Origin of the sequence: Streptomyces sp. NPDC101165 (genome assembly GCF_044768135.1) — a bacterium.
Taxonomy (GTDB): Bacteria; Actinomycetota; Actinomycetes; order Streptomycetales; family Streptomycetaceae; genus Streptomyces.
In genome coordinates, this window is the sequence record NZ_JBIWPG010000012.1 from 166,577 (window position 1) to 224,247 (window position 57,671).

41 protein-coding genes and 1 riboswitch (2 of these 42 running past the window's edge) are annotated in these 57,671 nt (G+C 71.7%); of the genes, 21 read left to right on the top strand and 20 right to left on the bottom strand.

Features of this window, described 5'->3' with window-relative positions:
* Positions 1-261, bottom strand: partial view of a peptide-methionine (S)-S-oxide reductase MsrA gene (gene msrA, locus ACIRVH_RS26420; protein WP_403957581.1) — the 5' end (the start) only. It extends 261 nt beyond the left edge of the window; the window shows 261 of its 522 coding nt (coding positions 1-261); its start codon is at positions 259-261; the stop codon falls past the left edge of the window.
* A 201-nt stretch (positions 262-462) separates the two neighbouring features.
* Positions 463-1,428 (bottom strand): NAD(P)H-dependent flavin oxidoreductase, encoded by a 966-nt coding sequence (locus tag ACIRVH_RS26425; protein ID WP_403957584.1) that lies wholly within the window; start codon positions 1,426-1,428, stop codon positions 463-465.
* A gap of 217 nt (positions 1,429-1,645) precedes the next feature.
* Between ACIRVH_RS26425 and ACIRVH_RS26430 the strand changes: the two genes are divergently transcribed.
* Positions 1,646-2,431 (top strand): class I SAM-dependent methyltransferase, encoded by a 786-nt coding sequence (locus tag ACIRVH_RS26430; RefSeq protein ID WP_403957587.1) that lies wholly within the window; start codon positions 1,646-1,648, stop codon positions 2,429-2,431.
* Between the two features lie 132 nt (positions 2,432-2,563).
* On the opposite strand, the gene ACIRVH_RS26435 is transcribed toward ACIRVH_RS26430, so the two are convergent.
* Positions 2,564-4,732, bottom strand: a complete 2,169-nt coding sequence (locus ACIRVH_RS26435; protein ID WP_403957590.1) for an FUSC family protein — start codon at positions 4,730-4,732, stop codon at positions 2,564-2,566.
* 194 nt (positions 4,733-4,926) lie between these two features.
* Here ACIRVH_RS26435 and ACIRVH_RS26440 point away from each other — a divergent pair, with 194 nt between their 5' ends.
* Both ACIRVH_RS26440 and ACIRVH_RS26445 read left to right on the top strand, forming a co-directional pair.
* Entirely contained in the window at positions 4,927-6,201 is a 1,275-nt protein-coding gene (locus ACIRVH_RS26440) for a SpoIIE family protein phosphatase (RefSeq protein ID WP_403957592.1), read from the top strand.
* A gap of 314 nt (positions 6,202-6,515) precedes the next feature.
* Positions 6,516-8,534 (top strand): discoidin domain-containing protein, encoded by a 2,019-nt coding sequence (locus ACIRVH_RS26445; protein ID WP_403958007.1) that lies wholly within the window; start codon positions 6,516-6,518, stop codon positions 8,532-8,534.
* Positions 8,535-8,648: 114 nt separating this feature from the next.
* On the opposite strand, the gene ACIRVH_RS26450 is transcribed toward ACIRVH_RS26445, so the two are convergent.
* From ACIRVH_RS26450 to ACIRVH_RS26460, 3 genes are all read right to left on the bottom strand, one after another.
* Positions 8,649-9,839: a S8 family peptidase gene (locus tag ACIRVH_RS26450; protein ID WP_403958010.1), complete on the bottom strand. Its 1,191-nt coding sequence runs from the start codon at positions 9,837-9,839 to the stop codon at positions 8,649-8,651.
* A 366-nt stretch (positions 9,840-10,205) separates the two neighbouring features.
* Positions 10,206-10,763: a PaaI family thioesterase gene (locus ACIRVH_RS26455; RefSeq protein WP_403957595.1), complete on the bottom strand. Its 558-nt coding sequence runs from the start codon at positions 10,761-10,763 to the stop codon at positions 10,206-10,208.
* Positions 10,764-10,821: 58 nt separating this feature from the next.
* Positions 10,822-11,121 (bottom strand): putative quinol monooxygenase, encoded by a 300-nt coding sequence (locus tag ACIRVH_RS26460; RefSeq protein WP_393479302.1) that lies wholly within the window; start codon positions 11,119-11,121, stop codon positions 10,822-10,824.
* Positions 11,122-11,236: 115 nt separating this feature from the next.
* Between ACIRVH_RS26460 and ACIRVH_RS26465 the strand changes: the two genes are divergently transcribed.
* Entirely contained in the window at positions 11,237-12,199 is a 963-nt protein-coding gene (locus tag ACIRVH_RS26465; protein WP_403957598.1) for a GlxA family transcriptional regulator, read from the top strand.
* Between the two features lie 28 nt (positions 12,200-12,227).
* Here ACIRVH_RS26465 and ACIRVH_RS26470 read toward each other — a convergent pair whose 3' ends face one another.
* On the bottom strand, positions 12,228-13,040 hold the full coding sequence (locus ACIRVH_RS26470) for a maleylpyruvate isomerase family mycothiol-dependent enzyme (RefSeq protein ID WP_403957601.1): 813 nt from the start codon (positions 13,038-13,040) through the stop codon (positions 12,228-12,230).
* Positions 13,041-13,357: 317 nt separating this feature from the next.
* On the opposite strand from ACIRVH_RS26470, the gene ACIRVH_RS26475 reads away from it, so the two are divergent.
* The gene (locus ACIRVH_RS26475) at positions 13,358-15,706 is read left to right on the top strand and encodes a PAS domain S-box protein (RefSeq protein ID WP_403957604.1); all 2,349 of its coding nucleotides are present in this window, start codon (positions 13,358-13,360) and stop codon (positions 15,704-15,706) included.
* A 149-nt stretch (positions 15,707-15,855) separates the two neighbouring features.
* On the opposite strand, the gene ACIRVH_RS26480 is transcribed toward ACIRVH_RS26475, so the two are convergent.
* Positions 15,856-16,422: a lamin tail domain-containing protein gene (locus ACIRVH_RS26480; protein WP_403957607.1), complete on the bottom strand. Its 567-nt coding sequence runs from the start codon at positions 16,420-16,422 to the stop codon at positions 15,856-15,858.
* 395 nt (positions 16,423-16,817) lie between these two features.
* On the opposite strand from ACIRVH_RS26480, the gene ACIRVH_RS26485 reads away from it, so the two are divergent.
* A complete protein-coding gene (locus tag ACIRVH_RS26485) occupies positions 16,818-18,062 on the top strand; it encodes a DUF2993 domain-containing protein (protein WP_403957609.1) in 1,245 nt (414 codons plus the stop codon).
* A gap of 29 nt (positions 18,063-18,091) precedes the next feature.
* On the opposite strand, the gene ACIRVH_RS26490 is transcribed toward ACIRVH_RS26485, so the two are convergent.
* Positions 18,092-26,152, bottom strand: coding sequence for a type I polyketide synthase (locus tag ACIRVH_RS26490; protein ID WP_403957612.1), 8,061 nt, complete (start codon positions 26,150-26,152; stop codon positions 18,092-18,094).
* 291 nt (positions 26,153-26,443) lie between these two features.
* Here ACIRVH_RS26490 and ACIRVH_RS26495 point away from each other — a divergent pair, with 291 nt between their 5' ends.
* The 4 genes from ACIRVH_RS26495 (at position 26,444) to ACIRVH_RS26510 (ending at position 33,437) form a co-directional block, all read left to right on the top strand.
* A complete protein-coding gene (locus tag ACIRVH_RS26495) occupies positions 26,444-27,268 on the top strand; it encodes an SGNH/GDSL hydrolase family protein (protein WP_403957614.1) in 825 nt (274 codons plus the stop codon).
* A gap of 125 nt (positions 27,269-27,393) precedes the next feature.
* The gene (locus ACIRVH_RS26500) at positions 27,394-29,730 is read left to right on the top strand and encodes a glycosyl hydrolase family 95 catalytic domain-containing protein (RefSeq protein WP_403957618.1); all 2,337 of its coding nucleotides are present in this window, start codon (positions 27,394-27,396) and stop codon (positions 29,728-29,730) included.
* 169 nt (positions 29,731-29,899) lie between these two features.
* Entirely contained in the window at positions 29,900-30,640 is a 741-nt protein-coding gene (locus ACIRVH_RS26505) for a class I SAM-dependent methyltransferase (RefSeq protein ID WP_403957621.1), read from the top strand.
* Positions 30,641-30,773: 133 nt separating this feature from the next.
* Positions 30,774-33,437, top strand: a complete 2,664-nt coding sequence (locus ACIRVH_RS26510; RefSeq protein ID WP_403957623.1) for a SpoIIE family protein phosphatase — start codon at positions 30,774-30,776, stop codon at positions 33,435-33,437.
* A gap of 120 nt (positions 33,438-33,557) precedes the next feature.
* Here ACIRVH_RS26510 and ACIRVH_RS26515 read toward each other — a convergent pair whose 3' ends face one another.
* Positions 33,558-35,027, bottom strand: a complete 1,470-nt coding sequence (locus ACIRVH_RS26515) for an aldehyde dehydrogenase family protein (protein WP_403957626.1) — start codon at positions 35,025-35,027, stop codon at positions 33,558-33,560.
* A gap of 31 nt (positions 35,028-35,058) precedes the next feature.
* Positions 35,059-35,799, bottom strand: a complete 741-nt coding sequence (locus ACIRVH_RS26520; protein ID WP_403957629.1) for an aquaporin — start codon at positions 35,797-35,799, stop codon at positions 35,059-35,061.
* Positions 35,800-35,988: 189 nt separating this feature from the next.
* Between ACIRVH_RS26520 and ACIRVH_RS26525 the strand changes: the two genes are divergently transcribed.
* Positions 35,989-37,671, top strand: a complete 1,683-nt coding sequence (locus ACIRVH_RS26525; protein WP_403957632.1) for an IclR family transcriptional regulator C-terminal domain-containing protein — start codon at positions 35,989-35,991, stop codon at positions 37,669-37,671.
* 30 nt (positions 37,672-37,701) lie between these two features.
* Here ACIRVH_RS26525 and ACIRVH_RS26530 read toward each other — a convergent pair whose 3' ends face one another.
* Positions 37,702-38,934 carry an FAD-dependent oxidoreductase gene (locus tag ACIRVH_RS26530; protein WP_403957635.1) on the bottom strand — a complete coding sequence of 411 codons (1,233 nt, stop codon included), beginning with the start codon at positions 38,932-38,934 and terminating at the stop codon, positions 37,702-37,704.
* Between the two features lie 163 nt (positions 38,935-39,097).
* Between ACIRVH_RS26530 and ACIRVH_RS26535 the strand changes: the two genes are divergently transcribed.
* On the top strand, positions 39,098-40,123 hold the full coding sequence (locus tag ACIRVH_RS26535) for an aldo/keto reductase (RefSeq protein WP_403957638.1): 1,026 nt from the start codon (positions 39,098-39,100) through the stop codon (positions 40,121-40,123).
* Positions 40,124-40,511: 388 nt separating this feature from the next.
* A complete protein-coding gene (locus ACIRVH_RS26540; protein WP_403957641.1) occupies positions 40,512-41,711 on the top strand; it encodes an enoyl-[acyl-carrier-protein] reductase FabV in 1,200 nt (399 codons plus the stop codon).
* 99 nt (positions 41,712-41,810) lie between these two features.
* Here ACIRVH_RS26540 and ACIRVH_RS26545 read toward each other — a convergent pair whose 3' ends face one another.
* A complete protein-coding gene (locus ACIRVH_RS26545) occupies positions 41,811-42,773 on the bottom strand; it encodes a hypothetical protein (protein WP_403957643.1) in 963 nt (320 codons plus the stop codon).
* Between the two features lie 343 nt (positions 42,774-43,116).
* On the opposite strand from ACIRVH_RS26545, the gene ACIRVH_RS26550 reads away from it, so the two are divergent.
* Both ACIRVH_RS26550 and ACIRVH_RS26555 read left to right on the top strand, forming a co-directional pair.
* Positions 43,117-44,319 carry a PP2C family protein-serine/threonine phosphatase gene (locus ACIRVH_RS26550; RefSeq protein WP_403957646.1) on the top strand — a complete coding sequence of 401 codons (1,203 nt, stop codon included), beginning with the start codon at positions 43,117-43,119 and terminating at the stop codon, positions 44,317-44,319.
* Positions 44,320-44,402: 83 nt separating this feature from the next.
* Positions 44,403-44,470, top strand: a riboswitch (guanidine-III (ykkC-III) riboswitch).
* Between the two features lie 12 nt (positions 44,471-44,482).
* Positions 44,483-45,361, top strand: coding sequence for an MBL fold metallo-hydrolase (locus ACIRVH_RS26555; RefSeq protein ID WP_403957649.1), 879 nt, complete (start codon positions 44,483-44,485; stop codon positions 45,359-45,361).
* A 24-nt stretch (positions 45,362-45,385) separates the two neighbouring features.
* Here the strand turns inward: ACIRVH_RS26555 and ACIRVH_RS26560 are convergent, their stop codons facing one another.
* The 4 genes from ACIRVH_RS26560 to ACIRVH_RS26575 are packed head-to-tail and all read right to left on the bottom strand — an operon-like array spanning position 45,386 to position 50,235.
* A complete protein-coding gene (locus ACIRVH_RS26560; RefSeq protein WP_403957652.1) occupies positions 45,386-46,528 on the bottom strand; it encodes an XdhC family protein in 1,143 nt (380 codons plus the stop codon).
* On the bottom strand, positions 46,521-48,653 hold the full coding sequence (locus ACIRVH_RS26565) for a xanthine dehydrogenase family protein molybdopterin-binding subunit (protein ID WP_403957655.1): 2,133 nt from the start codon (positions 48,651-48,653) through the stop codon (positions 46,521-46,523). The genes ACIRVH_RS26560 and ACIRVH_RS26565 overlap by 8 nt, the downstream gene beginning before the upstream one ends.
* Complete coding sequence (locus tag ACIRVH_RS26570; protein WP_403957658.1) at positions 48,650-49,642, bottom strand: FAD binding domain-containing protein; 993 nt, start codon at positions 49,640-49,642, stop codon at positions 48,650-48,652. The genes ACIRVH_RS26565 and ACIRVH_RS26570 overlap by 4 nt, the downstream gene beginning before the upstream one ends.
* Positions 49,639-50,235 (bottom strand): 2Fe-2S iron-sulfur cluster-binding protein, encoded by a 597-nt coding sequence (locus ACIRVH_RS26575; protein WP_403957660.1) that lies wholly within the window; start codon positions 50,233-50,235, stop codon positions 49,639-49,641. The genes ACIRVH_RS26570 and ACIRVH_RS26575 overlap by 4 nt, the downstream gene beginning before the upstream one ends.
* A 243-nt stretch (positions 50,236-50,478) precedes the next feature.
* On the opposite strand from ACIRVH_RS26575, the gene ACIRVH_RS26580 reads away from it, so the two are divergent.
* Positions 50,479-51,057 carry a TetR/AcrR family transcriptional regulator gene (locus tag ACIRVH_RS26580; protein ID WP_403957663.1) on the top strand — a complete coding sequence of 193 codons (579 nt, stop codon included), beginning with the start codon at positions 50,479-50,481 and terminating at the stop codon, positions 51,055-51,057.
* A 37-nt stretch (positions 51,058-51,094) separates the two neighbouring features.
* Here the strand turns inward: ACIRVH_RS26580 and ACIRVH_RS26585 are convergent, their stop codons facing one another.
* Positions 51,095-51,808: an ankyrin repeat domain-containing protein gene (locus ACIRVH_RS26585; RefSeq protein ID WP_403957666.1), complete on the bottom strand. Its 714-nt coding sequence runs from the start codon at positions 51,806-51,808 to the stop codon at positions 51,095-51,097.
* A 203-nt stretch (positions 51,809-52,011) separates the two neighbouring features.
* On the opposite strand from ACIRVH_RS26585, the gene ACIRVH_RS26590 reads away from it, so the two are divergent.
* The 3 genes from ACIRVH_RS26590 (at position 52,012) to ACIRVH_RS26600 (ending at position 54,667) form a co-directional block, all read left to right on the top strand.
* On the top strand, positions 52,012-52,365 hold the full coding sequence (locus ACIRVH_RS26590; protein WP_403957670.1) for a hypothetical protein: 354 nt from the start codon (positions 52,012-52,014) through the stop codon (positions 52,363-52,365).
* A gap of 174 nt (positions 52,366-52,539) precedes the next feature.
* A complete protein-coding gene (locus ACIRVH_RS26595; RefSeq protein ID WP_403957673.1) occupies positions 52,540-54,108 on the top strand; it encodes an FAD-dependent monooxygenase in 1,569 nt (522 codons plus the stop codon).
* A gap of 46 nt (positions 54,109-54,154) precedes the next feature.
* Complete coding sequence (locus ACIRVH_RS26600) at positions 54,155-54,667, top strand: hypothetical protein (RefSeq protein WP_403957675.1); 513 nt, start codon at positions 54,155-54,157, stop codon at positions 54,665-54,667.
* Between the two features lie 245 nt (positions 54,668-54,912).
* On the opposite strand, the gene ACIRVH_RS26605 is transcribed toward ACIRVH_RS26600, so the two are convergent.
* Positions 54,913-55,563, bottom strand: a complete 651-nt coding sequence (locus ACIRVH_RS26605; protein ID WP_403957678.1) for a response regulator — start codon at positions 55,561-55,563, stop codon at positions 54,913-54,915.
* Positions 55,564-55,565: 2 nt separating this feature from the next.
* Entirely contained in the window at positions 55,566-56,780 is a 1,215-nt protein-coding gene (locus tag ACIRVH_RS26610; RefSeq protein ID WP_403957681.1) for a sensor histidine kinase, read from the bottom strand.
* Positions 56,781-56,958: 178 nt separating this feature from the next.
* Between ACIRVH_RS26610 and ACIRVH_RS26615 the strand changes: the two genes are divergently transcribed.
* Both ACIRVH_RS26615 and ACIRVH_RS26620 read left to right on the top strand, forming a co-directional pair.
* Positions 56,959-57,474 (top strand): YceI family protein, encoded by a 516-nt coding sequence (locus ACIRVH_RS26615; RefSeq protein ID WP_403957684.1) that lies wholly within the window; start codon positions 56,959-56,961, stop codon positions 57,472-57,474.
* A 36-nt stretch (positions 57,475-57,510) separates the two neighbouring features.
* Positions 57,511-57,671: the 5' portion of an ABC transporter ATP-binding protein gene (locus tag ACIRVH_RS26620; RefSeq protein ID WP_403957687.1), read on the top strand. It continues 781 nt past the right edge of the window; 161 of the gene's 942 nt are visible here — the first part of the coding sequence; its start codon is at positions 57,511-57,513; its stop codon lies off the right edge, out of view.

The following is a 57,671-nucleotide window of genomic DNA, read 5'->3' on the forward strand; positions in this document are numbered from 1 at the left end:
GTTGCCCTGGCGGTCCCTCGTGGTCGGATCGTGGACCTGGAAGAAGAACTCCAGGATGTCGCGGTAGCTCGTGGCCGTGGGATCGAAGAGGATCTCGATCGCCTCGGCGTGGTCGCCGTGGTCGCGGTACGTGGCGTTCGGCGTGTCACCGCCGCTGTATCCGACGCGGGTGGACTTCACGCCCGGCTGCTTGCGGATCAGGTCCTGCATGCCCCAGAAACAACCGCCCGCCAGTACGGCTCGCTCGGTTCCCTCTGTCATCGGTCGCTCCCTCGTGTCGAGCCGCGGTCCGGCACGGTCGTTGACGTGCCGGTTCTCACGTTCATCCAGCTTACTTGCTCGTTCATCGAAGCCTTGATCGAGTGGCGGCCCCGTGCCGGCGGCTGGCTGGGGGCAGGACCGCGACGGGACGGTTGTCCGGCCGTGATCGCAGCTGTCCTGCGGTCGTCCTGGCGATCGCGGTCAGCGCCCGGCGGCTCGGGCCAGCGCGTCCTCGGCCTCGGTGGCCAGGGTGCCGACCAGGTCGGCTGCGGACGGCAGATCGTCGATGAGGCCGACGGCCTCGCCGGCCCACTGCGGCAGCGCGGGGATCTCCCCTGCTGCCACGGCGTCCTGGTACGCCTGCTGGGCATGCGGGTCAGCGGCGAGTGCGTCCTCCCGGCCCCGCCATCCGTCGAGGAAAGGATGGGCAAGGGTGCGCGCCGTGTACCGGGCCGGCCACCGCGAGCCGCGGGCGATGTCCAGCACCCTGTTGCGCTCCGTGTCCTCGCCGCGTGCCTCTACGATCGCCTCGGCCGTCGCGGGGGCGACCAGGGCCTCGGTCGTGGCTTGGAAGCGGGTGCCGAGCAGTGCTCCGGCGGCCCCCAGCGCCAGGGCGGCCGCGACGCCGCGGCCGTCTGCGATCCCGCCGGCCGCCAGCACCGGCACCGGTGCCGCCAGGTCCACCACGACGGGCACGAACGGCAGCGTGGACCGCCCGTGCCGGGCTCCGTGCCCGCCGGCTTCGGTGCCCTGCGCCACGATCACGTCGGCGCCGAGATCCACCGCCCTGCGGGCCTCTTCGAGGTCGGTGACCTGGAGGATCAGCGGTGTGCCCGCACTGCGGATGCGCTCCACGAACGAACTGGGGTCACCGAAGGACAACATCACCGCCGCCGGCTCGTGCTCCAACGCCCGCGCGACCACGCCGTCGTCGATGGCCCATGCCTGAAAGCCGATGCCCCACGGTTTCCCGGCGCTCTCGCCGACCAGAACGGGCAGTTCGCGGGCCAGCCATTCCTGGTCCCCGTTCCCGCTGCCCAGCAGTCCGAGCCCGCCGCCGCGGGAGACCGCCGCCGTCAGGGCACCACCGGCCGACCCGCCCATCGGGGCCAGGGCAATCGGATGCTCCACACCGAACAGGTCCGTGAACGCCGTCGCCAATCCCATGACGGCAATCCTCACCCACCTGTCATGCGGGTTGCAGCGAATTCGACGCACGGGCCGTTCACCCAATGGTGTCGACAGACCCGCCGACCAGGCGTCGTCCAGGACCGGTTGTGCCCTGCGGCTGTCATCGTGGCTGCAGCCGATCAGCAGGTCATCAGGGAGTTCCCATGGCGTCGAGGGGTGCAGTGGGTCCGTGCCACAAGAGTGAGGTCCGGTCATGACCGACGGCCACTACGGAGAGGACCTGTTCGCACCGGAACATCCCCGGGAAGCCGAGCGGATCGACGACGCCGCGCTGGTCTACGACCCCTTCACGACGCGCCGCCTGCGGGCGCTGGGTGCAGGGCGGGGCGGCCGCTGTCTGGAGGTGGGTGCCGGGACCGGGACGGTGGCGCGCTGGTTGCTGGAGGAGGCAGGTGCGGCAGAGGTGGTCGCCCTGGACCGGGACACCGCCGGCCTGGATGCCCTCGCGGGGCCGCGGCTGCGGGTGGTCACCGCCGACCTCACGGACGAGCGCCTGCGGCTCGGCAGCTTCGACCTGATCCACGCCAGGTTCGTCCTCATGCACCTGCCCGAGCGCCGCCGGCTCGTCTCACGGCTCGCACAGTGGCTGAACCCTGGGGGCTGGCTGGTGCTCGGCGATGCCCTGGAGGTGCCGGACGCCCTGGACAGCGCGTCTGCCTACCGGCGGGTCATGGACGCCATGTGGCAGGCACTGAGAACGACGATCGGCACCGACACGTCATCCGTCCCGGCGTATCCGCACTTCCTGAGGGAGGAGGGGCTACGGAACGTCGCCGCGGAACTCGTCTGCCCGCCACTGGTCGCAGGCGGTCCCCTGGCTCGCTTCTGGTCCGAGACGTGGAGCCGGATGCGAGCCGCTCTGGAGGAGACCGGCCGGGTCGACGCCGCCGTCGTCGATGAGGCGCTCGACTACCTGGCCTCGCCCCGACTCGCCGAGCTAGGACCCGGCATGGTGATGGCATGGGGGCAACGCGGCTGATCGGATCGCGCCGTTGCCGCAGGTCGGAATGGTGCCTCTGGCTGGTCGACACGTCCGTCGACAACGCGGTGAAAGTCGTGCAACTCGCCCTCGCCTGCGACCTCGGCCGTGGACACGACCTGCCCGCTGCGATCAGCTCCCGGCACTGTCGTCGCCGTGCTCCGGTCCCGGCGCGATCCGCGACAGGTCTGTCATCAGCGAGCCCAGCCACGACACCGTGGCGTAGTACAGCCGCGGCGCTCCGGGCGGCTCCGTGGCGAATCCCGCCGGCGACGGGTCCAGCGCCGGCAACGGCGCGGTCGGGGTGTCGCCGCCGGGGTCCAGCGCGGCCGAGACGAGCAGCATCCGCCCGGCCACCCGGTCTCCCAGCCCGCCGGCGGATTCGGCCGCCGCCGGCCCCAGGCCGGTGAGCGGCGGCTCCAGGAGCCGCTCCGACCCCCACAGGGTGTGGTGGCCAGCCATCAGCGTGGCCTGCCAGTCCACTTCGGGCAACGCCACCCCGCGCCGCCGCCCACCGAAGGGTGTCGGCTCACTCTGGAACTGCGCGTACGCGGACTCCGCGAGGATGACCGCGTGCTGGAGCGACCGGTGGCCGGTCGCCGCGGGCGGTGCGGCCGTCGCCCCGCCTCCGGCCACCGAGGCGCTGGTCGCCACGACGATCTCTGCTGCCCTGCGCAACAGCCCGGCCACCGCGCGGCGCAGTTCGTCGTGGGCACCACGGGGCCAGGCCAGCAGGCCGAATACCGCGCCGATGGCGCTGCCGACCAGCACATCCAGCATCCGGACCTCCGCCAGCTGCCACGTCGGCGCAGCCAGCTGGGCGAAGACGAGAGCCACGAGCACGGTGAACATCCCCTGCGCCCAACCGACGCCCTTGACCGGCCCCACCGTGAACGCGACCAGCATCCACAGCGGCAGGACGACCGCGTAGACCGCGGTGTCGGCCCCCACGAGGAGCAGCGTCCCGGCGGTCACCAGGGCGCCGGCCAGCGTGCCGGCGAGAGCCCTGCGGATGGTGCTCCAGGTCTCGTCCATGGTCGTCCGGGTGAGGGTGAGCGTCGCCAGCATGGCCCAGAACCCGTGGGGCAGCGTGTCCACCCCGGCCACCAGCCGGGCCGCCGTCAGAGCCATGGCGATGCGCACCGCGTTCTGGAAGAACACCGACCGGCGCTCGGCGTGGCCTCGGATCCGGTGCCACCACAGGGACGGCGCCCAGGCCGTGGCGTACCAGAAGCGCTCCGGCGCCACCTCCACCGAGGTCTGCCTGCCTCGTACAGCGAGATCGGCTGCCGTGGCCATGGTCAGCGCGGCATCGGCGATCTCCAGCACGGCGGCGTGCCGACGCAGTTCGGCGGGCGGGAAGCCCGGTGCGGGACCGGCCCCGTCGGTGGAGGCAGGGGCCGCGGACAAGGCAGCCAGGTTTGCGCGGGCGGCGACCAGCTCCTTGTACGGCGCCACGGGTGACGTGCCCGCGCTCAGGCAGCTCTCGGTTGCCGTGGCCAGTCGTGCCACCGCGTGGAGTACGTCGGTCACGGCAGAGCCCGGAGGGTCGCCCGGCGTCGCGGGCAGTTGCGTCAGGCGGTTGAGCAGGGTGCGGGTGGCCAGGCCGGTGTGGGTGAGGGCACGGTCGCGCATCCCCGGTCCCGCCGGGCGCTCCGCCTCCGGGACGGTCAGGGACCGCAGTGCATGGCCGGCCTCGTGACCGGCGCGGATGTCCGCGCCGGTCAGGGCATGGGGAGGGGCGGCGAGGAGGGTGGCGCACCGCGCGGCGGTGTGCGCCGCCCGGGCCGCCCGCTCCTGGTAGGACGGCGGAGCGGGCCCGGGGAGGATCAGCGCCTCGGCGGCGATGAACAGGGCCAGCCCGGTCGTCGTTCCGATCAGCCGCTCGCCGAGCGAGGCGGGATCGTACGGTGGGAAGGACGGCAGGATGTAGAGGAGTTGCAGGCCAGGCGCCGCTCCCGCCGGGCGCGGTCCGCCCACGGCGGAGAAGGTCAGGGCGAAGCCGACCACGAACATGCCGGCGACGGCGCTCCAGGTCCGCACCGACAGATAGGTGCCGATCACCACCAGCAGCCAGCACACCGGCAGCGCGTGCAGCACCACCACGGCTCGCTGGCGCCCGGTCCCGGGGATCTTGGAGAGTCCGCCCAGCGCCACCGTGCCGAAGAGGGCGTAGGTGGCCGCGACGGGGCTGTCCAGGCCGTACCGGAAGAGGTAGAAACCGGCCGCGGCGACCACGGTCACGCGCAGCGCACGGCGGCCCGAGGCGGCGTAGGCCGCCGGGATCCGACCGGCTGACACACCACACACCCCTACAGCATCACGCACCACGCGAGACCCGGCATCTAGGGCCTGTCCGGCGGAACATGCCGGAATCTCGGGGCCTGGGGCGGCGCCCGGCCTCCGCACCCGCTGACGACCGCCACTGCCGACTTCGCAGAGTCAGGGTCCCCTGAGGAGCGGCAGCCGCGGCGGTGACCTCGTACATTGGAAAAATGGGCGTCACTGCCATAACCGGGCAGCCGACCGTGGATCAGGTCGACTACGCCGCGCTGTTCGCCGCCACCCCCAGCCCCTATCTGGTACTCAGTCCCTCTCTGATGATCGTCGGCGTCAACCAGGCCTACTGCCGGGCGACCGGCCGCACCAGTCAGGATCTGCTCGGGCAGTACCTCTTCGAGGCCTTTCCCGACAACCCCGCCGACCCTCAGGCCAACGGGGTCCGCAATCTCTCCGCCTCGCTGGAGCGGGTGTTGGCCACGAGGGAACCGGACACGATGGCTGTTCAGCGGTACGACATCCCCGTCCCCGGGGAATCAGGGGTCTTCGAGGAACGCTGGTGGTCCCCGGTCAACACCCCGGTCATCAGGCCGGACGGAGAGGTTGCGTGGATCATCCACCGGGTCGAGGACGTGAGCGCCTTCGTCCATGCCCGTCGGCAGCGGCAGGGGGACACCACCGCGGCTTCGAGTCAACGGGAGGAGGGCATGGAGGCCGAGCTGTACGCCCGGGCCAAGGAGCTGGAACGTCTGAACGGGGAACTGCGGCAGGCGCATGCCCGCGAGCGGCAGGTGGCGATCACGCTGCAGGAGGCCATGCTGCACTCCCCGGACCTGGCCCGGCACACCAATGTGGCGGTGCGCTACCTGCCGGCCATCGGCTCGCTCAATGTGTGCGGCGACTGGTACGACACCGCTGATCTGGCCGACGGGCGGTTCACCGTCGCTGTCGGCGACGTGGTCGGCCACGGTCTGGAGGCCGCCACCGTCATGGGGATGCTGCGCAGCGCACTGTCCGCGGCCAGCCGGGCGGTCGCGGGCCCCGCTCAGGCGCTGGAGATCCTGGGTCTGTACGCCCGCTCCGTGGAAGGTGCCCTGGCGGCCACCGCGGTGACAGCCCTGGTCGACGGGCGCTCCCACTTGATCGTCTACTCCAGCGCGGGCCATCCGCCTCCCGTGCTGATGCACCGCGACGGCACCTGCGAACTGCTGGACCGTGCGACGGATCCGCCCCTGGGGGCCCGGCCGGAGCATGTCCCACGTCCCCAGGCCGGTGCCTCGTATCACCCCGGCGACGTTCTCGTCCTCTACACCGACGGCCTCATCGAACGCCGCGACGAGGACATCGACACCGGGTTGCAGCGCCTGACCGACGCCCTGGCCCAGTGCCTGGCGCTCGGCCCCGAGCGCCTGGCCGACACCCTGCTCGCACGTCTCGGCGTCAGCCACGGTGCTCGGGACGACATCGCTCTGGTCGTCGTCGCCTTGTAAGCCTCGCTGTGAGCCTCAGATCGTCGTCGCGTTGTGAGCCCTGCCCCGTCCTCAGTCCGCAATCCCGACTCGGTCGATTCCACATCGACCGGCCATTGAAAGCTGAACAATACTCATCAGTAGTTGAGTATTGACTCCACAGGCGGCACTGGCGATCCTCTTGGGCGGCAGTTTACAAAGGACATGACAATCGGTGTGCGCAAGGGTCTTCGGGCCCCGGACGTCCTCGCCCGTCGACCGCGCATCCCGCCTACCGAGGGACGTGGGCCGTGGCCATATCCAGACGCCGGCACTACCGACGCAAGAACATCACCATGGCGTCTCTGCTCCTCCTCGTACTGGCCGTCCTCCTCGGCCCCACCCCGAGTTCGGCAGCCGGGAACGAGTGGTGGGTCCCGACGGCACGGCCCTCGCCGGACTCCCAGATCAACGTCACCGGCGAGCCGTTCACCGGCACGAACGCCAAGGGCGAGGTGCGCGGGTTCGTCGACGCCCACGACCACCTCTTCGCCAACGAGGGCTTCGGCGGGCGCCTGATCTGCGGCAAGACCTTCTCCGAGGCCGGGATCGCCGACGCGCTGAAGGACTGCCCCGAGCACTACCCCGACGGCTCGCTGGCCGTCTTCGACTTCATCACCAAGGGCGGTGACGGCAGACACGACCCGGTCGGCTGGCCCACGTTCAAGGACTGGCCCGCGCACGACTCGCTGACCCATCAGCAGAACTATTACGCGTGGGTGGAACGGGCCTGGCGCGGCGGCCAGCGGGTGCTGGTCAACGACCTCGTCACCAACGGCGTGATCTGCTCGGTCTACTTCTTCAAGGACCGCAGCTGCGACGAGATGACGTCGATCCGGCTGCAGGCGAAGATGACGTACGACCTGCAGGCGTACATCGACAAGATGTACGGCGGTCCGGGCAAGGGCTGGTTCCGGATCGTCACCGACAGCGCGCAGGCCCGTGACGTCATCAAGCAGGGCAAGTTGGCGGTCATCCTGGGCGTGGAGACCTCCGAGCCCTTCGGCTGCAAGCAGATCCTGGACGTCCCGCAGTGCGACAAGAGGGACATCGACGCCGGCCTGGACGAGCTGTACTCGCTGGGTGTGCGCAGCATGTTCCTGTGCCACAAGTTCGACAACGCGCTGTGCGGCGTCCGCTTCGACTCGGGCGGGCTCGGAACGGCCATCAACGTCGGGCAGTTCCTGTCGACCGGCACCTTCTGGAAGACGGAGAAGTGCACGGGGCCGCAGCACGACAACCCCATCGGCTCGGCCGCGGCGCCCGAGGCCGAGGCGAAACTCCCGGCGGGCGTGACGGTTCCCTCGTACGCCTCGGACGCACAGTGCAACACCCGTGGGCTCACCGACCTCGGCGAGTACGCCGTACGCGGCATGATGAAGCGCAAGATGATGCTGGAGATCGACCACATGAGCGTCAAGGCCGTCGGCCGTGCGCTCGACATCTTCGAGTCCGAGTCCTACCCCGGCGTGATCTCCTCGCACAGCTGGATGGACCTGAACTGGACCGCCCGGGTCTACGGCCTCGGTGGCTTCATCGCCCAGTACATGCACGGCTCCGAGGGATTCGTGGCCGAGGCGAACCGCACCAAGGCGCTGCGGGACAAGTACGGCGTCGGCTACGGCTACGGCACCGACATGAACGGTGTCGGCGGCTGGCCCGGACCACGGGGCGCCGACGCACCCAACAAGGTCACGTACCCCTTCCGCAGCGTCGACGGCGGCTCCCTCATCGACCGGCAGACCACCGGTGAGCGCACCTGGGACCTGAACACCGACGGTGCCGCGCACTACGGCCTCGTCCCGGACTGGATCGAGGACATCAGGCTCGTCGGCGGCCAGGGTGTGGTGAACGACCTCTTCCGGGGCGCGGAGTCCTACCTCCACACCTGGGGTGCGACCGAGCAGCACCAGGCGGGCGTCGACCTTGCCAACGGGGCCTCTACCACGGCCAGTTCGACCGAGTGGAACCCGTTCGTCAGCTATGCGTCGAGCCGCGCCGTGGACGGCACCCGGGACACCCGCTGGGCCAGCGACTGGAGCGACGACCAGTGGCTGCGGATCGATCTGGGTTCGACCCACCTGGTCGGGCGGGTCACGCTCGACTGGGAGCGCGCGTACGGGAAGTCGTACCGCATCGAGCTCTCGACGGACGGCGTGAACTGGAAGACCGCCTGGTCGACCACGACCGGTGACGGCGGCCTCGACACCGCGCGCTTCACCGGAACGCCGGCCCGCTATGTGCGCATCGTGGGCACGGAACGCGGGACCCAGTGGGGGTACTCGCTCTACGACGTCGGCGTGCACAGCGGCTGACGACGGCTCCGGCGAGTCCGACCACCGCCCGGCGGTGCCGCCGCTGTACGAGCCGGCGGCACCGTCGGGCGGCCGCGTCCTCGTGTCGTCCACGAGGACGCGGCACAGCAGTTCCTACTCGGTCACCTTCAGCAGCTTGTTGGGCGTTCCGCTGCTCGGGTTGGTGATCTTGTCGCTGGTCGCCGCGCCGACCAGGGCGGAGGCGACCTGGTCGGGCTTGGCGTCCGGGTGTCCGGCCAGGTAGACCGCGGCGGCTCCGGTGACGTGCGGGGTGGCCATGGAGGTGCCGGAGATCGTCTTGGTTCCCTCGTCGCTGTCGTTCCAGTCGGAGGTGATGTCCGAGCCCGGCGCGTACAGGTCCACGGTCTTGCCGAAGTTGGAGAAGTCCGACTGGGCGTCGTCCTTCGTGCTGGAGGCGACCGTGATGGCCTCGGGGACCCGGGCCGGTGAACCCTGCCCCGCGTCCGCCGACTCGTTGCCTGCGGCGACGGCGAACGTGACGCCCGAGGCGATGGCCTTCTTGACCGCCTCGTCGAGAGCGGGGTCGGCGCCACCGCCGAGGCTCATGTTGGCCACCGAGGGCCCCTGGTGGTTCTTGGTCACCCAGTCGATGCCGGCGACGACCTGCTCGGTGGTTCCGGAGCCGTTGTTGTCGAGCACCCTGACCGCGACGATCTTGGCCTTCTTGGCGACACCGTGGGCGGTTCCGGCGATGGTTCCGGCCACGTGGGTGCCGTGCCCGTTGCCGTCGTCGGCGGTGTTGTCGTTGTCGACGGCGTCGAACCCGTAACTCGCGCGGCCACCGAAGTCCTTGTGGCTGACGCGTACGCCGGTGTCGATGACGTACGCGGTCACGCCCTCCCCTGCCTTGTCCGGGTAGGTGTACTTGTGGTCGCCGGCCGTGTCCGTCTGGTCGATGCGGTCCAGGCCCCAGGACGGCGGGTTGTCCTGGGTGGCGTCGATGTGGAACTTCTTGTTCTGCACCACCGTGGCGACCGCGGGGTCGGCGGCGAGGCGCTTGGCCTCCGTCTCGGTGAGGCTGTTGGCGGAGAAACCGTTCACCGCCGAGCCGAAGGTGCGGCCGATCCTGCCGCCGTACTCGGTGGCCAAGTCCTTCTTCTCGGCAGCAGAGGCCTTCTGGTCCAGAAGGACGACGAAGCTGCCGGTCACGGCTCCTTCAGCGTGCAGGCCGTAGACCTTGCCTTCCGCGGGCTGTCCGGCCTGGGCGGCAGGGGACACGTACAGAGCCGTGCCTACGACGGTTGCAACGGCCGCGATCGCGGTGACGGTCTTGGCCTTGCCCATGCGTTTGTGATGCGCCGTCAAGAGGGGTCTCCTCGTTTGCGTGTGGGGGGATTTGCGTTCACGCGGCAAAGTTCTGCTCGCGCTCAGCGAGAGTGCCGACTTGACGCGGTCAGATCAATCCCCTGGTCGCAGCCCCAAGACCCTTCGACGGCCGATCTTCACAGGGCTTACGCAGGTTCGAAGCAACCCGAAAGCAAACGTGCAGCCCTTTGTGCTGGTTGAATCACCAAGGATCGGTCAAGAATTATCCGTGCCGATCTCTTCACCGGCCGTTCACGCAGGCCGGCAGGAGAAGGCCGGAGCGATGGGTGTCCGCCATCGCCCCGGCCTGTGAAAATCGCGCGGGCCCGCTCTCGGCCGGGCCGGTCAGGCCCCCTCGGGCAGCGCGAAGACCGCGCAGGTGGTGGTGGCGTGCGCGTAGAGCTTTCCGTCGGCGGTGCCGGTGATCCTGGCCTCTGCGGTCGCGGTCGTGCGTCCCGCATGGATCACGGTGCCCTCGCAGCGCAGGGTCGGGGTGTCCGCGAGGACGGGGCGCACCATGTGCACGCCGAGCTGGATCGTGGTGTACGCGCGCCCCACCGGGAGTGTCGACATCACCGCGCTGCCGAGCGCCGAGTCGAGGAGCGTGGCGAGGAAGCCGCCGTGCACCGTGCCCATGGGGTTGAGCAGGTGCTCGCCGGGCTCACCCTCGAAGACGGCCCGGCCGTGCTCCGCCGCCACGAGACGGAATCCGAGCGTCCCGCCGATCGGCGCCTGGGGAAGACGACCCTCGACGATCATCTGGAGCACCTCGAGACCCGAGCGGCCGGCACCGTCGGCGTAACGGGTGGGCGGTGCCCACGTGTGGGTGCGGGAGCGGACGTTCGGCCCCGCGCCGTGCTGGGCCCCTGTGCCCGTCGCCGCCGCGGGGGTCGTGAATGTCATGGTCGGTGGATCTCCTGTACTTCGGGGTCTCGGGGCGCGGTGTGGCGTGCGGGGCCGCTCAGGGCAGCTTGACCGCGAGCAGGTCGACGGGCCGGATGTCGGGGGCCGAGGCGAGCATGGTCTCCGCGGCGCCCATGAGCGCGGCGGCGATCCGTCCGCGCAGGTGCTCGGTGCGGTCCTCGTCGTTCTCGAAGGTGTCGAAGACACCGAAGGTGGTGGCGTCCTCCCGGAAGGCGAACCAGGTGACGGTCCGCTGCTCCTCCTCGGCGAGCTTCACGGCCTCGGTCAGCATCCGGGCGATCTCGTCGGCGTGCTCCGGCTTGGCCTCGATACGGGCCAGCAGACCGATCTTGTTCATGGTGGGCTCCTTCGGCTCGGTCGTGTGTCCCCTCACCGGGGCACACCATTCACGCTAGGTCGCTGCGCTCTCTGTCCCCAGTGTCGGAAACGACTTCTCTGATAGCGTTTCCGACATGGACGTCTCGGTGCTGGTCTACGACGGCGTGTTCGACTCGGGGCTCTCTGCGGCGCTGGACGTCCTGGAGGCGGCCAACGCGATGCGCGGCGAACTCCCCCAGCCGCCACCGGCCTGGAACGTCACGACGATCGGCTTCGGTCCGCAGGTGCGCACCGGCGCAGGGCACATCGTCACGACCGAGCCCGCGGCCGGCGCGGACACCGCGGATCTGCTGCTCGTCCCCGCACTCGCCGAGCGCCGGCCGGACGCCCTCCTGGAGCGGGTCGCGGGGCCCGGTCTGGCCGACGTACGGGAACTGGTCGCCGGCCACCGGGGCCGGGGCGCACCCGTCGCCTCGGCCTGTACGGGCACCTTCCTGCTGGCCGAGTCGGGCATCCTGGACGGCCACCGGGCGACGACCACGTGGTGGCTGGCGCCCCTCTTCCGCCGTCGCTATCCGGCCGTTGCGCTCGACGAGACGAGCATGGTCACCACATCACAGGGCGTGACCACGGCGGGGGCCGCCTTCGGGCACGTCGATCTCGCCCTCGCCGTCGTACGGATGGCCAGCCCGGCCCTGGCCGACCTGGTCGCCCGCTACCTGGTCGTCGACGAGCGCCCCTCGCAGTCCGCGTACACGATCCCGAGCGCCCTCGCGCAGAGCGATCCGCTGGTCGCCGCGTTCGAGCGGTGGGCGCGCCGGCACCTCGACACGCCGAACAGCCTCGCCGAGGCGGCACGTACGCTGGGTGTCAGTGAGCGCACGCTCCAGCGCACCGTACGCCGGGTCCTGAACACCACGCCGGTGCGGTTCGTCCAGGACCTGCGCGTCGAGCAGGCGACGCATCTGCTGCGGACCACCGATCTGTCCCTGGAGACCATCGCCCGCAAGGTCGGCTACGAGCACGCCGCCACCCTGCGCACGCTGTTGCGCGATCGCACCGGCACCACCACGGCGGGGCTGCGCACCACCCGCTGAACAGCCCCGGGCATCCCCCGGCGCCGGCTCAGAAGGCCGTGTGGGCGAACCAGCGGTCCAGCGTCGCGGATTCCCCGGTCACGTCGAAGGCGGCCTCCCGGTAGGACCGCCGTCCGTAGACCAGCAGCAGGAGGTCGGCAGCCCGGGCCCGCACCGTCGTGGTCCGCTCGCCGGACGGTTCGCCGTCCGCCGTTCGGGGCTGCAGACGGAAACCGTCGGCATCCAGTCGCATCCGCCACTTCTCACCGAGGCTTTTGTCGGGGGTGGCGCACTGGAACACGATGGTCTCGCCGTCACCCTTCAGCCGGGCCACGGCCGGGACGAAAAGGTGCGCGTCGGGCAGGTTGACGAGGAACTCGTCGATACCGTCCGCCGCCAGCACGGGGTCGATGGGTGATTCCTGGCCCACGGACCGCTCCGCGTCGACGCGGTGGACCAGCGTCTCGAACAGCATCCGCCGGGCCCAGAACCGGGCGTGCCGGTCCTCGCCCCAGGCCCACATGGGTGCCTGGGGATCCGTGGCCCGCAGCACGGCGGCCACCCTGGGGATGCCGGACGCCACCCAGCGGGGGTACTCGTGCGCGCTGTCGGGCAGCCCCAGCTCCACCTCACGGCTCCGCGGCTGCTCCTGTACGAGCCGGGTCAGCAGGGCGGAGAACCAGCGCTGCAGGCTGCCGACGTGCCGGGTGAGGTCGGCCACCGTCCAGTCGGGGCAGGAGGGCACCGGGGTTGCCGGATCCACGTCCTCGACCACTTCGGCGAAGCGCGCCGTCTCCTGCTCGATCGCCTGCTGGTAGGTCGTGTACGGCAGCGGGTGGACCGCCGCCCGGGCGCCTTCCATGTCGCGTCCGCCCTTTCGTTCGCGGGAGGTGTCGCACCGTCATCGACCGCGCACGCCGCAGGGGTGCCGGGCGCCGTCCGTGGTGCCGCATCATGATCCACCATCGCCGGGCAGGCCTGCCCAGGTCCCCTGCCCCCGCTCACCGCCTTCCGGAGCGGTCCACCGAGACGGAGCCTGGTCGACCCCAAATCAGTCACCGAGGAAAATCGGGTGGCCATGTTCAACCGTTGTGGGCCACTTGGCGACATGTGCGTACGGATGTCTCCGGATTGCGCTGGGATGGCCGACTCATCGTGAGCCGCGGATCGGGGATGGACATGAGCGACTTGGCCGAGGCGGTGCCGTCCGGTTCCACCCACATGGCGGAGCGGACGACGTGCGGATGCGGCGGCGGCATACCCGTGGGCAGGCCCCGGGACGAGGAGGACCGTTTCCGGGGTCTGCTGGAGGCGGCACCGGACGCGATGGTCATCGTCGACGACACCGGCATCATCAAGCTCGTCAACGCCCAGACCGAAGCCCTCTTCGGCTACCGACGCGAAGAACTCCTCGGCCACCCCGTCGAGCTCCTCGTCCCCGGCCGCTTCCGCACCCACCACACCAAACACCGCAACGGCTACGCCCACAACCAGCAAGTACGCCCCATGGGCGCCGGCCTCGACCTCTACGGCCTCCGCAAGGACGGCACCGAATTCCCCGTCGAGATCAGCCTCAGCCCCCTCGAAACCGCCGACGGACTCCTCGTCTCCGCCGCCGTACGCGACGTCAGCGAACGCAAAGCCGCAGAGGAACGTTTCCGGGGTCTGCTGGAGGCGGCACCGGACGCGATGGTCATCGTCGACGACACCGGCATCATCAAGCTCGTCAACGCCCAGACCGAAGCCCTCTTCGGCTACCGACGCGAAGAACTCCTCGGCCACCCCGTCGAGCTCCTCGTCCCCGGCCGCTTCCGCACCCACCACACCAAACACCGCAACGGCTACGCCCACAACCAGCAAGTACGCCCCATGGGCGCCGGCCTCGACCTCTACGGCCTCCGCAAGGACGGCACCGAATTCCCCGTCGAGATCAGCCTCAGCCCCCTCGAAACCGCCGACGGACTCCTCGTCTCCGCCGCCGTACGCGACGTCAGCGAACGCAAAGCCGCCGAAGAGCGCATCAACGAACTCGCCGCGCTGGTCGAGTCCTCCCAGGACGCGATCCTCGCCAAGACCCTCGACGGCAGGATCACCTACTGGAACGCCGCCGCCCAGCGGCTGTACGGGTTCTCGGCCGCCGAGGCGGTCGGACAGCACGTGTCGATCCTCGCCCCGGCCGACCGGGAGGACGAGATCAGGCTGCTCCTGGACCGGCTGCGCCGGGGCGAGAAGGTCGAGCACTTCGAGACGCTGCGGGTGACCCGGTCCGGCGGGATGCTCGACGTCGACGTCACCCTGTGGCCGACCCGGTCCCCGGACGGCACGGTCATCGGCGCCTGCGCGATCGTCCGTGACATCAGTGACCGCAAGCGGGCCGAGGCGGAACTGACCGAACTGTACGAGCAGCAGCGGCACATCGCGCTGACACTGCAGCGCAGCCTGATGGGCACGCCGCCCGCGATTCCCGACCTCGTCACCGCGAGCCGCTACCTCCCCGCCACCCAGGGAGCCGGAGTGGGAGGCGACTGGTTCGACCTGATCCCGCTGGGAGCCGGCCGCGTCGGGGTGCTGATCGGTGACGTGATGGGCCGCGGCCTGGAGGCGGCCGCCGTGATGGGTCAGCTGCGGTCCGCCGCGCACGCGCTGGCCAAGACCGGCATGCGGCCCCGTCAGCTGATGCAGGCACTGGACACGGTCGTGGCCGACCTGAACGTCCCCGACCAGCTGGTCACCTGCTGCTATCTCGTCGTCGCCGCCGACTCCGGCGAAGTGGTCATCTGTTCCGCGGGGCATCTGCCGGTCCTGGTCGCCGTCCCGGGCGAGGGCGCCAGCACCCTGCCCACGCCGGTGAACGCGCCTCTCGGCGTCGGCGGCGTGATCTACGAACAGCGCACCACGACCATCGCACGCGGCGCCACCCTCGTGCTCTACACCGACGGTCTCATCGAGACCCCGGGCTCCGACATCGAGGACCAGCTCACCCAGCTCATCGGCACCCTGGACAAGCTGGCGAGCTGCGGCCTCGACCTGGAGGCCGCCGCCGACCACGTGCTGACGACGCTGCTGCCCGACGCGAACGGGCACGACGACGTCACCCTGCTGCTCACACAGGTGCCGGCGGCCCCGCTGGCCACGGCCGGGGCCGAACTGTGCGCTGAGCCGCGCGCGGTGCGAGACGGTCGAGAATTCCTCGCCGCGACCCTCTGCACGTGGGGCTTCGGCGAGCGGACGGACGACGCGTGTCTGCTGCTGTCGGAGATCCTCACCAACGCGGTGCAGCACGCGCAGGGCCCGATCGGCCTGCGTGTGCGCCGCACGGACACCGAGCTGACGGTCGAGGTCAGCGACCCCAGCCCGCAGCTGCCCCAGCCCCGGGTCGCGGCCGAGGAGGAGGAGTCCGGCCGGGGGCTGCAACTCGTACGGGCCCTCGCCGACGACTGGGGAGTCCGGCCGACCGACGAGGGCAAGACGACGTGGTTCAGCCTCAGGATGGGGCAGCCCGTCGCCCCTCGGCCGGCAACGCTTTAGGACCAGGACGGGCAGGAGCCGGTCGACGCAGCCGCACGGGGCCGGAGAAGTGGTTGCGAGCGCACCACGGCGCGCCGCTCCCGGGGAGCGGCGCGCCGTGGTGCGGGTCGTCGGGTGCCGAGGCAGGGGCGTCGGCACCCCGGGGACGGTCAGAAGCGGTGGTCGCCGCGGTGGTTGTGGCCTTCACCGCGGTTGAAACGGTCGCCGTCACCGCGGTAGTGACGGTCGTGGTCACGGTAGCCGCGGTGGCCGTCACCCCATGACTCGGCGTCGACGAAGCGGCCGCGGTCGTTGCGCAGGGTGGCGGTGTCGGCGTCGCGGTCCCACACGGAGGAGCGGCGGTCCTGGTAGACGTCGGTCGAGCTGTCGCGGCCGACACCGGTGTGGACACGGACGGTTGCCCGGCCCCCCAGCCAGTAGTTGCGGAAGGTGTAGGTGTTGCCGTCCCGGTCGGTCAGGGTCCAGCCGCTCAGGTTCACGTCGCGACGGCTGTTGTTGGTGATGTCGACCCACTCCCGGTTGAGGGCCAGGTTGGATCGCTCGTAGCGGCCATGAATGCTGGACTGCACGTTACCGATGACCACCTGAGCGCGGTCCGGGTACGCGCTCGCTCGGTCCGCAGCGGAGGCGGGCAGCGCCACCGCTCCGACCAGCGCGGCCGCCACGGCGGCAGCTGCAGTCAGACGACGCGGGGTCACAGAAACGGAAGCGGACACAGGGTCCCCCTTGCAGAGTGTGGGCACGTCCGGGCTCCACGGCATCGGCCGTGAGCCGGGGGTGCGGCATGTGAGGAGCGGCCGTGCGGCCGCGCATCCACACCTTCGTGCCCCGAGCAGGAGAAGCGCGGCACAAACGGGGCGTGTTACCAATCGTCAATATATTGGTGACACTCGCATGCATAGTCCATCTATGTACCGAATACCCCTTTCGAGGCCTTCCCAGGCCGTCTTTCACATGCGCGCGCACGTGCCCGTCACCCGAAAGTGAGCAACAGCCCTCAGGCATCCGCCACGGAAACACCCGCTGACCGTCGGCCGCGAAGTGGCCGATTTCGAGCCCTACTTCAGGTAGGACTTGCAAGTCCGGTGGGACTATATGATCAAATCTCCCGATGCGTACCCCCCACGTACCGACGCATCAACCTGCCCAGTCCGACGGGCATTCCGTCGAGCGGGTTCCATCCAGCCGCAATCCGTACGACGAACTTGCGGCGCTGGTAGACAATCCACTGGAGGACTTCCTCACCGACGACAGCACGCCGACCGCGCAGGACGACGACGCCGAGGAGCCCTGGGCCCCGCCCAACCACCGCCGCGGCAGCCGCCGCCGCAACCGAGCCACCGGCCTGCCCACCATGGTCAGAGTCCTCGCCTGGGCGCTCACCCTCGCCTGCCTCGTCACCCTCGCCGACCGCTGGGCACTGCTGTATGCCGAGCACAAGGCCTCGGATCGGCTCAAGGACCAACTGCATCTCGCCGCCGCCCCCGAGGTACGGATCGGCGGCTTCCCGTTCCTCACCCAGCTGGCCGCACAGCGCCTCGACTCGGTCCGGATCACCGTCCCCGGCGTCCCGGCCCGCCGGGTCACCCTCACCCAGGTCACCGCCACCGCACACGACATACGTATCGACGGCGACGGACCCACCGCCGTGCGCGGCGCACTCGTGCGGCAGGTGCACGGTCGGGTCCTGCTGTCCTTCGCCGACATGAACCGCGAACTCGGCGCCTCCCAGGTGTCCTTCACGGCCCGCGGACCGGGCCGCGTCCGGGCCCACGGCGATCTGCGCGTCGCGGGGAACGATCTGCGGGTACGAGCCGACGTCCGCATCCGGCCCCAAGGGGAGCGCGGCATCGCCACCTCCGTGGACGGCATGCGGCTCGACATCGGTGACCTCGCGACGTACCGGCCCGGCACCGGGCCCGCCGAGGGCCTCCATCTGACCCGCGCCTCGGCGCGTCGGCTCACCCAGGGAGCGGAGAAGATCAGGGCCTTTCTGGCCGTCCCGGAGATCGTGCGGCGCCTGGGTGTCCCCGACAGCGCGGTGCGCGCCGCGCTGCACGACGAGGACAGGCTCCATCAGCTCACCGGCGCGCCGCGCTTCCTGCACGACCTGACCCGCATGAACCTGGTGGACGTGGCGCTCGCCCACCCGGGGCTCCTCAAGCGGCTGGGTCTCGACCTCTCCCTCCTCACCGCACTGACCAAGCTCACCCGTCCGCAGATCGCCGACCGCTTCTCGTTCTCCTTCCAGCTCCCGAAACCGCCTTCGGGCACCCTGCGCCTGCAGGACGTGACGGTGCACAAGGACGGCATCCACGCCGACGTCGCGGGATCGGGGCTGCTCCTGGGGCACTGAGCATCCGTGCCCGAAGCACCGACGATGCCTCAATCAGTGGTTTTTCCCAGCCCGTTCACCCAGGCCCGGATCGCCTTTGCCGTGGTGGGTGCGTGCTCCTCGGCGATGGTCCAGTGGTCGCCCGGGACGTCCACGGTCTCGGACAGCTGTGGCCAGGAGGCCCGCCAGTCGTGGGTTCCTGTCTCACGGCTGCCGTGGGTGCGCATCTCCGGCAGCTGGTCCGTGGCGCGCACCAGGAGTGTGGGCACGTCCACCGGTTCGGGGCGCCAGCCGCGGAGCATCCGGGTGTAGGCCCCGAGTGCGGCCAGCGCCATGTCCTCCACCGCGGAGTCGAACCCCTCCCCCATGGCCAGGGCCGCGCGGGCGGGCAGGGCGAGCAGCCATGGCTCGGCCTCCCGCTCGGGGGTCACGTGGTAGGTGTCGACGAGGACCAGGCCGGCGGGCGGGGTACCGGTCTCCGCCAGCCGCGCGGCGACCGCGTGTGCCGGACAGCCGCCCATCGACCAGCCCAGCAAGACCGGTCGGCGGTCGCCCAGTTGCTCCCGCAGCGTGGCTGCGTGCAGGTCCACCAGTGTCGGCCAGTCGCAGGGCAGCGCATCGCCGGAGGTGACCCCGGGGTGCCGCGTCTCCAGAACGTCCCGGTCGCCTTCGAAGTGCCGCGCGAGTGCGTCGTACCAGGGCCGGCCCAGGGCCGGGGAGAAGCCGGGGAAGCACACCAGAGCCGGCCGGTCGGCCGCGCCCGTGGCCAGCTGGAGTGGTCGCAGGGCGTGCACCGCGCCGTCCTCGGGGCCGAAGCCGGGGACGGCCAGTGAGGCGGTCACGAGGAGGTGCATCGCCGAGACGACGTCGCCGGTCCCGCACACGCGGCGGTAGAGGGAGGCCAGGGTCTGTGCGGGGCGTGACGGCCGCGCACCGGTGGCCGCCTTCTGGCGGGGCAACGCCTCGTGCAGTTCGGCGAGCAGGTGGCTCGTCAGTCGTTCGGTGGTGGGCAGGTCGAAGGTGAGGGTCGCGGGCAGTTCCAGGCCGGTGAGCAGGCTCAGCCGGTTGCGCAGCAGAACGGCGGTCAGGGAGTCCAGACCCAGCTCCATGAAGGCGCGGTCGGCCGTCACAGCGGCCGCGCCGGGATGGCCGAGCACCTCGGCGACCGCTTCCCGGACCAGTGTGAGCAGGGCGGAGTGGCGGTCGTCGGCGGGCAGCTGCGCCAACCGCTCTCGCCACGCTCCCGGCGCGTCGTCGGCCGGCTGGGTGGTTCCCCCCGCCGGTCCCCCGCCGCTACGGTCCGCGCCCGGGACCGCAACCGAGCCGGACGGGCCCAACAGGCCCTGCAGCGGCGGCGGAACCGGCCTGCGCTGCCTACCGGCCTTCGGGTCCAACGGCAACGGTGCCAGGACGGGCTCGTCCGCCGCCAGGGCGGCGTCGAACAGCGCCATGCCTTCGGCGGGGGTGACGGCGCGCAACACGCCGTCGCTGGTCCGGCCGGTGCGGGCCGCCATCCCCTCGGCTCCCGACCACGGACCCCACACCAGGGAGAGCGCGGGCATTCCCAGAGCGGCTCGGTGCACCGCGAGGGCGTCGAGGAACGCGTTCGCGGCCGCGTAGCCCGCCTGACCGGGATTGCCGAGCAGGCCCGCCGCCGAGGAGAAGAGCACGAACTGCGACAGCGGCAGGTCCTTCGTCAGCTCGTGCAGGTGCCAGGCCGCGTCCGCCTTCGGCCGCAGGACGCCCGCGATCCGCTCGGGCGTCTGCGCCTCCAGTACTCCGTCGTCGAGGACACCCGCCGCATGCACCACGGCGGTCAGGTCCGCGGCGTACCTGTCGACCACCTCCGCCAGTGCGGACCGGTCGGCCGCGTCGCAGGCGACCACCTCCACCCGGCCTCCGGCCTGCCCGATCTCCGCCTGCAGTTGCCGTGCACCGGGCGCCTTCGGGCCACTGCGACTGGTGAGCACCAGGCGACGGACCTTGTGATGCTTCGTCAGGTGGCGGGCCAGCAGCGCACCGAGAGCCCCGGTGCCCCCGGTGATCAGTACGGTGCCGTCCTCGCCGAACGGCGCCGAGGGGGCAGGTGTGGCGGCCGTCTGAGTCAGCCTTGGCACCAGCACCTCCCCGGCGTGGAGGGCAAGTTGGGGTTCACCCGTCTCCAGGGCCGCCGTCAGCCGGTGCAGCGACTCGGGGTGGTCGTCGACGTCGACGAGCGTCAGGCGGCCGGGGTACTCCGACTGCGCACTGCGCGCCAGTCCCCAGACGGCAGCGGCGGGCAGGTCCGGGGCTGGACCGGTGGCACCGCGGGTCACCAGGACCAGGCGCGATCCCGGAGCCAGGGCGGGCAGCCGGTCGTGCAGCAGTTCCAGGGCACGTGTGACGAGGGCACGAGTGTCGGCGGCCGGGGCGGCGGACGGGGTCGGAGCGGCCAGGGAGACCACGACGGCCGGGGCATCGCCTTCGAGGGAGCCGGGGCGCCGTGACCCGGACAGCGCTGCCGCCAGGTCCAGATCGTCGGGGGATGCCACCGCGAGCGCGGAAACGGTGGCGTGGGCGGGGGCCACGGCCGTCCAACGCGGGCGGTACAGCGGTCCTGCCTGCACGCGGTCGACGGTGCTCGGGACCGCCCGGGTGGTCAGCGCCTCCACCCGCAGCACCGGCCTGCCCGCCGGGTCGGTGAGGTCCACGGCGACCGTGTCCTCCCCGCTGCGGCGCAGCCGTACGCGCAGCGCGCTGACGCCGGCCGCGTACCGGCTGACGCCCCGCCAGGCGAACGGCAGCCGAGGCGGTTCGGGCTCCCCGTGTTCCCCGGGGACCAGCAGCGGAGCGTGGATGGCGGCGTCGAGCAGGGCGGGATGGATGCCGTACCCCTGCGCCTCTGCTACGGCTGCGTCGGGGAGCCGCACATCGGCGAGGAGGTCGTCTCCCTGTCGCCAGACGGCCCGAACGCAGCGGAAGGCCGGGCCGTAGGCGTAGCCTTCGCGCGCCAGCCGGTCGTAGGCCTCTGTCACGTCGACGGGTACGGCGTCCGGCGGTGGCCAGGATCCCTGCGGTCCGGGGTTCGGGGCGGGGTCGGTGGCCGAGGGGGCCAGCCGGCCGGTGGCGTGGTGGGTCCAGGTGCCTACCGGGCCGGAGTCCTCGGGGCGCGCGTGGATGTCGACGGTCCGGCGGCCGGCCGGGTCCGGTTCGCCGAGCGCCACCTGGACCTCGACGCGCACGCCGGAGCCGGGCAGTTGCAGTGGCAGCAGCAAGGTCAGCTCTTCCAGGAAGCCCAGCCCGCAGGTGCCGCCGGAGTGGAGCGCCAGGTCGGCGAGGGCGGACGCGGGCACCAGCAGGCGTCCGTCGACGACGTGGTCGCGCAGCCAGGGCTGGTCGGCGTCCGCCAGGTGGCCGGTGCACAGCAGGCGGCCCGTGTCCGGGAGGCTGGTCGTGGACGTCAGCACCGGGTGGCCGCCGGAGGCGGTGCGTACGGCGGTCGGCGTGGTGTCGACAGGCTCGGCCAGCCAGTAGCGGTCCCGCTGGAAGGGGTAGGTGGGCAGGTCCACTCGCCGGTCACGCCTGTCCGGGTGTGCTGCCTGGTGCACGGTGGCCCAGTCGATCGCCGTGCCGTGCTCGTGGAGTCGGGCGAGTGCCGCCAGGACCGTGTCGGGTTCCGGGTGGCCGGCCCGCGCCGTCGGGGTGAACACGAGCTTCCCGGGCGCCCCGACCGTTGCCATCGCGGCGGATGTGAGCTGTGTGCCTGGGCCCACCTCGGCGAATGCGGTCGCCTTCGCTTCACGCACCAGATGACGTACGACGTCCGCGAACCGCACCGTTTCGCGGGCGTGGCGGACCCAGTAGGCAGCCGAGCGCAGGTCGTCTCCGGTGGCCTGGCGGCCGGTCAGTGTCGAGGCGATCGGGATGCGGGGCTCACGGTAGGTGGCCCGGGAGGCGGCTCGGGCGAACTCCGCGAGCGCCGGTTCGATCAGCGGCGAGTGGAAGGCGTGGCTCGTGCGCAGTCGTACGGTGCGACGCCCTCGGGCCTCGAAGCGCTCGGCCAGCGCCGTCACCGCTTTCTCCGCGCCGGAGACGACGACCGACCGTGGGCCGTTCACCGCCGCGACCGCCACCGGCCCGGCTGCTGCCGGCAGTTCGGCCAGTGCCGCCAGCGCCTCTTGCTCGGTGGCGTCCAGGGACAGCATGGCGCCGCCTGCCGGGAGTTGCTGCATCAACCGGCCCCGGGCGGCGACCAGGTCGACGGCGTCGCTTTCCGAGAGGATCCCGGCGGCATGCGCCACGGCCAGCTCGCCGACGGAGTGGCCGGCCAGGAAGTCCGGTCGCACGCCCCATGATTCGAGCAGCCGGAACAGCGCGACCTCGAACGTGAACAGGCCGGCCTGCGCGACATCCGTCCTGTGCTGCTGCGCGTCGGCGAGCGCTGTGTCCGGGCCGTCCCACAGTGCCTCGCGCAGGGGACGCTCCCCGACGCCGACGGTGTCGAACCGGCCGCACAAGGCGTCGAAGGCGTCTGCGAAGACGGGGTACGCGGTGTGCAACTCCCTGCCGAGGCCCGCCCAGCCGGCGCCCTGCCCGGTGAAGAGCAGCGCCAGCCGTCCGCCCGTCCGGACCGGGGACGGCACTGCCGCCCCCTCGTCCGAGAGCCGGTCCAGTTCAGTCAGCAGGACGGCGCGGTCCTGGACGGGCACCGCCACCCGGTGGCGGAACGCGGCACGGGAGGCCGCCGAGGAGAACGTCACATCCCCGAGCGGCAGTTCGGGCCGTTCGCGGAGGAAGGCGGCCGTACGCCGAGCCTGGGCGCGCAGCGCTTCGGCGGTCGCACCGGACAGAAGAAGCGGCGGTTCCGGAGCGGTCCGGGCACCCTCGTGGTGCGGGGTCTCCTGCTCGTCGACCGCTTCTTCCAGGATCACGTGGGCGTTGGTTCCGCCGATGCCGAAGGCGGACACCGCGGCGCGCCGGGGTGTCCCGGGAGCGGGGCGCCACGGCTGCTCCCGCTGCAGCAGCCGTACGGCGCCGGAGGACCAGTCGACGCCCGGTGACGGCTCATCGGCGTGCAGCGTGCGCGGCAGCACGCCGTGCCGCATCGCGAGCACGGTCTTGATGACCCCGGCGACACCGGCCGCGGCCTGGGTGTGCCCGATGTTGGACTTCAGCGATCCCAGCCACAGCGGCCGCTCCGCCGGGCGGTCGTGCCCGTAGGCCGCGAGGAGGGCCCGGGCTTCGATGGGGTCGCCGAGCGGGGTGCCTGTGCCGTGGGCCTCCACGGCGTCGATGTCGGCCGGGGTGAGTCCGGCGGCGGCGAGGGCGTCGCCGATCACCCGCTCCTGGGCGGGCCCGCTGGGTGCGGTCAGGCCGTTGGACGCGCCGTCGCCGTTGACGGCGGAGCCGCGGAGTACGGCCAGCACCGGATGGCCGTTGCGCCGGGCGTCGGCGAGCCGCTCCAGCAGGACCAGTCCGACGCCCTCGCCCCAGGCCGTGCCGTCGGCCGCGGCCGAGAACGGCTTGCACCGTCCGTCGGGCGACAGGCCGCGCAGTCTGCTGAACGCGGTGAACGGCACCGGGCTGGCCATGACGGTGACTCCGCCGGCCACGGCCAGCGAGCACTGGCCCGAGCGCAGCGCCCGTGCCGCCCAGTCCATCGCCACCAGCGACGAGGAGCAGGCCGTGTCCACCGTCACCGCGGGTCCTTCCAGGCCCAGGGTGTAGGCGATGCGCCCGGAGGCCACGCTGCCCGCGGAGCCGAGCGCGAGGTGTGCCTCGTACGCGTGTCCTCCGCGGTGCAGCAGCCGGCCCGCGTAGTCGCCGTGCATCACGCCGACATAGACGCCGGTGTCGCTGCCGCGCAGGGCGCCGGGGGCGATGCCCGCCCGTTCCACCACCTCCCAGGCGGTCTCCAGCAGCAGCCTCTGCTGCGGGTCGGTGGCCAGCGCCTCCCGGGGCGACATGCCGAAGAAGGCCGCGTCGAAGTCGGCGGCCCGGCGCAGGAAGCCCCCGCGGCGGGTGACCGAGGTGCCGGGCCGGTCCGGGTCGGTGTCGAACAGCCCGGCCAGGTCCCAGCCCCGGTCGGCGGGGAACGCGGAGGTGGCGTCCGTGCCGTCGGCGATCAGCCGCCAGAGCTCCTCCGGTGAGGAGACGTCGTCCACGGCTCCCGGGTAGCGGCAGGCCATGGCGACGATGGCCACCGGTTCGTCGGGCTGCGGTGTGTCGCCGGGTGTGCCTGGCCCGGCCCCGCGCAGCGCCGGGGTCGGGGCGCCGAGCAGCGCGCCGTGCAGGAACTCGGCCACCGCGTCCGGCGTCGGGCGGTCGAACACCAGGGTCGCGGGCAGCTGCAGGCCGGTCACCGCGCCGAGCCGGTCGCGCAGCAGGACGCCCTGCAGGGAGCTGACTCCCAGATCGGTGAAGGCCTGGCCGGGCTCCGGCTCGGAGTCCCCGTCGCCGCGGAGTTCGGCCATGACGAGGTTCAGCACGGCACGGCGCCGCTCCGGGGCCGGCAGCGCGAGCAACCGGGCCCGCAGAACGGCGGAGGCGTCCTCCTGCTCGCTGACGAGCGCCTCGGCCAACTGCCCGGCGAGTACCGCCCGTTGGATCTTGCCGGAGGATGTGCGGGGCAGCGAACCGCTCAGTCGGATCTCGTCCGGCACCTTGAACGCGGACAGCCGCTCCCGGCACGCGGCCCGCAGCGGCGCGAGGTCGACTCCGTCCGGCCCGGGGACGACGAACGCCACCGGAACCTCCCCGAGCACGTCGTGCGGCCTGCCCACGACCGCCGCGTCGGCGACACCGGGGCACGCCAGGAGCACCTGCTCCACCTCGACCGGGTTGACGTTCTGCCCGCCGCGGATGATCAGGTCGCCCACCCGGCCGGTGACCCGCAGCCCACCGCCCGGCTCGCGGCGGCCGAGGTCACCGGTCCGGTACCAGCCGTCCCGGAGGACCTGCGCCGTGCTGTCGGGGCGCCCGTGGTAACCGATCATCACGCCGGGGCCGCGCACCCAGATCTCGCCCTCGTCGCCGTCTGCGGAGCCGGCACCGGAGAGCGGATCGGTCACCCGGACCTCGACTCCGGGCACCGGCTGCGGCACGCGCTGCGGACCCGGCACCTCGAGTCGGTCGACCGCGATCTTGCCGGAGGTCTCGGTGGAACCGTAGCCGTCCAGCAGCGGCGCGCCCAGCAACTCCTCTACGGAGGAGCGCAGTTCCGCCGGGCAAGGCGCTCCGGCGGTGACGCACAACCGCAGCCCGCGCGGCGGCCGCGGCGCCTCGCGCAGTGCGCTCACCAGCAGGTGGTAGGTGGCCGGTACCCCGCCCAGCATCGTGAACGGCCCTTGCAGCGGCTGCTGTTCGAGTACCTCCAGCACGTCCACGCCGCGGTCCAGGAGGTAGGCGCTCGCCCCCGTGGCGACGACCCCGAGGATGCACAGCGAGTGCGCGTAGGCGTGGTGCATCGGCAACGGCCACAGCAGCCGGTCCTCCTCGGACATGCCGAAGAGCGGTGCATAGGCGGCGGCGGTCGACCACAGCACGGCCCTCTGGCTCGTCACCACGCCTTTGCGCTCGCCGGTGGTGCCCGAGGTGTAGAGGATCCAGGCGGGTTCGTCCAGGCCGAGGCCGTCGTAAGGCGGGCGGCCCGGATCCGTCCCGGCGAGTTCCTCGTACGAGACCGCGCCCGGGGGCGCTCCGGGCGGCAGCGCCTGCGCACCTACGACGACCACCACCGGCGGCGACTTCGGTCCTGTCGCCACCCGCGCCAGGCGCTCCAGCAGCGAGGCCTCGACCACGATCGCCACCGCGCCGCTGTCGCCGAGGACATGGGCCAACTCGGCGTCGGCCACCCCAGGATCCAGTGGCACCCCAACGGCCCCCGCGCGCACGGCAGCCAGGCAACTCTCGGCCATTTCGACGCGGTTGGACAGGCAGAACACCACCCGGTCACCGCGGCGCACGCCCAGCCGTGCCAGATGCCCCGCGATCCGCGCCGTCCGCCGATCCAGCTGCTCCCAGGTCACGCCCCTACGTGCGTCCCGGAAGGCGGTCCTCTCCCCCGCGCGTGCCGCATGCGCCTGGACGGCCTCGACCGACGGACGGACCAGTTCCCCGCGAACCCCCGTCATTCCCACCCCTCTTGTACGTCCGCCCCCCGACGCCCATCGACTATAGGGTCGCGAACCGCTCTCGGCCGTCAGCTCCGAGCCGCGTCGCGCGCGCCGCCGAACGGGTGACGGCTCACCGGGTGAACTCTGCCGAGGAGACGGCACGTCGTCGGGCGCGCCCGACTCCGGCCGACGCCCCTCTCCGGCACGGCGTACCGCAGCGGCGACACTGCCGAGGGCTTTGTCAACACGGCTGAGCGGGGATGACGGCGCTCGCGGGCGGGGGTGAGCGGGCCGCGATACAGGAGAGTCATGAGCCGGTCCCGAACAGCGTCCTACGCGTCCTCCGCCCTCCTCGCGGCCGCCTGTGTCCTCGCCGGTCCCGCGACGGCGCCGGCGGCGCCGAGCGCCGAAGCCCTGCGCTCCGAAGCCCTCGATTACGTGGCTCTCGGTGACTCCTATTCGGCCGGTGTCGGAGCCGGGAGCTACTTCACCTCCGCCTCGAACTGTCTGCGCAGCGGCCGGGCGTACCCGGTCCTGTGGGCCGCGGCCCATGCGCCGGCGTCGTTCAGTTTCACGGCGTGCAACGGGGCCCGCACGAGCGATGTCATGTCGAGCCAGCTCGGCCCGCTGAGTCCCCGCACCGACCTGGTCAGCATCACCGTCGGCGGCAGCGACTCGGGCTTCTCCGGCGTGATGGCGACCTGCGTACTGCCCGGCACCGAGGCATGCTTCTCCGCCGTCGCCAAGGCACGGACCTTCATGGACGGGACCCTCCCGGGCAACCTGGACCGTCTCTACTCGGCCATCCGCGGCAAGGCACCCGCCGCGCACGTCGTCGTGCTCGGCTATCCGCACCTCTACCAGGTCCACGGCACCTGTTCGGGCGGCCTCGCGGACGCGGAGAGGTCGGCGCTCAACGAGGCCGTGGACCAGCTCAACAGGGTGATCGCCGAGCGCGCCCTCGGCCACGGGTTCGCTTTCGCCGACCCCCGGGCCGCCTTCGCCGGGCACGAGATCTGCTCGTCCACCCCCTGGCTGCACAGCGTCGACTGGCTGGATCTGACCGAGTCGTACCACCCCACGGCACCCGGGCAGTCGCTGGGCTACCTCCCCCTGCTCACCGGCGCGGCCTGATCTCCCCATACATCGGATGTGTCAGGGACTCACGACCGTCCAGGCGGTTGACAGGCACATGCGGTACTTCTAGGTTCCGCCATACACCCGATGTTTCGACGATCCGTCAGCCCGGGAGGACGACGATGACCACGCAGCCGGAGAAGCGCTCGCCGGTACCCCGCAGAGCCGTACTCGGCACCGCGCTGGGCGGAGCGGCAACGGTGGCCCTGCCCGGTCCGGCCCACGCCGAGTTACCCGCACAGGCGACGGGATCCCGCAGCCCCGGTCCGGCGGACGGGGCCGCCAGGCGCCCATGGCGACTGCGCGACACCATGACGACCGACGACGCCTGGGAAGGGTTCCTGCGCGGTCAGGACCTGCTGTGGAGCAGGATGCCGACCCTCTGGCACGAGGGTCCGTTCCTCGGGGACGGGCTGCTCGGCAGCATGGTCTACCAGGAGCCGGGCGCCAACCAGGTCCGCTTCACCGTCCAGCACGGCCGCGTCCAGGACCACCGGCCCGAGTTCGGCAGCGGCTGGGGTACCTGCCGCCTCCCGGTCGGGCATCTCACGCTCGAACCGGTCGGCACGATCAGCGCCGTCGACTGGCGGCTGAGCCTGTGGAACGCCGAACTCACCGGCACCGTCACCACCACCGCGGGAAGGCTCACCCTCTCCGCCCTCGTCCACGACGAGGTCCTGGCCGTCCGGGTGCGGGCCGACGGCGGCGAGCGGGTCACCTGGACCTTCCACCCCGAAGAGGCCGTCAGCCCCCGTCGCATCAGCGAGGCACCGCCCGCCGGCTACACCGCCAACCCGCCCTGGACCACACGGACCGCCGCCGACGGCACCGAGCAGGTGCTCCAGCAGCTCAACGGCGGGGGCCAGACCGCCACCGCGTACCGCCGCACCGGGGATGACCTGCTGCTGAGCGTCGGACACAGCTCGCCCTCCGACACCGCCGCCGAGGCCGCCTCGCTGCGCAACCTCCGACGTGTGACGTCGTACGGCGACCTCAGGCGGCGGCACCTCCGGTGGTGGCACGGGTTCTACCGGAAGAGCTTCGTCTCGTTCCCGGACCAGCGGCTGCAGAGTTTCCACTGGATCCAGCTCTACAAGGTCGCCTCCGCCAGCCGCGCGGGCGGCCCCGTCATGGCCACCTCCGGTCCCTGGCTGGAGCCGACCCCCTGGCCCGCGGTCTGGTGGAACCTCAACGTCCAGCTGGAGTACTGGCTCATCCATGGCTTCAACCACCCGGAACTCGACGCCCTCGCCACCACGCTGCGGCAGAGCCAGGAACAGTTCATCGCCAACGTGCCCGCCGCCTACCGCGCGGACAGCTCCGGTGTCGGCCGCAGTTCCGACATGTTCGCCAACCGCGGCGTGGGCGTGCCGGGCAGCGGCGCCGAGACCGGTGACCTCACCTGGGCGCTGCACAACGCGTGGCTGTCCTACCGGCACTCCATGGACGAGGCCCTGCTGCGCGACACGATCTTCCCGGTGCTGCGCCGGGCCATCAACTACTACCTGCACTTCCTCACCCCGGGCAGCGACGGCAGGCTCCACCTGCCGAGCACGCTCTCGCCCGAGTACCCCGTCGTGCCGCCGCAGGACACCAACTACGACCTGGCCCTGATCCGCTGGGGCTGCCGGACGCTGATCGAGTCCGCCCAACTGATCGGCATCGACGACGAGTCGCTTCCGCGCTGGCAGGAGGTGCTGGCCAGGCTCACGCCTTACCCGGTCGACGACAACGGCTTCATGATCGGCGCGGACACGCCGTACGCCCAGTCGCACCGGCACTACTCGCACCTGCTGATGGTGTATCCGCTGTACCTCGTCAACTGGGACCAGCCCGGGAGCCGCGACCTGATCGCGAAGTCGGTGGCCCGCTGGCACGCGCTGACCGGCGCCCACCGGGGCTACAGCTACACCGGGGCCGCCTCGATGTACGCGATGACCGGCGACGGCGACACCGCGATCACCTATCTGCGCAAGTTCTTCGACCCCACGACCCGCTTCCCCTGCCGCGCCAACACGCACTACACCGAGGCCGGTCCGGTCATCGAGACCCCGCTGTCCGCCTCGCAGTCCCTGCACGACATGTTCTGCCAGAGCTGGGGCGGCGTGGTCCGGGTGTTCCCGGCCGTCCCGTCCGCCTGGGCGGACGTCACCCTGCACAACTTCCGCACCCAGGGCGCCTTCCTGGTCAGCGCCGTACGGAAGGCGGGGGCGACCCGCTTCGTCCGGATCAGGAGCCTGGCGGGTGAACCGCTCAAGCTGCGGCACGGCCTCAGCGGCACCCTCACGGTACTGCTGGACGACGGTACCCCGGCCCACACCCAGGACCTCGGCGACGGCACCCTCGCCATCGACCTGGCCCGGGGTCGCGAAGTGCTCGTCCACTCCGGTCCCCGACCCGAACTCGTCATCGCGCCCGTCGCCGGCAGCGAGCCGGGGCCCGCGTGGGGACTGCCGTAGCAGCTTCCGGCGCAGGTACGGCTCCCGACGTCAACTGTGCACAGGACGGATGCACCGTCGAGGGAATCTCCCTGCGCCACGGACTGCCAGGCCGTTTCGTCTGTCAGGCTGCCGCCGAGCGCCCTTCTTCACGAGTCCGGGCCAGGTTCAGTGCAGGAGGCAGCGACCCTTGATCGCCGGTGAAGACCCCCTCGGCTGGGACACCACCGCCGCAGCCGACGCCTACCGGGACCGTGACATGCGGCTGGCCGAGAAGCTGATCTTCCCGGCGGTGCTGCAGCGACTCGGCCGCAGCCCGGGCCCGGACCGGCTGGTGCTGGACGTCGGGTGCGGCACCGGTGCGATCGCGGCGCAGCTCGCCGGCGGCGGGGAGTGGACAGTCCAGGCGCTCGACCCGTCGGCGGACATGCTGGAGATCGCCCGCGCCGACCGCCCACACCCTCGTATCTCCTACCGGCTGTTCGACGGCCGTGCCCTGCCCTGGCTCGCCGACGACAGCGTCGACGGTGCCGTGTGCGGCCTGGTGTACTGCACCGACCCCGACGACGACCGGCTGGCCGCCCTCACCGCCGAGCTCCACCGTGTCCTGCGGCCCGGTGCCCCGTATCTCCTCGCCGACCTCAACCCCGCGGCGACCGGCGTGGATTTCTCCACCCTGCGTCACGGCGAACCAGGAGCCGTGTACGCCGACGGCGACACCGTGCCCACGCTGCTCCGGCTGCGCGACGGCACCACGATGACCGGCGTCACCCACTACCGCTCCCTCGATCGCTACCGGTCCTTCCTGACCGTGGCCGGCTTCCCCTCCCCCACCGTGGACCTGCCCACGCTCCCCGTCGACGCAGCCCGGGAAGACAATCCGGCGGAGACCAGGACCGCGCCATACATGATCTTGACGACGCACGCCTGAGGGAGCGTGGCGGTGCGAGCAGCCCTCCCGCCACCGCTCGCTGTGTGCGCACACGCGGGCACGTGACGTGAAGGGAGGGGCGCTGCGGTCGTTCAAGGATGATGGCGCGTTGGAGCCGAGGTTAGATGGGTCTATGGACCGGCGGCCCCGGCGTCTGCGGTCCTGGCAGGGGTTGCGCACCGTCTCCGGCCAGGTCTTCATCCTGCAGGTCTTCATCATCGTGGTCCTGGTGGCGGCTGCCGTCGTCGCCCTGCTGCTGCAGTCCCGGACGGACGCCGAGCGCGAGGCCCGCAACCGCACACTGGCGGTGGCCTCGGCCGTCGCCTCGTCCCCGTCGGTACGACAGGCCCTGGAAGGCCCGCACCCCACCGCCGCGCTCCAGCCGCAGGCCGAGGAGGTCCGCAAACGCGCCAAGGTGGACTTCATCGTGGTGATGAGTCCGCAGGGCATTCGCTACACCCATCCGAATCCGGCACGGATCGGCGAGCACTACATCGGCAGCATCGCGGCGGCGCAGCACGGTGGCATCGTCACCGAGACCACCATGGGCACGCTGGGCCGCTCGGTGCGGACCGTCGTCCCGGTCACCTCGTCCGACGGGAAGGTCATCGGTCTCGTCTCCGCCGGCATCACCATCAAGCAGGTGAGCGGGGCGGCGGACCGGCAGGTACCGCTCGTGCTGGCCGCGACCGGGGTGGTGCTCCTGGCGGCCACCGGCGGAACCGCGCTGATCAGCAGGCGGCTGCGCCGTCAGACACACGGTCTCGGTCCCGTGCAGATGACCCGCATGTACGAGCACCACGACGCCGTCCTGCACGCGGTGCGCGAAGGTGTTCTGATCGTCGATACGCAAGGCACTCTGCTCCTGGCCAACGACGAGGCACGACGCCTGCTCGGGCTCGCGGCGGACGTGGAGGGCCGGCCCGTCGAGGGTCTGGGACTCGAACCGAGCGCGGAGCGGCTGCTGCTGTCCGGTACCGCGACCACGGACCGGGTGATCAGGGTCGGCGACCGGCTGCTGGCGATCAGCCAGCGCCCCATGGCGCAGCAGCCCGGTCTGGGGGGCGCGGTCGCGACTTTGCGGGACACGACGGAGCTCAGCGCACTGATGGGCCGCGTGGAGGATGTACAGGAACGGCTCAAGCTGCTGTACGACGCCGGCATCCGCATCGGCACGACGCTCAACGTGACCCGCACGGCCGAGGAACTGGCCGAACTGGCCGTGCCCAGGTTCGCCGACTACGTCACCGTCGACCTGGCCGACGCCGTCCTGCGTGGTGAGGAACCGAACCTGGCGAACATGGCGGAGTTGCGGCGTGTCGCCCTGCACGGCACCCGGGAGGACACACCGCTGTATCCGCCCGGTCACCTCATCCACTTCGACGCCTCCACGCCGCAGGGCTCCGGATTCGGTTCCGGGCGGATGGTGCTGGAGGCCGACATGGCGGCGTTCTCCGGCTGGCAGGTCCAGGCCCCCGACCGGGCTCGCCGGCTGGTGGCCTATGGCATTCACTCCATGATCGCGGCTCCGCTGCGGGCGCGCGGGGTGATTCTCGGCGTGGCCACCTTCTGGCGTTCGAAGGAGCCCGCGCCCTTCGGCCAGGAAGACCTCTCGGTGGCGGAGGAGCTGGTCGCCCGTGCCGCGGTGAGCATCGACAACGCCCGTCGTTTCACCCGGGAGCACGCCATGGCCGTCGCGCTGCAGCGCAGTCTTCTGCCGCACGCGCTGCCCGAGCAGAGCGCCGTCGAGGTGGCCCACCGCTATCTGCCGGCCGAGGCGGGGCTCGGTGGTGTCGGCGGCGACTGGTTCGACGTCATCCCCCTGCCGGGAGCCCGCGTCGCGTTCGTGGTGGGCGACGTCGTCGGGCACGGTCTACACGCCGCCGCCACCATGGGGCAACTGCGCACCGCCGTCCACAACTTCTCCACGCTCGACCTGCCGCCCGACGAGTTGCTCTGGTATCTGGACGAACTCGTCACCCGCATCGACCAGGACCGGGACGACGAGAGCAGCGACGCGCCGACGCTCACGGGTGCCACGTGCCTGTACGCGATCTACGACCCGGTGTCGGGGCTGTGCACGATGGCCAGAGCCGGTCATCTGGACCCCCTGATCGTGTACCCGGACGGCCGCGCGGACCTGGCCGGGGTGCCGACCGGCCCCCCGCTGGGGCTGGGCGGGCTGCCCTACGAGAAGGCGGAGATACACCTGCCCGCGAGCAGCGCCCTCGTGATGTACACCAACGGGCTGATCGAGGAGCGGCAGCGTGACATCGACGAGGGGATCGAGCAGCTGCGCTGCGCCATCGCACACGCCGGACGGACACCGGAAGAGATGTGCCAGGCCGTGATGGACGCGCTGCTGCCCACGGCACCACGCGACGACGTGGCCCTGCTGGTCGCCCGCACCCGGCTGCTCGACAGCGACCGTACCGCGGTGTGGGACGTGCCCTCCGATCCCTCGGCCGTCGCCGGTGTACGGGCCTGCGCCGGCCGGCTGCTGCACACATGGGGTCTGGACGAGGAGGCGTTCACCCTGGAACTGATCCTCAGCGAGCTGGTCACCAACGCCATCCGGCACGCGACCGGCCCGATCAGCGTGCGTCTGATCCGCGACCGCACCCTCATCTGCGAAGTGTCCGACGGGAGCAGCGTCTCCCCGCACCTGCGGCGGGCCACCACCATGGACGAGGGCGGCCGCGGCCTCTTCCTCGTGGCCCAGTTCGCCGACCGCTGGGGCACGCGCTACACGCCGGACGGCAAGGTCATCTGGACCGAACAACAGCTGCCCGTATAGCCCTGGCGGCCACGGTCGACTCCGTCGGCCCGGGTCGTGGGCCGCGCTGCCGGCTGCAGCATCGCCTCCGTGAACGACGCGGCCGGGGCGCACCACAGCGCCCCGGCCTCCACCGGGTGCTCAGATCGGGAAGTGCGCGTGACCGCGGACCTGGGCGGTGACCCAGCGGGTGTCGGTGAACGCCTCGACGCCGGCCTGACCGCCGAAGCGGCCGTAGCCGGAGTCCTTCACGCCTCCGAAGGGGGCCTGGGGCTCGTCGGCGATGGACTGGTCGTTGACGTGGACGATCCCGGTGCGCAGGCGGGCGGCCACGTCGAGCCCTGCGGCCAGATCCTCGGTGATGACGCCGGCGGTCAGCCCGTAGGGAGTGTCGTTGGCCAGCGCCACGGCTTCGTCCGGGCTGTCGACGACGTGGACGACGGTGACGGGGCCGAAGGTCTCGTCGTAGTAGATCTTCATGTCCTTGGTGACCCCGGTGAGCACCACCGGACGGATCAGGGTGTCCGGTCCTTCGGGCGTACCGGTGCCCGCCGCGAGGGTCGCGCCCCGGGCGACCGCGTCGGCGACGAGTGCCGTGATGCGCTGTGCGGCCCGGGAGTTGACGACGGGGCCGACGGCGACGGCGGGGTCGGCCGGGTCGCCGCAGTTCAGCTCGGTCACCCGGGCGGCGAGCTTGGCGGTGAACGCCTCCGCGCGGGAGCGGTGCACGATGAGGCGGTCGAGGCACATGCAGATCTGGCCGGAGTTCATGAAGGAGCCGAACACGGCCGCGTCGACGGCGTAGTCGAGATCGGCGTCCTCCAGGACCACCAGGGCGTTCTTGCCGCCGAGTTCGAGGACCGCGGGCTTGAGGTGCTGAGCGGCCTGGACCCCGATGGCACGGCCCACCTCGGTGGAGCCGGTGAAGTTGACCATGCGTACGCGTTCGTCGGCGACGAGTGCGGAGACGACGTCGGCGGCGTCCGCGCGGTCGTTGGTGATGACGTTGAGCACCCCCGCGGGCAGCCCGGCCTCGCGCAGTATGTCGGCGATGAGCAGGCCGCACGCGATGGGGGCGTCCTCGCTGGGCTTCATGACGACCGTGTTGCCGACGGCGAGCGGCAGCGCGACCGCGCGTACGCCCAGGATGACCGGGGCGTTCCACGGTGAGACGGCGGCGACGACGCCCTTGGGCACGCGCACTTGGGTGGAGATCACCCCGTCGGCGTTGGTGGCGAGTACGTGTCCGGCCGGCCGGCTGACGGCGGCCGCCGCCTCCAGCAGGATGTCGGCACCGAGGCGGGTGTTGAAAGCGGCCCAGGGTGCGGTGGCGCCGACCTCCTGCGCCATGATCCGCACGATCTCGTCGGTGCGGCCGACCATCAGTTCGGCCGCCTTGAGGAAGATCTGCCGGCGTGTGGCGGGCTTGGTGGCGGCCCACCGCCCGAAGGCCGCGTCGGCGGCGTCCACCGCGCGGCGCACGTCATGGACGGTGCCGGCGGCGACCTTCGCGTGGACGTCCCCCGTCCAGGGGTTGATGTCGGGAGTCGTCCGGGCGGAGGAAGCGGGCACCTCGGTGCCGTCGATGATCAGGCCGCGCATGGCGGGCATGTGCTGCTCCAGGGTGAAGGGGGTGGGGTGGTCAGGTGGTGGCGGGCTGGGCGGGGGCCGGTCGGCCGGTGCGCAGGGTGCGGTGGGCCAGGCCTGTGAGGAGACCGGCGACGAGAGGTGAGAGCAGGTAGGTCCCCAGGTGCGTGTACTCGCCGGAGAGCAGCGCCGGCCCGAATGCACGGGCCGGATTGATGCCGGCGCCGGTGACCGTGCCGAGCGAGGCGATGACGAGGCCCGCGCCGACGGCGATGACCGCCGGGATCAGGGCGTGCAGCCGGGGGCGGCCCATCACCACGGCCACGGCGGCGAGTACGGCGATCAGCGCCGCTGTCTCGATCAGGAACAACGCCGTCGTGCCGGTCCCGGGGGCGGGCGCCACCAGGGCGTAGTGGATGCGCAGGACGGGGTCGCCCCACACGAGGCGGGCCAGGGCGGGGCCGCTGACCGAACCGGCCAGCTGCGCCGCGACGTAGGGCAGGACCGCACGGCCGGGAAACAGGCCGTCGGCCCACAGGAAGACGGTCACTCCGGGGTTGAAGTGGCCGCCGGAGGCACGTCCGGTCGGGGCGTACATGAGCGCGGCGAGCAGCAGCGCCACCACGGCACCGGCCGTGCCGAGCATGAGGTGGGCGTCTCTGATCGCCAGGGGCGAGTCCGGCAGCGCGAGCAGGCGCACCAGGCTGACCACGCCGAACAGGAGCACGGTCGTCGACAGGAACTCGTAACCAGCGTGACGGGCGAGGTCCGCGCGGCTCGGGACGGAAGAACTCATGGCTGTCCTCAGGGTTGGGGCCGGGCCGGTGATGTCCCGCAGGGCCAGGCGACCTGATTTTTTTCGCTGAATGAACTTTTGTTCGGTCTGCGTGAAACCAGAGTCTGCGGTGTGTGCGCGGCGCTGTCAACGCTCGGTAGCGTTCTCCCGTCAGGGATCACGACGAGGAGCACGGGAGCTGGGCCGGCGATGGCAGGACGCGCGAGGGCGACGACCGGTGGCGCCGCGGAGGCGGGGTCCGGCGCGGAGTCGGAGGGCCCGCTGGCGCGGGGCCTGGCCGTACTGAAGGCCGTCGCGGAGGCCGACGGGGCGGTGCGCCCGGCCGACCTCGCCAGATCGACGGGCCTGGCACGCTCGGCCGTGGACCGGTTGGCCGCGACACTGACCCACCTGGGCCATCTGCGCCTGGTGGACCGCGATCTCCTGGCCGCCCCCCGGCTGATGGAGTTCGGCAACGCCTACCTGCGCGCAGCAGGCCTGCCCGACCGGGTCCAGCCTCATCTGGACGAACTGGCCCGCACCCTGGACGAATCCGTGTCGCTGATCGCGGCGGACGGCTGCGACATGCGCATCGTCGCTCGCGCGATCCCTCAGGACCGGGTGATTCCGCTGGGGTTCCGGGTCGGTGACCTGCTGCCCGCGGACCGCTGCGCGGCCGGTGCCGTACTCGCCGGCGACTGGGGACCCGAGCAGCACGCGGCCTGGCGGGCACACCGCGCCACCGACCCGCTCGACACCGGCTACCCGGCCCTGCCGCCACGCTTCGCGCGTCTCGAACAGAAGGCTGCGGAGGCGGACTTCGCCGCCTGGATCTCCGACTCGGCCGAACAGGGCTGGGCCCTGGACGACCAGATCGCCGCACCGGGCCTGGTCGCGCTGTCCGTCCCGGTTCCCGGACAGGACGGCGGGCCTCGGTACGCGCTGAGCGTCCTCGCCCACACCAGCCGCTTCGGCGCCGAGGCGCTGCGCACACACGCCCTGGCCCATCTCGCCCGGGCGGCACGGGAGATGGGTGACGCGCTCGGCGCCGACCGTCCTGCAGCCGACGGCCTGGCGCCGTCCCCTTACGCCGACGCCAAGACGGAACTGGGGCCCCTGTTCCTGCAGGCGCTGGCTCGCGGACTCGCTGTGCTCACCGCGCTCGGCGGGGCTCGCGGCGGCCTCACCCTCAACGCAGCCGCGGAGGCCGCGGGCCTGTCCTACCAGAGCACACGCCGCAACCTGCTCACCCTGCAGCACCTGGGCTACGCCGAGCAGCGCGGGCGACACTACCTTCCGGCCCCGCGCACCCTGGGCCTCGGCTACGCCCGGCTGTCAGGTCTCGGCCTGGCCGACATCGCGCAGCCGCATCTGGCCGAACTCGCCACCCGCGTCCACGAGTCCGCCTCCGTCGCCGTACTCGACGGAACGGAGGTGCGGTACCTCGCCCGCTCCGCCACCCAGCAGGTCACGAGCGTCAGCATCCACCCGGGAGCCCGACTGCCCGCCTACGCCACCTCCATGGGTCGCGTGCTCCTGGCCGACCTTCCCCGGCCGGACCAGGAGCAGCTGCTCGCCGCACTGCCTCCCCGACCGCTGACCCCCTTCACCCGCACGTCACCCATGGATCTCGCCCAAGTCCTCACCCAGGCACGGCAGGACGGATACGCCATGGTCGAGCAGGAGCTGGAGCTGGGACTTCGTTCCATGGCGGTGCCCCTGCACGACGTGCGCGGCAGGGCCGTGGCCGCGCTGAACGTCGCTCTGCACGCGGGACCGGAGACATCCGAGCAGTCACGTGAGCGCCTGCTGCCGCACCTGATCGCCACCGCCCGGGGGGTGGAGGCCGATGTGGCCGCGGTCTTCGCGTTCGGGCCGGTACGCAGCGACTGACACGGCCCAAAGCCCTCTCCTGCCCGGCGGCTAGCGGACGGCCACCGCGGGTGGACGTTCCCGAAGTGCGCCGTATCCGATGAAGTACGCGGGCAGGCGCCGCATCCAGCGCGATCCGGCGACCCGGCGTGCGAGGCGCTGGGCCCGCTCCGGGCTGCCGAGAGGCGGACGGCCCTGCAGGACGGGAGCGATGAAGAGGGCGTGGGCCGTGCGCTGGAGTGCCTGGGTGACGACCGTGGTGGGAAGGCGCCGGCGCTGCACACCGCGTACGTCGCGCAGGCCCACGGTCCCACTGCGCAGTGGCTCGGCCAGATAGCGGGCGGCGGCAACCGCGTCCTGGACGGCGAGGTTGATCCCGATGCCGAAGACCGGGGACATCGCGTGCGCGGCGTCGCCGATGCACAGCAGCCCCGGACGGTGCCAGCGCCGCAGCCGGTCCAGGCGTACATCCAGGAGCTTGACCTCGTCCCACGAGCTCAGGGCGTGCGAGCGGTCGGCGATCCACGGGACGGCGTCGGCGAACTGGGCCAGGAAGCGGTCCAGGCCCGCGGCACGGCGTTGCGCGTCGGTGCCCTTCGCAATGAGTCCGGCGCACTGCCAGTACTCGCCGCGGTCGATCATCGCGGTCAGGAAGCGGTCCCCGGCACCGCCGACGAGTCCGCGCGGGTCGCCCTCCTTCCGTGGCAGGCGGAACCACCAGGCGTCCATCGGGCAGGTGAAGCTGCGCAGTCCCAGTTCCGGCCGGGAGCGCGCCAGTGATCCGCGGCCGTCACAGGCGACGGTCAGGACAGCCCGCAACTCACCGGTAAGGCCGTCGGCGGTGCGGTAGCGCACCCCGGTGACCCGTCCGGACTCGATCAGGAAGGAGGTCGCCTCGGTGTTCATCCTCAGCCGGAAGCACGGCTCGCGCCGGGCCTCGTCCGCGAGCAGGTCCAACAGGTCCCACTGGGGCACCATCGCCACGTAGTTGTACGGTCCGCGCAGCACCGTGAGGTCGGCGACGGTGACCGTCGAGCGGCCGGCTCCGACCGGCAGCTGGACGGTGTTCACCCGGCGCTGCGGCAGCTGGGCGAAGCGTTCGGCCAGCCCCAAGTCGTCCAGAAGGGCGAGGGTGGAGGGGTGGACGGTGTCGCCGCGGAAGTCGCGCAGGAAGTCGCCGTGCTTCTCCAGGACCGTCACCGCGACGCCGGCCCGGGCCAGCAGCAGGGCGAGCACCATGCCCGCAGGACCGCCTCCCACTACACAGCACGTGGTCTGTTCCATTGCAGTCCTGCCCTTCACGATCACGAGAGCAGTAATTCATCAGTCGATGAATACTATACTCCTCGCCGCGTCGGCAGACGTCGGAAGCGGCTCGCGACAAGCGCCGGTCGACGCCCGGAAAGCACTTGCTTCGAGCGCACTCGAACGATCTAGCGTGACGGGCATGAGTAACGCCATCGAACAGATCCGCAAGGTACGGCTGGGCAACGGCGGCCCCCTCGTGGGCGTGCAGGGCTTCGGCGCCATGGGCATCAGCGATGCGTACGGCGTGACGGACGTCGCGGCGGCCCGCGACACCCTGGAGGCCACGCTCGAGGCGGGTGTCACCCTCATCGACACCGCCGACATGTACGGCTCCGGCGCCAACGAGGAGTTCCTCGCGCCGTTCGTGGCCGCGCACCGCGACGAGATCACTCTGGCCACCAAGTTCGGCGTCGAGCGCCGCGCCGACGACCCGCGCTACCGCGGTGTCCGCAACGATCCCGGCTACGTGAAGAGCGCGGTCGAGGCGAGCCTGCGCCGCCTGAACGTCGAAGTCGTCGACCTGTACTACATGCACCGGCGCGACCCCGCCGTCCCGCTCGCCGAGTCCGTCGGCGCCATGGCGGAACTGGTGCGGGAGGGCAAGGTCAAGCACCTCGGCCTGAGCGAGGTCACCGGCGCCGAGCTGCGTGAGGCACACGCCGTGCACCCGATCACCGCGCTGCAGTCGGAGTGGTCGGTCTTCAGCCGGGACGTCGAGCGGAGCGCGGTGGGCGCGGCCGCCGACCTGGGGGTCGCGTTCGTTCCGTACTCGCCCCTGGGCCGGGGGTTCCTGACCGGTGCCTTCGTCGACGCGGGCACGGATCTCTCCAGCAGCGACTTCCGGCAGTACCAGCCGCGCTTCACCGGCGACAACGCCAAGGCGAACGCCGCCCTCCTGGAGCCCCTGCGTCGGATCGCGGCCTACCACGGCGCCACCACCGCGCAGATCGCCCTCGCGTGGGTGCACCAGCGGGCCCAGGTGCACGGCCTGACCGTCGTGCCGATCCCCGGGACCCGCAAGCGCGGCCGCCTTCTGGAAAACGCCGCGGCCACTCGGATCACGCCGACCGCCGACGAACTGGCGCTGCTGGAGCCGATCGCCGGCCAGGTCGCGGGCGACCGCTACCCGGACATGTCGTTCACCTCCGTGGGGCGGGAGGCCTAGGCCCTTTCGTTCGAGGTCGCGCCGGGGGCTGCGGGGTGGGTCCGTTGCAGCCGGGGCCGGTGGTGGGGTTGTGGCAGACGTTGATGCCGGGGCCGCCGTCGTCGGTGTGGGTGCCGGCGTTGCCGTCGAGGGTGTCGCGGAGTTCCGTTCCCCGGTACCGGTCCGCGAAGGTGCAGCGGGTATGCGGACGGCATCGACAAGATTTTTGAGCGGACCCTGGCACATGTCGGCACATCTCCATACGGGTTGACCGGACAGGATGGAGGCCTGGCCGACCTGGAGCGGGCTCGTGGCTTCGCCGTCCCCGACGAAGCCGTCGGACCGCCGCCCGGTGTCGGTGGTGCGCGCTCTTCACCGGGGCGACGACTCCTCAGCACGAAGGAAATCGATGACTCTCCGCGAGATCAAGCCCGGCAACCGTGGCTTCCTCTACGTCAACTCCCACCCCGAGGGCTGCGCTGCCGTCGTCGACGAGTTGTGGCGGCGCACGCCGGCACCCACCGGCCCGGCCGACGCGGCGGGGCCGGTCGCCCTGATCATCGGCTCCAGCGCCGGCTACGGCCTCGCCGCCACCGTCGCCGCGTTGCGCACCTACGGTATGCGCGGAATCGGCATCGCCTTCGAGGCCCCCGAGACCGAGCGCCGTACCGCCTCCGGAGGCTGGTACCGGACGGCCCGCACCGCAGCACTCGCCGGACCGGACAGCGATTTCGCCTTCCTCAACGCCGACGCCTTCTCCGTCGCGGCCAAGGAGCAGGCACTGGACCACCTCGCTGCCCGGTACGGCCGGGTCGACTACCTCGTCTACAGCGTCGCCGCGCCCCGCCGCACCGACCCGGTCACCGGCGAGGTCCACCGCTCGGTGATCAAGCCCCTGGGGTCCGCCTTCCGGGCCAAGACCTTGCAGTTCGACGGCGACACCCCACTCGTCGGTGCCCTGGAACTCGAGCCCGCCGTCGACGCGGAACGCGACGCGACGGTGCAGGTCATGGGCGGCGCCGACTGGAAGTTGTGGATCGACGCCCTGGCGGACCGTGGCCTCGTCCACCACGGCTTCCACACGGTGGCGCTCTCGTACGTGGGCTCCGACCTGACCGCACCGATCTACCGGGCCGGCACCATCGGCGCGGCCAAGCAGCACCTGGAGGACACCGCGCGTCGCCTTCAGCAGGACGTGGCCCCGCTCGGCGGACAGGCCCACACCGTGGTCGCCGGCGCGGCTGTCACCCAGGCCTCGACCGCGATCCCGTCCATCGCCCTCTACACCAGCCTTCTCCGCGCCGTCCTCGGCGACGGCTTCCAGAGCACCGCCCAGCAGGCCGCCACCCTTTGGCAACAACTCACCGGCGCGGCGCCGCTCCAGCTCGACCAGGAGCAGCGGATCCGCCTGGACGGCTGGGAGATGGACGACAAGGTTCAGGACGCCGTCCATGAACGCTGGGCCGCCGCCGACACCGACACCCTGGCCGAACTCGCGGACACCGACTGGTTCCAGGCGCAGGTCGGTCAGCTCTACGGGTGGCACGTACCCGGAACCGACTACAACACCCCCGCCCAGACCACGGTTTCCTGGCCGGCCACGAGCTGAGCCGGCCGGCACGCGGTCATCTGATCCTTCCCGCTGCCGTCGCCGCAATCCACCCGCGCCGGAGGGCACTTGGCCCCGGCGCGGGTGGAAGCCCTGTGGTCACAGGGAGGCCTTGGCGGTGTCGCGTGCGGTGGGAAGCCTGCGGGAGCGGACGAGTGCCGGCAGCATGGCTGCGCCCGCAGCCACGGCGGCGGCTTGCAGAACGGCCGCCAGCGCGAGGTTCTGCGGCAGCGACACATCAGCGGGATGCGCGATCGCGACGTACAACGTGATCGGCAGTCGCCAGCCGCTCCACGCGAACAGCGAACCTGTCCCCAGCCAGCCGAGTGACAAGGGGACCCAGCGGGGCAGACGGGCGGGCCGCCGGCGGCTGAGCATCCACGTGGCGGCGGAGGCGACGAGCGCCCACAGTCCCCACACTCCAGTCAGCAGCCGTCCGCCGGCTTCCTGGTCCGCGGGATGGGCCACACCTGCCGTGCCGCCGAGCGCCCAGTAGACCCAGACGACGCCGATCACCGCCGCGATGCCGGCCGCCCACAGCGCGGGCCGTGGGCTGCGCTCGCCGTCGTCTCCGACCCGTCCCGCGAACACCTCGGGCCAACGCCGTCGAAGGTAGGCGGGCAAGGCGAGCGCGAGGCCCAGTCCCATCCCCACGAAGCTGATCTGGATCAGCGCGGCTTCCCAACCCGGCATGGCAGGACCGGAGTCCTGGTGGTGCTGCGACGCGCCGTCCGACGAGCCGAGCAGCGGGTCCAGTACGGCGTACGGCAGCAAGGGAACGAGGAACCCCGTGCCCACCCAGGCGACGAACGCCACCAGCGGTCCCGGGATCCGCATCCCCCAGGGCCGTACGAGGGCGAGGGCCACGGCGATCCCGATGGCCGCCATGCCGATGGTCACCGTGTTGAGCACCACCCATCCGGTCAGGTCGAATCCGTCACCGATGGGCAGCAGCCCCGCCACCGACCCGACCACCCATGAGATCTTGATCAACGCATAGGGCGTCATCACCAGAGCCGCCCCGTACGCCGCCAGCCGCCCCACCCGGTCCAAACGGTCCATCCGGTCCATCGAAGGTCCCCCCCTTTTTCGCCCCTTGGGAGATCCACCCTCGTCGGCGGGCTCACGCGCCGCGTCACGCGCAGGTCGTATCCCTCTCCCCCATCCGGCGGACACCGTCCTCCCGCCCATGAGCCCGGCCTCCAGAACATGCCGCCAAGTGGAGCAATCGCCGGTGTGCCGGAACCCCGCACAGGAGGCTGGACCTCTTGCAGGGTTCATGGGATCAGGAGTCCGGTGTGCGAAGGCCGCGTCAGCCGAACCGTCAGGCAAGTCGTCCACCGGCACGGCACGCCTCCTGGGCTGGTCCGGCAGCTCCGACGGCGTGGGCGTGCGGGAGCGCCGGGTGAGGCTCGGGCGTACCCGCCGGGAGCCGGAGGCCGGCATGGCCGTCCGGACCCAGCTGCCGGCGCCTCCGGCGTGGATCCGCTGGCTTCCGGCGATGTTCGTCGCGGCCCTTCTGCTGGTCGAACCGCTCACGCCCGTGGACTGGCCGGTGAGCTTCGCGCTGATCACCGTGCCGCTGCTGGCCGCCTTCGCCCAGGGGCCGCTCGTCGTCGCCGCCGTCACGGTCTTCGCGGTCCTCTTCGAAGGGGTCCTGGCCGGTACCCCTTGCTGTGCGGGCCGGTCCGTCGGTTACCTGTGGGACCGCCACTACGTGGCCTCGTACATCTGCACGATCCTGGTGGGCGCCATCGCCACGGTCCTGGCCTCCCATCGGACCCGCCGTGAACGCACGCTCGCCGACATGCGCTTCGTGGCCGAGATCGCGCAGCGCGTCCTGCTGCGGCCGGTGCCGCACCGGATCGGCAACCTTCTCCTGGAGAGCCTCTACCTCTCCGCCGCCGCGGAGGCGCGCATCGGCGGCGACCTCTACGAGGCCGTTCCCACCTCGTACGGGGTCCGGCTGCTGATCGGCGACGTCCGCGGCAAGGGTCTGCTCGCGGTCGAGACCGCCGCCACCCTGCTGGGCGCTTTCCGCGAGGCGGCGCACGACGAACCCGATCTGCCCGCCCTGGCCGACCGCGTGGAGATCAGCATGGGCCGCAGGGCGACGCTGCTCGGCGGAAGCGAGGTGGGCGAACGGTTCGTCACCGCCGTCTTCGCCGAGATCCCTGCCGACGGTCATCTCGTCCGCATCGTCAACTGCGGTCATCCGCCCCCGCTCCTCATCCGCTCCGACGAGGTGCGCGAACTGGACCGGGGGCGGTCGGCTCCGCCGCTGAACCTCGGCGTGCTGGTCGGAGAGCCGTACAACGTCGACGTCTACGACTTCCGGCCCGGCGACCAGCTCTTTCTGTACACGGACGGCATCACGGAGACCCGCGATTCCCACGGCACCTTCTATCCCCTGCTCGAGCGCCTGCGCTCCTGGGGCCCCCTTCCGCCGCGGGAGTTGATGGAACAGCTCCACCGCGACCTGCTGGCCTACAGCCACGACGGCCTCCAGGACGACACCGCGGCGCTCACCGCCTGCCTGCTCGCCGACCAGCCTGCCGCAACGCCTCCTCCGTCGGGCGCGGCGGACGGAAGCGACGGCCCGCGGTGATGCCGCCTGCGGTCCCTCCGGCGTGCACGGCAGGACGTGCGGCTACGGCCACGGTCCCCTTCAGACACCGTGGTAGCGTCCCGTCGGAGGCTCCGACGTGCCTGCCCCGGACGAGATGTGCGCCGTACCCGGCCCGCCAAGACGACGCACGCGCGGAGGCACCGTGGACACCGGCACGCACCTGATCGACTTCACCAGCGCCCCTCCCCAGGCCCGTCCGCTGGACGTGCGGTGGATCCACGGCTCGCCGTCGGCCAAGCACAACACCGACCCGGACATCCAGGTCCACGCCTATGACGAGCACACGTTCGTCCTGCGGCAGAACATGGCGGTGCACTACGAGGCGCCGTTCCTCTTCCTGCTGTGCGGCAACGAACGCGCGGTGCTGATCGACACCGGCGCCACCGGGTCCGCCGAGTTCTTCCCCCTGCGGCGGGTGGTCGACGGGCTCCTCGCGGACTGGCTCGCCCGGCACCCCCGCGACGGCTACCAACTGCTGGTGCTGCACACCCACGGGCACGGTGACCACGTCGCGGGCGACGACCAGTTCGCCGACCGCCCCGACACCACGGTGGTGGGCGCCGACCGCGCCGACGCCTGGCGGTACTTCGGGTTCGACGTGGACCCGGACGCCGTCGCCCGCGTCGACCTGGGCGGCCGGGTGCTGGAGTGTCTGGCCACCCCGGGCCATCACGAGGCGGCCGTCACGTACTACGACCCGGCCACCGGCCTCCTGCTCACCGGCGACAGCGTGTACCCCGGGCGGCTCTACATCGAGGACGTCCCCGCCTTCGCCCGCAGCATCGACCGTCTGATCGAGTTCGCCGGCCGCCGGCCCGTCACCCATGTCCTCGGCTGTCACATCGAGATGACCACCGAGCCCGGCGTAGACTACCCGGTCCGCACCACCTACCAGCCCGACGAGCCGCCGCTCCAGCTGACCCCGGCTCACCTCCGCAGGATCCGTGACGCGCTCACCGAACTCGACGCCGACCTCACCTGGCGCGCCTACTCCGACTTCGTCCTGTGCCCCCGGGCCTGAGCACGGAGCGGCCTGCAGTGGCCCTCAGGCGGCCGTAGCCTCGTCACGTCCCCTCTGGTCGCGGTGGATCGGCGTCTTCGTGCCGGTCAGGGGAACGCCTGTCCCGCCGCGTCCGGCGGCGACGATCTCCGCCACGATCGACAGGGCGGTCTCCTCCGGTGTACGGGCGCCGAGGTCGAGTCCGATCGGGGAGCGCAGCCGGGCCAGCTCCCGCTCGCTCACGCCCTCCTCCCGCAGACGCCGATCGCGTTCCTCGTGGGTGCGGCGCGAGCCCATCGCACCGACGAACGCCACCGGCATCGCGAGGGCCGCCTTCAACAGGGGTACGTCGAACTTCGCGTCGTGGGTGAGCACGCACAGGACCGTCCGCGCGTCGGTCGCGGTGCGCCGCAGATAGCGGTGCGGCCAGTCGACGACGACCTCGTCGGCCTCGGGGAAGCGGGCCCGCGTGGCGAAGACGGGGCGGGCGTCGCAGACGGTCACGTGGTAGCCGAGGAACTTGCCGGCCCGCGCCAGCGCCGAGGCGAAGTCCACCGCGCCGAAGACGATCATCCGCGGGGGCGGCATGTTCGACTCGACGAGCAAGGTGAGCCCGCCGGGACAGTGCGAACCGTCCGCGGCGACGTCCACCGTGCCGGTGCGCCCGGCCTCCAGCAGGGTCCGGGCCTCGGCCGCCGCCGTCCGGTCCAGTTGAGCGTGGTCGCCGAGACCGCCCTCGTACGTGCCGTCGGGTCGTACCAGCAGGGCCCGGCCCAGGAGTTCTTCCGGGCCGCGGACAACCCGGGCGAGGGCCGCCGGCTCGCCCCGGACAGCAGCCGACAGGGCCGAGGCCAGGACCGTACGGGCGGGCGCCTGTCCGTCCACCGGTGTGATCAGCATGTCGATCGTCCCGCCGCAGGTCAGTCCGACGACAAAGGCGTCCTCGTCGCTGTAGCCGAACCGTTCCGTGACGCTCTCGCCCGTCTCGAGCGCCTGTCGGCACAGGTCGTAGACCGCGCCCTCCACGCACCCGCCGGAGACCGAGCCGATGACGGTGCCCTCGCTGTCGACGGCGAGGGCGGCGCCGGGACCGCGCGGCGCGCTGCCGCCCACCGCCAGCACGGTGGCGACGGCGAAGTCCCGGCCCTCCTCGACCCAGCGGAACAACTCCTCCGCGATGTCAAGCACTTGGTACCCCGGCCTGGATGACGCGGTCCGGTCGGATGGGCAGGCTGCGGTGGCGTACGCCGGTCGCGTGCCACACCGCGTTGGCGATGGCGGCCGCGGCGCCCACGACACCGATCTCTCCGATGCCCTTGATCCCGACCGGATCCCTCGGGTCCGAGTCGTCGATCCAGTCGGCCTCGATGTCCGGTACGTCGGCGTGCGTGGCCACGTGGTAGCCCGCGAGGTCGGCTCCGACGTGGCCGCCCGAGGCGCGGTCCCGGATCGCCTCCTCGTGCAGGGCCATGGAGATGCCCCAGATCATGCCGCCCCTGAACTGACCGCGTGCGGTGAGCGGGTTGACGATCCGGCCCGCCGCGAAGATGCCGACCATGCGCCGCACGCGCACCTCGCCGGTGGTGACGTCCACGGCGACCTCGGCGAACTGCGCCCCGAAGGAGTGGCGTTCGGCGGGGGCGAGGGCGCCGATGGCCGCGGTGGTGTCCGACCGCACCGTGATGCCCTCCGGGGGGATGCCGGTGCCCAGAGCCAGCCTGTCGCGCAGCTCGTCGGCCGCGGCCGTGACCGCCCACGCCCAGGAACGGGTGCCCATGGATCCGCCGGCGATCATCGCCGGTCCGAAGTCGCTGTCGCCGATGCGCACGTGAACCCGCTCCGGGGGCACGCGCAGCGCGTCCGCGCCGACCAGGGTGAGTGCGGTACGGGCCCCGGTGCCGATGTCGGCCGCGGCGATCCGGACGGTGAAGGTGCCGTCCTGGTGCGCGGTCACGGCCGCCGTGGACGGCATGGCACCCGCGTGGAAGGAGGCGGCCGCCGTGCCGGTGCCGAGCAGCCAGCGACCGTCCCGGCGCAGGCCCGGACGCGGGTCCCGGTCCGCCCAGCCGAACCTGCGGGCGCCCTCGCGGAAGCAGGCGGGCAGATTGCGGCCCGCGAAGGGCAGGCCGGAGACCGGCCCCTTGTCGGGTTCGTTGCGCAGGCGCAGCTCGATCGGGTCGATCCCGCACTGCTCGGCGAGTTCGTCGAACGCCGCCTCCAGCGCGAACGATCCCGGCGCCTCACCCGGGGCGCGCATCCATGTCGGGGTCGGTACGTCGAGCCGTACGACTCGGTTGGCGGTGTGGTGGGCGTCGGCGTCGTACATCACCCGGGCCACCCCGGCGCTCGGTTCGACGAACTCGTGCACGGTGGAGGTGAGGCTGACCGAACGGTGTTCCAGTGCGCGCAGCCGTCCGTCGGCGTCGGCGCCGAGCCTGACGCGCTGGACGGTGGGGCTGCGGTAACCGGCGAGCGAGAACATCTGACGACGGGTCAGGACTACGCGTACCGGTCGTTGCAGCACCGTTGCGGCCATCACGGCGGCCACCTGGTGGGCGCGGACGCCCTTGCTGCCGAAGCCGCCGCCGACGTGTTCGGAGCGTACGTGCACCGAGGCCGGGTCGAGCGAGAAGAGGCTCGCGAGTTCGCCGACGACCCAGGTGGTGCCCTGGTTGGAGTCGATCACCTCGAGCCGGCCGCCGTCCCAGCGGACGGTCGCCGCGTGCGGTTCCATCGGGTTGTGGTGCTCTTCGGGGGTGGTGTACTCGGCGTCGAGGACGACGGCCGACGCGGCGAGTTCGGCGTCGAGGTCCCCCTTCTCCGCCACCGCGGGCATATGGCCGTCCAGCGGGTAGGCGTCCGGGTGTTCGCCCGTGAAGTCGACGTCGTGGGGCTCCTGTTCGTAGTGCACCACGAGCGCCTCGGCGGCCTCCCTCGCCTGCTCGGACGTCTCGGCGACGACCAGCGCCACCGGCCAGCCCAGGTGCGGCACCCGGTCGTGCTGGAAGACGGCGCAGGTCAAGTCGGGCTTCGATCCCATCAGGCCGGCGTAGTCGGTCTCGACGCGCGGGGCGTTGCGGTGGTCCAGAACGGCGAGGACGCCCGGGAGTTCGAGGACGGCGGTGGTGTCGATCTCGCGGATGCGGCCGCGGGCGACCGTGGACAGCACCAGCCAGCCGTGCGCGAGGTCGGCGAAGGGGACCTCGCCCGCGTAGCGGGCCGCTCCGGTGACCTTGTCCCTGCCCTCCACGCGGGTGTGCGCGGTGCCGACGGAGAGTGTCGGCGTGGGTGTCCCGGTGGTGGCGGTGGTCATCGGGCGGCCTCCTCGGCGAGTTCGGTCAGCACGGCCACCACGAGGTTGTGCATCAGGGTCACCTTGTAGCCGTTGTGCGGCAGCGGCCGGGCGGCCGTCAGCTCGGCGGCGGCGGCCGCGGCGTAGGTCTCGGCGTCGGCCGGCGCGCCGGTCAGGACACGTTCGGCCGCGACGGCCCGCCACGGGCGGGAGGCGACCGCACCGAGCGCCAGACGGACGTCCCGGACGACGCCGTCACGGACGTCGAGGGCGGCGGCGACCGAGCCGATGGCGAACGCGTACGAGGCGCGCTCGCGCACCTTGCGGTAAAGGGAGTTGGCGGCTGCAGGCGTCGGCGGCAGGGTGACGCCGGTGATCAGCGCGCCGGGCGGCAGGGCGGTCTCACGGTGCGGCGTGTCGCCGACGGGCAGGTAGAACGCGCGGAGCGGCAACTCGCCCGGCCCGTCCACGGTTTCGTACGAGACGACGGCGTCGAAGGCCGTGAGCACGACGCCCATGTCCGAGGGGTGTACGGCCACGCAGTGGTCGGATGCGCCGAGGATCGCGTGGTTGTGGTGTTCGCCCTCGACGGCGGGGCAACCGCTGCCGGGGACACGCTTGTTGCACGGCTTGGTGACATCGGTGAAGTAGCCGCAGCGGGTGCGCTGGAGCAGGTTGCCGCCGACCGTGGCCATGTTGCGCAGCTGCCCGGACGCGCCGGCCAGCACCGCCTGCGCCAGGGCCGGGTAGCGGCGCCGGACTTCGGGGTGGGCGGCCAGGTCGCCGTTGGTGACGGTGGCGCCGATGCGCAGACCGCCCTCCGGCGTCGACACGATCTCGTCGAGCGGGAGTTCGCGGATGTCGACGAGGCGAGCGGGGCGTTCGACGCCGGCCTTCATGAGGTCGACCAGGTTGGTGCCACCGCCGAGGAAACGGGTGTCCGGATCCGCGCCGAGCAGCGCGACGGCGCCGGTGACGTCGGAGGCTCGCTGATAACCGAACTCCCTCATGCCACGGCCCCCTTGACCTCGGCTTCGGAGCTGATGCGTGCCGCCGTCGCCGCTCCGGTGCCCCTTCCGGCCTCGGCCGCCCGGGCCACCGCCTCGACGATCGAGACGTACGCGCCGCAGCGGCAGAGATTGCCGCTCATCCGCTCGCGGATCTCGTCGGCTGTCAGGGGTGGTGGTCCCGCCTCGGGCCGTACGTCGTCGGTGACCGCGCTCGGCCAGCCCGCCGCGTGCTCCTGGATCACCCCGATCGCCGAGCAGATCTGTCCGGGGGTGCAGTAGCCGCACTGGTAGCCGTCCAGGTCGAGAAAGGCCTGCTGCACGGGGTGCAACTGCTCGCCGTCGGCGACGCCTTCGATGGTGGTGATCTCGCGGCCCTCGGCGGCCACGGCCAGTTGCAGGCAGGCGACGGTCCGGCGCCCGTCGAGCAGGACGGTGCAGGCACCGCACTGGCCCTGGTCACAGCCCTTCTTGGTGCCGGTCAGATCGAGGCGCTCGCGCAGTGCGTCGAGCAGCGTGGTGCGGTGGTCGACGGGCAGTGTGTACTTCTCGCCGTTGATCTTCAGAGTGATGACACTGGACGTCGATAAAGCCATGAACAACTTCTTTCGCTTTCCAGGACGGTTGTGGAGAGTGCGTCGAGCAGGCCGCTGCCGGAGCCGGGAACCGAAGGTGCGGGATGCTTGGGCCGAAGAAGGTGGCAACTGCTGACTGCCGCGGGGCGGCGTCCACGGCTACCGTGGACGCAACCGGACAGCTATCCGCTACCCGAGGAACCTATACGGACAGCTGTCCGGTTAGCAAGGGCGGGGTTCGGCCAGAACCCTCGAGGAGGACGAGTGCCACAGAAGAAGGACGCCCCGCTGCGGTCCGACGCACAACGCAACCGTGAGCGCATCCTGGAAGTGGCACTCGTCGAGCTGACGCGCAGCGCGGACGCCCCGCTCAGCGTGATCGCCAAGAAGGCCGGCGTCGGGCAGGGCACGCTCTACCGCAACTTCCCCAACCGCGAGGCACTCGTCCTCGAGATCTACCGCCACGAGATGCGGCAGGTCGCCGACAGCGCGGCTCAGTTGCTCGACACCCGGGCGCCCGAACAGGCCCTGCGTGCCTGGATGGACCGGCTCGCCGAGTTCGCCATGACCAAGGCCGGCCTGGCCGACGCGATCCGTCAGGCCACCAGCGCACCGGGAAGCCCGGCGAAGCCGGCCCACACGCCGGTGACCTCCGCGGCGGAACTCCTGCTCCGCGCCAACGAGAAGGCCGGCACCATCCGCCCCGGAGTCACCGCGGAGGACTTCTTCCTCGCCATCTCGGGTCTGTGGCAACTCGACCCGCACGAAGACTGGCAGCCACGCGCCACCTGGCTCCTCGACCTCGTCCTGGACGGCCTGCGGGCAGGGGCGCCCGGCCGGTGAGAGACGCACCGCCCGCGGTCGTCCGGCCGGGGCGATGTCAGGCGAGGTCCTCGGCCGACATCGCTCCCTGCTCCCGCAGCCAGGCGACCAGGGTGGGGTGGCCGGATCTGTCGGCGGCGTCGAGTGCGGTCAGCCCGTCGTGGCCGATCCAGTCGACGTCGCCGCCGTGCTCCAACAGGTGGGCGGCGATCGGCTGTTGTCCACCGTGGCAGGCGCACCACAGCGCGTTGGTGATCTCCTCGCGGCTCGGCGGCCCGGCCTGGGGCGGGAAACAGGCGGCGACGCGGTCGGCTTCACCGAGGGCGGCGGCCTGCCACAGGCTGGTGCGGGCGCCGCGGTCCATCAGGCGCCGCGCGGCGTTCCACTGGCCGAAGGCGACCGCGTCGGCGATCGGGGTGCCGCCGCCGATGACCCCGCCGTCGGCTTCGATGTCTGCGCCAAGATCGAGCAGGGCGTCCAGGACGGGAACGTCGTCGTTGCCGGCCGCCCAGTGCAGCGGCGTCTCGCGGTGCGGGCCGGTGAAGCGTGCGTTCACGTCGGCTCCCGCCTCGACCAGGGCGGAGACGGTGTGCGGGCCGCGCGGGTGGTGGCCGGGCCAGTCCGTGGCGATGTGCAAGAGCGTGCGGGCGGTCTTCGTGTCGCCCAGCCGGGCTGTGGCCAGGCCCGGATGGGCGGCGAGCAGGTCCTGCAGTGCGGGTACGTCGCCTGCGTGGATCGCCGCGACGGCGGCGAGAGCCTGCGGTGCGGTCATGTCGAGCAGCATCGGGCCACCTCCGAGTTCACCACCTGGGTAGCACGAGCCCATGACAACCGGGGCGCCGACCGGGGTGCCGACCGGGGGCGCGTCCGTACGGGTGACAGCGGAACGCTTCTGCTCCGAGGGTCCGCATGCGAGGTGCTCGTGGGGAGCAGGGCTGCAGATGACCTTGGTCGTCCTCACGAAACGAGAACTCTGTGCGTCTCCGGAACTCCGTCGCCGCCGTCTGCGGTGCCATGGCCCTCACCGCCGTCCTGGCCACGCCCGCCCAGGCCGCCACCGGCGACTTCGGCTACCAGTTCGTCGGCCTGAACGGCCGGCCCCAGGCGGCCGCCCTGCACGACCCGCCCAGCGACGAGTGCGTCACTCTGCCCGAAGTCGCCGACCCGGGCGCCTCCGAGCCCGCCTTCGCCCCGCACAACGACACCGACGAGTTCGCCATCGTCTTCACCGAGCCCGACTGCTCGGGCGACTCCTGGACCCTCCGTCCCCACGGCAACCCGGCCACGGCCCGCCTGAAGCTCCGCTCGGTGGTCTTCCTCAGGCCCTGACCCGCTCGACCAGGGCCCCCGCCTGCGGGGCCCTCCCCCATGCATCCCGCATTGCGGCCCGCCGCCGGGTGCGGATCATTGATCTCATGACGGCTCAGCCCGAAATCCCGAGACGGCATCGCCGACGGACACCGAGGGCCCCGGCAGTTCCGAGGTGAGCAGGAGGAGCTCGACATGGCCGTGGCGAACGCCGAGGTGGAGGTACTGATCGTCGGCGGCGGTCCGGTCGGGCTCGCCGCCCGAGCGCTGCTGGAGCGCTGGGGCGTGCGGGTACTGCTGGTCGAGAAGCACGCCGCGCTGTCACCGTTTCCGCGGTCCCGGCTGGTCAACGTGCGCTCGATGGAGATCTTTCGCCAGCTGGGGCTCGCCGACAGGATCACGGCCGACGCGTTCGCACCGAAGTACGGCCGCGTCCGCTTCCGAGACACCCTGCACGGCCGGGACTTCTCCACGGCGGCGATGGTCGGCGTCAACGCGCCGGTTCCCGAAAGCCCCGTGATCGGCGTGGTCACCTCGCAGGACCGCCTGGAACCCACGCTGCTCGCCGCGGCAGACACGGAAGTGCGGTTCGGCGTCGAACTAGTCGATCTGACCGAGGAAGCCGAGAGCGTCGTGGCCCTGCTCGCCGACCACCGACGCGGCGAGGAGACGCGCGTCCGCGCCCGTTACGTACTGGCCGCCGACGGCGCCGGCTCCACCGTCCGGTCACTGCTCGGGATCGGCACCGAGGGCCCCGGAGCACTGGGCGGCTTCACCACCGTCGTGTTCGACGCCGACCTCGGCCGCTGGTGCGCGCACCAGCCCGCCGGGGTCTACTTCACCCCGCACGGCTCCTTCGCCCCGCTCTACCCCGAAGGAGGCTGGGCCTGGTTCGGTGCCACACCCGAACACACCAGGGAGGCCGACTGGCCAGACGTCGTCGCACGCGCCCTCGGCCCCGGAGCGGACGTGGAAGCCGAGGTGGTACGGGTCCAGCACTGGGTGATGAACGCGTTCGTCGCCCAGCGCTTCCTGCACGGCCGGATCCTGCTGGCCGGCGACGCCGCGCACGCACTGCCCATCATCGGCGGCCTGGGCATGAACACCGGCCTCGCCGCCGTGCACAACCTGTGCTGGAAACTGGCGGGCGTGCTCCACGGCTGGGCCGAACCCAACCTGCTGGACACCTACGAGAAGGAACGCCACCCCGTCGCCCTCCGGACGCTCAGCCAGGCGGTGGCCAACACCAAGCTCATGGTCCACGTACTGACCAGGCGCCGCGACCAGTTCGCCACCGGCGAGCCGACGTCGTCCGAGATCGAACTCCCCTGGTCGGACCGGTTCTTCGCCCAACTGGGTCTCGTGCTCGGCGTCACCTACGACTCCGCGGCCGTCCTCACGGGCAACAGCACCGCACCCGAACTGTCCGACGGAGACACGGACTACGTTCCCACCGCAGAGCCGGGTCATCGCATGCCCCACTTCTGGCTCACACCCGGCCGCTCCACGCTCGACGCCTTCGGCGAGTGGTTCACCCTGCTCACCCCGGACCCCACCCACTGGGCCCACCGAACCGACGCACGGTGGCCACTGCGCATCGAGCACCTTCCGAAGGAGCACGCCGACCTCTGCGGCATCCGCCCGCAGGGAGCGCTCCTCGTCCGACCCGACGGTCACATCGGCGCCCGCTGGCAGGACCGCCCGTCGACCGACGGCACCCTCCAGCACGCGCTCGCCTCGATCACCCGCTCGGCACCCTTCTGACAACGGACCCTCGCCTGTCCACTCAGGGCTTCAGTAGCCTCACACCATGGTCTCGGACACGGTCGTCGTGGGCGTTCTCACCTTCATGGGCACCGGGTTGGCCACGGGAGCCGGACTGTGGCAATGGCAGCGAGCGCAGGCCCGTGAGGCACGGGCGAACTTCCGCGCTCAGCGAGTGGAGGCTCTGCGGGAGGTATGGGAGGCGTTGTCCGAGCTCGAGGCGGCCCAGCGTACGTCCATGCGGCACCGGGATCCTGCCATCGCAACGGATGCGCACAGCCGTCTGACGCAGGTCAACCTCCTCCTTCTCCGCCGCTCCCCGTTCCTCCGGCCCGACGAACAGGAATGGGCTCAGGCCTTCGCCCAGCACGTGGCAGAAATCGACACCTTGGTGCGGGCGGGGCTGCAGGACAGCACACCCGATGACGACTGGTGGGCAACGACCAGGCCCATACCGCCCTCCTCGCATGTCGCAGCCCGCGCCGCACACGAACTTGGGCTCCTGCGAACCAAGTTGGGTGGACGTTACGCCGCGGTCGTGCGAGGGGACGGTGACTGAATCGCGGATCGGCATCCTCCGGCGGCACAAGCACTCCGCCGATCTTCGCTTGCGCACCAGCGCCACTCGGGTCAACGTCGCCTGGCACCCTGACGAAGGCAGAGAAGAATGACCACGCCGGCCCACCCCACTGGAGCCGGGGGCGCGGGAGGCAGTCGTTGCCCTTCAGGCCGGCCAGGACGTGCCGACGCTCGCGGCCTGCGGTCGGAGGTCGGTGACCGACCCAGTACGGGCCGCCCTCGGCATCAGGCGTCGGTGATCCCCGCGTCGTGGGCGAGAAGGCCGGCCTGGGTGCGGTTGACGCAGCCCAGTTTGTCCAGCATCCGCGAGACATAGCCCTTGATCGTGGCCTCGGAGAGGTACAGTCGCGCCGCGATCTGCGCGTTCGACAAGCCCTCGCCCACACCGGCCAGCACCTGGACCTCCCGCTCGGTCAGCGAGTCGACCAGTTCGCGGGCGCGGTCGCGGGCCGAGAGTTTGTCCGTCGAGGCGGCGATGAGCCGGCGGGCGGCGGAGGGCGACAGGACGGTGTGCCCCTGGGCGGCGGTCCGCACGAGGCCTATCAGCTCCTCCGGCGGGGTGGACTTGACCAGGAAGCCGGTCGCCCCGGCCCGCAGCGCCCGCAGCACGTACTGGTCGGCGTCGAAGGTGGTCAGCACCACGATGTTCGGCGGGTCGGCCAACTCGTTGATGCGCTCGATCGCGGTCAGCCCGTCCATGCCCGGCATGCGCAGGTCCATCAGGATGACGTCAGGGCGGCTGCGCCGGACCGCCTCGATACCGGCCGCGCCGTCGTGCGCCTCGTCGACGACCTCGATGTCCGGGGCCGAGCCGAGGATGGTGCGCAGGAAACCGCACACCATCGGCTCGTCGTCGACCACCACTACCCGGGCCATGCTCACCTCTCCGATTTCGCGGTCGGGACGAACGCGGGCAGCGTCGCCTCGACGCTGAACCCGCCGTCGGAACAGGGTTCGGCACGCAATGTGCCGTGCACAAGCTCGATGCGCTGCCGTAGTTGGGCGATGCCGAGACCGGAGCCGGTGTCGGCGAGGGCACTGCGGGGGCCGCCGGACGGTGGCGTGTTGTGGACCGTCAGCTGCAACTGTGCGTTGCCGTACTCCACGCGCACGCTCACGCGGGCGCCGGGAGCATGCTTGCGTACGTTGGTCAGCGCCTCGCGCAGCACGCGGTAGGCGGTGCGCCCGACCACCGGTGAGGCCAGCGCCGGGTCGCCCTTCTCGATCAGCTCGGTCGGTATCCCCACCGCCACGGACTCGGCGACCAGGTCGGCGAAGCCAGCCACGGAGGGGGTCTGGTCGCCCTCCGGCGCGGTGCGCAGAATGCCCACCAGGTCCCGCAGTTCCTCCAGCGCCTGGCAGCCCGCGGCGCGCAGATCCTCCGCCGCTCGCCGGGTGGGCTCGTCCGTCGCCGTCACCTTCAGGGCACCGGCCTGCAGCACCATCAGGCTCACTCGGTGGGTGACCACGTCATGCATCTCACCGGCGAGCCGAGCGCGTTCGTCGGCGCGGGCCTGCTCGGCCAGCAGATGACGCTCCCGTTCGGCGCGCTCGGCGCGCTCGACCAGCGCGTGCATCAGCCTGCGGCGGGTGTCGAAGTAGAGCGCCAGCAGCGGCCCGACCGCGATACGCAGCAGCCCGATCGTCATGTTCGAGACGGACGGCTCCCAGGGCCGCATGACGACGAGAGTGAACGCGGCGAGCGCCAAGTACGCGGTCCGGCGGTTCCGTTGGTAGAAGAGCGGACCGTAGGCGGCCGGCATGGTGGAGAGGGGCGCCCACACCTGACCCTCGTGAGCCGGTGTGAGCACGCCCGCCGGTGAGATGAGCAGCGTCACCACGAGCGTGAACGCGCCCAGCACGCCGACGACGGTCAGCGGGGCCGTGCGGCGGACCGTGAGCGAGGCGCAGGCGAGCGCCTGCACACCCAGCATCACCCAGGCGAGTGTGCCCGGGTGGGCGGGCCACCAGGTGGCACCGGTCAGTGTCAGGCCGGTGTCGAGCAGCACGAAGGCGGCCGCGATCATCACGTCCACGGCGAGCCGGTGCCGGCGCCGCCATGGTGCGTCACAGGCCCCCCGGTCGTCGGTCATGAAGCTCACCGTAGGCCATCCGTCTCGCGCACCCGCCCCGGCCGCCGGCACTGAATACCTCCGCCTCGGCGGGACCCTACGAAAGTCTTATGCCTGACTCCGTGAGCAAGCCTTCGTCGGGTGAGGAACCAACCGCTCGCCCTGCCGCGCCGTATGCCCAACGCCGTGGAATGGAGGCATGGATACGACAGGCAACACCGTCACGACAACGCCCTGGCCCGGTCGCTACACGATCGACACAGACCGTTCCTCCCTCTCGTTCAAGAGCAGACACGTCTTCGGCCTCCTCCCGGTGAGCGGCACGTTCGCGATCCGAGGCGGCACCATCAATGTGGCCGAGCCGCTTTCCGAGTCACGTCTGCACGCAGAGGTCGACGCGCCGAGCTTCCGCACGGGCAACGCCCAACGGGACGACGCCGTACGGTCGGCGAAGTTCCTGGACACCGACCGGCACCCGCTGATCACGTTCACCTCCGACCGAGTGGACACCACGGCTGTCTCCGGAACGCTGACCGTGTGCGGAGTCTCCCGGCCGACCAGCCTTTCGCTCGTGCACTCCGAGGTGCTCGCGGATGCCTTCACCGTGCGTGCCACCACACGGGTCGACCGCACCGAGTTCGGTGTGACGGCGGCCCGTGGCATGGCCGGACTCCATCTCGACCTGACGTTGGAGATCCGTTGCGTCCGCAGCTGACACTCGCGGCCCTGCGGCCGGCGATCGGAGGCGGCCGTGACTGACGCGGTCGTGGTGGAGGACCTGCACAAGCGGTACGGCACGGTGTGGGCGGTGCGCGGGGTGAGCTTCTCCGTCGAGCACGGGGAGATCTTCGCGCTGCTCGGCCGCAACGGGGCGGGAAAGACCACCACTTTGGAGATCCTGGAGGGGTTTCG

Bases quoted from the DNA above. Each gene is read 5' to 3' on its own strand.
- ACIRVH_RS26535 (WP_403957638.1), top strand. From the start codon at position 39,098: ATGAGTAACGCCATCGAACAGATCCGCAAGGTACGGCTGGGCAACGGC.
- ACIRVH_RS26595 (WP_403957673.1), top strand. From the start codon at position 52,540: ATGGCCGTGGCGAACGCCGAGGTGGAGGTACTGATCGTCGGCGGCGGT.
- ACIRVH_RS26600 (WP_403957675.1), top strand. From the start codon at position 54,155: ATGGTCTCGGACACGGTCGTCGTGGGCGTTCTCACCTTCATGGGCACC.
- ACIRVH_RS26545 (WP_403957643.1), bottom strand. From the start codon at position 42,773: ATGGACCGTTTGGACCGGGTGGGGCGGCTGGCGGCGTACGGGGCGGCT.
- ACIRVH_RS26475 (WP_403957604.1), top strand. From the start codon at position 13,358: ATGAGCGACTTGGCCGAGGCGGTGCCGTCCGGTTCCACCCACATGGCG.
- ACIRVH_RS26445 (WP_403958007.1), top strand. From the start codon at position 6,516: ATGGCGTCTCTGCTCCTCCTCGTACTGGCCGTCCTCCTCGGCCCCACC.
- ACIRVH_RS26500 (WP_403957618.1), top strand. From the start codon at position 27,394: ATGACCACGCAGCCGGAGAAGCGCTCGCCGGTACCCCGCAGAGCCGTA.
- ACIRVH_RS26525 (WP_403957632.1), top strand. From the start codon at position 35,989: ATGGCAGGACGCGCGAGGGCGACGACCGGTGGCGCCGCGGAGGCGGGG.
- ACIRVH_RS26585 (WP_403957666.1), bottom strand. From the start codon at position 51,808: ATGACCGCACCGCAGGCTCTCGCCGCCGTCGCGGCGATCCACGCAGGC.
- ACIRVH_RS26455 (WP_403957595.1), bottom strand. From the start codon at position 10,763: ATGACATTCACGACCCCCGCGGCGGCGACGGGCACAGGGGCCCAGCAC.
- ACIRVH_RS26610 (WP_403957681.1), bottom strand. From the start codon at position 56,780: ATGACCGACGACCGGGGGGCCTGTGACGCACCATGGCGGCGCCGGCAC.
- ACIRVH_RS26565 (WP_403957655.1), bottom strand. From the start codon at position 48,653: ATGACCACCGCCACCACCGGGACACCCACGCCGACACTCTCCGTCGGC.
- ACIRVH_RS26470 (WP_403957601.1), bottom strand. From the start codon at position 13,040: ATGGAAGGCGCCCGGGCGGCGGTCCACCCGCTGCCGTACACGACCTAC.
- ACIRVH_RS26575 (WP_403957660.1), bottom strand. From the start codon at position 50,235: ATGGCTTTATCGACGTCCAGTGTCATCACTCTGAAGATCAACGGCGAG.
- ACIRVH_RS26460 (WP_393479302.1), bottom strand. From the start codon at position 11,121: ATGAACAAGATCGGTCTGCTGGCCCGTATCGAGGCCAAGCCGGAGCAC.
- ACIRVH_RS26485 (WP_403957609.1), top strand. From the start codon at position 16,818: ATGCGTACCCCCCACGTACCGACGCATCAACCTGCCCAGTCCGACGGG.
- ACIRVH_RS26540 (WP_403957641.1), top strand. From the start codon at position 40,512: ATGACTCTCCGCGAGATCAAGCCCGGCAACCGTGGCTTCCTCTACGTC.
- ACIRVH_RS26425 (WP_403957584.1), bottom strand. From the start codon at position 1,428: ATGGGATTGGCGACGGCGTTCACGGACCTGTTCGGTGTGGAGCATCCG.
- ACIRVH_RS26530 (WP_403957635.1), bottom strand. From the start codon at position 38,934: ATGGAACAGACCACGTGCTGTGTAGTGGGAGGCGGTCCTGCGGGCATG.
- ACIRVH_RS26570 (WP_403957658.1), bottom strand. From the start codon at position 49,642: ATGAGGGAGTTCGGTTATCAGCGAGCCTCCGACGTCACCGGCGCCGTC.
- ACIRVH_RS26510 (WP_403957623.1), top strand. From the start codon at position 30,774: ATGGACCGGCGGCCCCGGCGTCTGCGGTCCTGGCAGGGGTTGCGCACC.
- ACIRVH_RS26490 (WP_403957612.1), bottom strand. From the start codon at position 26,152: ATGACGGGGGTTCGCGGGGAACTGGTCCGTCCGTCGGTCGAGGCCGTC.
- ACIRVH_RS26605 (WP_403957678.1), bottom strand. From the start codon at position 55,563: ATGGCCCGGGTAGTGGTGGTCGACGACGAGCCGATGGTGTGCGGTTTC.
- ACIRVH_RS26615 (WP_403957684.1), top strand. From the start codon at position 56,959: ATGGATACGACAGGCAACACCGTCACGACAACGCCCTGGCCCGGTCGC.
- ACIRVH_RS26450 (WP_403958010.1), bottom strand. From the start codon at position 9,839: ATGGGCAAGGCCAAGACCGTCACCGCGATCGCGGCCGTTGCAACCGTC.
- ACIRVH_RS26465 (WP_403957598.1), top strand. From the start codon at position 11,237: ATGGACGTCTCGGTGCTGGTCTACGACGGCGTGTTCGACTCGGGGCTC.
- ACIRVH_RS26440 (WP_403957592.1), top strand. From the start codon at position 4,927: ATGGGCGTCACTGCCATAACCGGGCAGCCGACCGTGGATCAGGTCGAC.
- ACIRVH_RS26430 (WP_403957587.1), top strand. From the start codon at position 1,646: ATGACCGACGGCCACTACGGAGAGGACCTGTTCGCACCGGAACATCCC.
- ACIRVH_RS26515 (WP_403957626.1), bottom strand. From the start codon at position 35,027: ATGCCCGCCATGCGCGGCCTGATCATCGACGGCACCGAGGTGCCCGCT.
- ACIRVH_RS26495 (WP_403957614.1), top strand. From the start codon at position 26,444: ATGAGCCGGTCCCGAACAGCGTCCTACGCGTCCTCCGCCCTCCTCGCG.
- ACIRVH_RS26520 (WP_403957629.1), bottom strand. From the start codon at position 35,799: ATGAGTTCTTCCGTCCCGAGCCGCGCGGACCTCGCCCGTCACGCTGGT.